This window comes from Aeromicrobium halocynthiae (assembly GCF_039531385.1).
Taxonomy (GTDB): domain Bacteria; phylum Actinomycetota; class Actinomycetes; order Propionibacteriales; family Nocardioidaceae; genus Aeromicrobium; species Aeromicrobium halocynthiae.
Window position 1 is genome coordinate 112,018 of the sequence record NZ_BAAAPY010000006.1, and the last position, 57,490, is coordinate 169,507.

Below are 57,490 nucleotides of genomic sequence, written 5' to 3' on the forward strand. Positions count from 1 at the left end.
GCTGCAGCCGACCTACCGCGAGGACGTCACCGCTCCGCAGCAGTCGTCGCGCGAGCTGGACGACGACATCGGCGACGACCTCGACCTCGTGCTCCAGGCGGTCGAGCTCGTCGTCACCACGCAGTTCGGGTCGACGTCGATGCTGCAGCGCAAGCTCCGGGTGGGCTTCGCCAAGGCGGGTCGCCTCATGGACATCATGGAGAGCCGCGGCGTCGTCGGCCCGAGCGAGGGGTCCAAGGCCCGCGACGTGCTGATCAAGCCCGACGACCTCGAGGACGTCCTGGCCTCGATCCAGGCCGGTTGAGAAGATGAGCGTCATGACGCAGCCCCGAGTGCCCGCCTCCTTGGCGGTCGAGGTCGAGCAGTTCGAGGTGCGCCGCCGTGCCGCGCTGTACGTCGCCGCGTTCCTCGTGCCCGCCGTGCTCGCCGTCGTGCTCGGCTGGCTGGCCTGGTCGCAGGGCGAGGTCGTGTGGGCGGGCGTCGCCGGTCTCCTGGCGCTCACCGCCCTGACGGCGATGCCCGGCCTGCGCGACCTCGGCACCCCCCTGTTCGTCGCCGACGCCCACGGGGTGCGCATGCGCTCGGGACGTCTGTGGGTGGGACTGCTGTGGAGCGAGATGGCCGGCATCCACGTCGAGGGTCGCAGCGGCCGGCACGACCCGTGCATCAAGGTGGTCAGCCCCGACGGCTCGCGCGTCTACCGCTCGCCAGTCGGCATCACCACCACGGTCTCGGTGGCCGAGGCAGAGGACCAGCTGGCGCGCGTCCTCGACGCTGTCGCATACTGAGACGTTCACTCCCGCTGCCTGGAAGGTCCGTATGTCCTCGGCCGAGACCGCCCCGAGCAACCTCAACATCGCCAATGCCCTGACGGTCCTGCGGATCCTGGGCGTCCCGGTCTTCGGGTGGTTGTTGCTCACCCAGGGTGGCGAGAGCATCGAGATGCGCGTCTGGGCGTTCGTCGCGTTCGCCCTGCTCATGGCCACCGACCGCATCGACGGGGACCTCGCGCGCAGCCGCAACCTCGTGACGAACTTCGGCAAGCTGGCCGACCCCATCGCCGACAAGGCGCTGACCGGCATGGCCTTCGTCGGCCTGGCGATCATCTTCTCCGCCTGGTGGTTCTGGGCCGCCGTGGTGCTGATCCTCCTGCGCGAGTGGGGCATCACCCTCATGCGGTTCGTCGTCAAGAAGTACGGCGTCATGCCGGCGAGCCAGGGCGGACGCATCAAGACGACCCTCCAGGCGCTGGCGATCGGCGGCTACGTCCTGCCGTTTGAGCTCTGGCAGAACACCGCCAGCGACGTGCTCCTGGTGCTCACCCACGTCGTGTTCGCCGCCGCGTTCGCGATCACGATGTACACGGCCGCGCAGTACGTCAGGGACGCGCGCGACCTGCGGGCACAGCACCGGTCGACGGCGCGCACCGGCTCGTGACCGGACCGGCCGAGCGCGTGGTCGCGGGCCTGCGGTCGCGGGGGCACCGCATCGCGTCGGCCGAGTCCCTGACGGGCGGGCTGGTCTGCTCGGCCCTGGTCGACGTCCCCGGAGCCTCCGACGTCGTGGTCGGTGCCGTGGTCGCCTACGACCCGTCCGTCAAGACCGGGCTGCTGGGCGTCGACCGTGCCCTCGTCGAGCGTCATGGGACGGTGCACGAGCAGACCGCCCGCGCCATGGCGGAGGCGGCGCTGCGCCGCGTGGACGGTGCCACCATCGCGGTCTCCACCACCGGGGTCGCGGGTCCGGACCCGAGCGAGGGTCACCCGGCGGGCACCGTGCACGTCGCTGTCGCCGACGCCGACGGCACCGTCGCGCAGCGCCTGCACCTGACCGGCGACCGCCGATCCATCCGCGAGCAGACGGTCCGTGCCGCGTTGTCGCTCGTGGTCGCTAGGCTGGGGGAAGAAAGCCGGGGGTAGTGACGTTGACCACGACGACCGACCGAGAGGAAGCGCGATGACCACGATGCGACAGCTCGTCGGCGAGGTGCTCCGCGCTCGTCGGCTCTCGCAAGGGTTGACCCTGCGCGACGTCTCCGCCCGCGCACGCGTGAGCCTGGGGTACATCTCCGAGGTCGAGCGAGGACAGAAGGAGCCGAGCTCGGAGCTGCTGGCCGCGCTCGCGTCGGCGCTGGAGGTCCCGCTGTCCAAGGTGTTGCTCGACGTCAGCACGCTGCTGGCCATCGAGGAGGCCACCGACCTGGCGAGCGTCTCCTCCATCACGCCCGAGGTCGAGGTCTCCGCGGCCTGACGGTGCCACACGGTCGGGCCCGGGGGTGCTGCTGCGCCTACTCGGGCGCGTGGCATGCTGGCGCGCGATGAGGCACAGCGAGTTCTGGGAGCGCATGGACCACCACCTCGGCGAGGGGTACGCGCGGGTGTGGGCCGACACCCAGACCATGGCCGACCTCGACGGCCGGACCGCCCTGGAGGCGTTGGAGGCCGGCGTCCCCCCGAAGCAGGTGTGGCGTGCGGTGCACGCACGTCTCGAGCTCCCCGCGTCCGAGCGATGACCGGGCGTCGGGGAAGCGGGTCGTGCCGGTGAACCCGGACACCTGGGGGCTGCGGCCACTCGTCGACGATGACGTCGACGACGTCCACGCCATCGTCTCCGATCCCGACACGTGGGTCCACGAGCCGGGCGGCTGCTTCGAGCGCGTCGAGCGGAGCGGGGCGCTCGTGCGCGAGGCCGTCGCGTCGTGGCGCGCCGAAGGTCTCGGCCCGTGGGCCGTGCTCGTGGCCGACGAGCTCGTGGGCCTCGGGGGAGTGACCCCGATGACGCGGTGGTGGGACCTCGGCGCCCGGCTGTCCCCGCACGTCTGGGGACACGGCCTGGCCACCTGGGTCGTGGAGGTGGCCCTCGGAGCCGCGCACCGCACGAAGCCGGACTGGCCGGTCGTGGCCCGGTCGTCGTCGACCAACCCGGCGTCGGGACGGGCCTGCGAGAACGGCGGGCTGGCCCCGGTGCACGTCGAGCCGTGGCCCGACGGCACCAGCTGCGTGGTGCACGCCGACCGACCGCTCGAGCGTGACCTGCTGCGCACCGTCCTCGCGCTGGGCTGAGTCCCCGCCCGGTCGCGACACGCCGCCGGCGATGAGTGGCTCGAACACGTGTTCGGGTTAGCCTGTCCACAGGTCTGACGCGATCGAGGTCGGATCCACAGGCGGGTCGACGAGGCCCAGGAATGTCTGAGGGATCTCGTAGCGTCGAAGATGACCGGCCACCCCACCAGTAGAAACGGAACCGCCGATGCCTCCCAAGTCCCCTCTCGCCCCCGTCACGGCCGTCGATGTCGACCAGCGCGCCAAGGCGATCGACAACGCGATCGCCCAGATCGACCGTTCCTACGGCAAGGGTGCGGTCATGCGCCTGGGCGAGCGTGGCCGTGTGCCGGTCAACGTCATCCCCACCGGCGCGCCCGCGCTCGACGTCGCCCTCGGCATCGGGGGCATGCCCCGCGGCCGCATCGTGGAGGTCTACGGTCCGGAGTCCTCGGGCAAGACCACGGTCGCCCTGCACGCGGTGGCCAACGCGCAGAAGGCCGGCGGCGTGGCGGCGTTCATCGACGCCGAGCACGCCCTCGACCCCGACTACGCCCGCAAGCTCGGCGTCGACACCGACGCCCTGCTGATCTCCCAGCCCGACTCCGGTGAGCAGGCACTGGAGATCGCGGACATGCTGATCCGTTCCGGTGCGCTCGACATCATCGTCATCGACTCCGTCGCCGCGCTCGTGCCGCGCGCGGAGATCGACGGCGAGATGGGCGACTCCCACGTCGGCCTGCAGGCCCGGCTCATGAGCCAGGCCCTGCGCAAGATGACCGGTGCCATCAACGGCTCCGGCACGACGGCCATCTTCATCAACCAGCTGCGCGAGAAGATCGGCGTCATGTTCGGCTCTCCGGAGACCACCACCGGCGGCAAGGCGCTGAAGTTCTACGCCTCGGTGCGCCTGGACGTGCGCCGCATCGAGACCTTGAAGGACGGCACCGACATGGTCGGCAACCGCACCCGCGTCAAGGTCGTCAAGAACAAGATGGCTCCGCCGTTCAAGCAGGCCGAGTTCGACATCATGTACGGCCAGGGCATCAGCCGCGAGGGCAGCCTCATCGACCTCGGCGTCGACGCGGGCTTCGTGCGCAAGGCCGGCGCCTGGTACACCTACGAGGGCGACCAGCTCGGCCAGGGCAAGGAGAACGCGCGTCAGTTCCTGCGTGACAACCCCGATCTCGCCGAGGAGCTGGAGAAGCGCATCAAGGACCACCTGGGTGTCGGTCCCGGTGCTGCCGAGGACGAGGCCGAGGACGGCTTCGCCGAGGGCGGCGACCTGCCGGCCACCGAGTTCTGATGGCAGCCACGGGGACGGCCACCGACCACGAGTCGGTGGCCCGGGCCGTGCTCGAGCGGCGCATCGCGATGCGCGAGCACAGCCGTGCCGAGCTCGCCCAGGCGCTCGCGGCCAAGGACGTGCCCCGCACGGTCGCCGAGACCTTGTTGGACCGCTTCACCGAGGTCGGGCTCATCGACGACGAGCGCTTTGCCCGGGCATGGGTGGAGTCGCGTCAGCGCAGCAAAGGCGCAGCGCGAGCGGTGCTGGCGGTCGAACTGCGCCGCAAGGGCATCGACGAGGAGCTCGTCGGCGACGTCCTGGCCGACCTCGACCCCGAGGACGAGCGGGCTGCCGCCCATCGCCTCGTGCGACGCAAGCTGCGCAGCGTCCAGGGGCTGGACCAAAGCGCCCAGATCCGTCGGCTCGCCGGCATGCTGGCGCGCAAGGGCTACCCGGCCCAGGTGGCCTTCGACGTCGTGCGTGCCGAGCTCGAGGCCGAGCGGGAGCCGCTGGACTCGATGTGACGCCACCTGAGGTGCGGAGCCTCTCGCGGGTCAGGGTGCGAGCCTCTCCGGCGTGAAGGAGCACGGCACCAGGGTGCCGACCGCGCCGTCGGCACCCTGGTCTCCTGAGTCGGGCGGCGACCCCTGCTCGTCGGCGCGGGGAGCGTCGCGATCGGGGCGGGGGCGGCGCTGTTCGCACCCGACGGGCGCGACACCTGAGCGCACGTCGAGGGCACGAGGGCGTGGGTCGCTTGCCGCCAAAGGTTACCTACCAGTAACATGCGGTCATGGCATCGACCTACGCCCTCTACCGTCGGATGACGGCCCTTCCGCAGGGCAAGCGACTCTTCTCCATCGCGTTCGGCCAGAAGGCCCCCTACTTCGCCTCGATCCACATGATGGTCGAGGACATGGCGCCGCACCGGGGCCAGGTGCGCATCCCCAAGCGTCGCAGCGTCCAGAACCACATCGGCACCGTCCACGCCATCGCCGCCTGCAATGGTCTGGAGGCCGCGATGGGCCTGCTGGCCGAGGCGACCTGCCCTGAGGACTCCCGCTGGCTGCCCAAGGGCATGGAGGTGCGCTACGTCGCCAAGTCCGACGGCCCGCTCACCTGCACGGCCACCTCCACGCCCGAGGACTGGGCGAACGGGCCGGACGTGCCCATCACCGTCGAGGCGACCTTGCCCGACGGCACCGTGACCGTCGAGGGCACGATTCACCTGTGGGTGACGCAGAAGTCGAAGGCGAAGAAGACGGTCTGAACCTCCCGACGCGGGCGCGCGGCTGGGGACCCCGCTCAGGCCTTGGTCTGGATCTGGCCGGCCACGATCTGCACCTGGGACCCGCCGGAGGTGTTGTAGCGCCGGTCGAGGTAGGACGCCAGCCACGTCAGCAGCAGGTTCAAGATGATGTAGATGAGGCCGAGCACGATGGCGACGGCGAGGTAGTTGTTGAAGGTGCGCCACAGCTCGCGACCGGCGTAGGTGAGCCCGGGCGCGAGGACGTAGAAGCCCAGGCTGGTGTCCTTCAGCGCCACGATGCACTGGCTCACCAGCGACGGCAGCATGATCTTGATCGCCTGGGGGAGCTGCACGATCGTCATGACCTGCGTCTTGCGCAGCCCGACGGAGTACGCCGCTTCCGCCTGGCCCTTGGGCACGGCGTTGACACCCGCCCGCACGATCTCGGCGAGGACGGAACCGTTGTAGAGGATCAGACCGAGCACGAGCGCCACGAAGTCGCCCCGGGGGAAGCCGCGCATGCTCCAGATGAAGATGATGAGCATCAGCAGGGGGACGGCGCGGAAGAACTCCACCACGAGCCACGACGGCCACCGGACCACGGCGTGGTCGGAGAGCTTGCCGACACCGAACAACAGGCCGAAGAAGACGGCCGGGATGATGGCGAGCACGGCGGCGAGGATCGTCCAGCCGAGCCCCTTGAGCAGCTCCAGCATGAGACGGGGTGTGACGAAGGGCTCCCACTGCCGGGCCGTGAACTGGTCCTCGGTGTAGAGCTTCCAGATCGCGGCGGCCGCGGCGGCCACGAGCACGCCGACCCAGACCACGGCGATGATCCGGTAGCGGCGACGGGCCTTGGGCCCAGGGACGTCGAAGAGCACCGCACTCATGTCAGGCCACCCTCCAGCGACGCTCGAGCAACGTCGCGCCCAGCGAGATCGTCTCGACGATGATGATGTAGCCCACGGCGATGCCGAGGAAGAGCACGACGCGGTCGCCGGGGAAGTCGCGCAGGCTGCCGCTGAGGCGGAAGGTCGCCTCGGCGATGCCGAAGCCGGCCGCGAGCGAGGTGTTCTTCGTCAGGGCGATGAAGACGCTGGCCATCGGCGGCACGACCAGGCGGAACGCCTGCGGCAGCACGACCTGGCTCATCGTCAGCGAGAACGGCATGCCGATCGAACGGGCCGCCTCGGCCTGACCGACACCGACGCCGTTGATGCCCGAGCGGATCGCCTCGGCCACGAAGGCCGAGGTGTACAGGCCCATCGCCATGGTGACCATGACGAAGAAGCCGAAGTCGATCCCGATGGGCGGCAGGGCGTAGTAGGTGAAGAACAGCAGGATCAGCAGGGGGACGTTGCGAAAGGTCGTCACCCACAGGGCCGCAGAGCTGCGCATGATCCCGATCGGACTCACACGGGCGATGCCGACGAGCGTGCCCAGCACGAGCGCCAGCGCACCGGAGGCGGCCAGGAGCTTGAGTGTCTCCCAGAAGCCCCGCACGATGAGGTCCGCGTTAGCGGCCAGTCCCTCCACTGCTCACCTCCGAGGTTCGGTCAGGTCCAGGGGTCGTGGGCCGGGCGAGGCGCCCGGCCCACGACCGTCACGATCAGCTGGGGCAGGCGTCGAGCTCGGGCGCCTCGGGAACCTCGTTGCCGGACTGGCCGAGCGTGAGGTCGAAGGCCTGCTCGAACCGACCGTCGGAGAAGGCCTGCTCGAGGGTCTCGTTGAGGAACTCGCACATCTCGGGGGCGTCGGGGCTGTAGCCGATGCCGTAGCGCTCCTCGGAGAAGGGCTCCCCGACGACGCGCAGCTCGTCGGGGTTCTCGGCGGCGTAGCCGAGCAGGATCGCGCCGTCGGTGGTGACGGCGTCGACCGATCCGTTGAGCAGCTGGTCGTTGCACTCGGAGTACGTGTCGAACCCGGCCGGGGTGGCGCCGTACTCCTCCTCGACGGTGGCGATGGAGGTGGACCCGCGAACCGAGCACACGCGCTTGCCCTCGAGGTCGTCGGGGCCGTTGATGCTGTCGTCGTCGGCGGCGACCAGGAGGTCCTGGCCCGTGACGTAGTACGGGCCGGCCTGGCCGACGAGCTCGCGGCGCTCGTCGGTGATGGAGTACGACGCGATCACGAGGTCGACGGTGCCGTTCTGCAGGAACGGCTCGCGGTTGTCGGAGATCGTCTCGACCCACTCGATGTCGTCGGCGGCGATGCCGAGCTCCGCGGCGATGATCTTGCCGACCTCGGGGTCGATGCCGGTGGGGGCGTCCTGGCCGGCGCCACGGAAGCCGATGCCGGGCTGGTCGTACTTGACGCCGATCGTGATCGTGCCCTGCTCGGCGAGCTCGGCCATGCGCGAGCCCTCGGGGAACTCGGGGTTCTCGACGACGTCGTACTCGCCGCTCTCGCTGGAGTCGCTGCCGGCGTCGCCACAGGCGGCGAGCGTCAGCACGGTGGCGGCCGCGACGGCCGCCCAACGGGTGGTGCGGAACTTCATGGTGTGTGCCTCCGATGGATGGATGTGACGGTCAGTGCTTGAGGATCTTGCTGAGGAAGTCCTTGGCGCGGTCGGTCTGCGGGTTCGCGAAGAACTCCTCGGGGGTGTTCTCCTCCACGATGCGCCCGTCGGACATGAACAGGACGCGGTCGGCGGCGGTGCGCGCGAAGCCCATCTCGTGGGTGACCACGACCATGGTCATGCCACCCTTGGCGAGGTCGACCATGGTGTCGAGGACCTCCTTGATCATCTCCGGGTCCAGCGCGGAGGTGGGCTCGTCGAAGAGCATGACCTTGGGGTCCATGGCCAGGGAGCGCGCGATCGCGACGCGCTGCTGCTGACCCCCGGAGAGCTGGGCCGGGAGCTTGTGCGCCTGGGCCTCGACGCCGACGCGCTCGAGCAGCTCCATGGCGCGCTTCTCGGCCTCGGCCTTCTTCTGGCCACGCACCTTGATGGGCCCGAGGGTGACGTTCTCCAGGACCGTCTTGTGCGCGAAGAGGTTAAAGGACTGGAACACCATGCCGACGTCGGCGCGCAGCCGCGCGAGGGGCTTGCCCTCGGCCGGGAGCACGTCGCCGTCGACCTCGATGACACCCTCGTCGATCGTCTCGAGCCGGTTGATGGTGCGGCAGAGCGTGGACTTGCCCGAGCCGGAGGGTCCGATCACGACGACGACCTCGCCGCGCCCGACCTCGAGCTCGATGTCCTGGAGAACGTGCAACGAGCCGAAGTGCTTCTGCACCCCCCGCATCGCCACCATGGGTGTGTCGACCATGGACGGAAACCTATCTGCTCATCGACCCCTACCGGCAAGTCCGCAACCGAATTGTCACCGTGTCGTGACGCGGCGCGGGCTCAGATCCCGAGGACGGCGCGCGCGATGAGGAAGTAGACGACGAGGCCGGTGGCGTCGACGAACGTCGAGATGAACGGGTTGGAGAAGACCGCCGGGTCGACGCGCAGCGCCTTGGCCAGCAAGGGCATGGCGCCTCCGACGGTGGCGGCCATCGTGCAGACCGCGGCGAGCGTCAGGCCGATCACCAGGCCGATGTCGCCGTCGTAGATCAGCGTCGTGACGAGCCCGCCGATCGTTCCGAGGACGAGCCCGAGGCTCAGGCCGACGCGCAGCTCGCGCCACACGACGGTGCCGATCTCTCGCGTCCCCACGTCGCCCAGCGCGATCGCGCGGGTGACGGTGGTCGCGGCCTGGTTGCCGGTGTTGCCGCCGATGCCGATGAGCAGGGGGATGAACAACGACAGCACCACGAGCTGCTCGAGCGTCGCCTCGAACACCTCGAGCACCTGCACCGTGAGGGTCGCGCCGATGGCGAGCACGAACAACCACGTGATGCGCGAGCGGACGAGCCCGGTGATCGGCGTCGAGAGGTAGGGACGGCGCAGTGGCTCCACACCACCGATGCGCGCCTGGTCCTCGGAGTCGGCGTCCTCCAGCAGCCGGAGGGCGTCGTCGACGGTCAGCAGGCCGACGAGCCGCTCCTCGGCGTCGACGATCGGCAGGGCGAGGGCCTTGGAACCGACGCAGCGTCGCGCGGCGTCCTCGGCGTCGTCGCTGGCCTCGGCGGTGTCGACCTCCTGCAGCAGGTCGGCGACGGCGACCGTCGGGGCGGCCGACAGCAGGCACTGCAGCGGGACGGTGCCGAGCAGGCGCCGGCTCCCGTCGACGACGGGCACGGTGTGGGCGGAGTCGAGGTCGGCGCCGACGCGACGCACCCGTTCGAGCGCGTCCTGCGCGGTGCTGGACGCGGCCACCGAGACGAACTCCGGGCTCATCCGACGACCGATGGAGCCGGCGGGGTAGCCGAGGACGATCGCGGTCAGGTCACGCTCGGCGCGCGGGAGCCCGCGCAGCAGACGCGAGGCCACCGAGGCCGGCAGCTCGTCGAGCAGGCCGACGCGGTCGTCGGGGTCGAGCTCGGTGAAGACCGCCGTGACCTCCTCGTCGCGCAACGCGTCGAGGATCTCGGCCTGCAGCGCCGGGTCGAGCCGCTCGAAGACCTCCAGCGCGACGAGCTTGGGCAGGACGCGGTAGACGACGGCGCGTGGCGCCGGTGCCAGCCGCTCGAGCACGTCGGTGAGAGGTCCGGGGTCGAGGTCACCGGCGATGCGCGCCAGGGCCGTGAGGTCGCGTTCGTCGAGGGCGTCGTCGATGAGGTCGAAGGCGGAGGTGTCGTCGGTCATGCGGTCCTCCTCGGCGTCGGCGGCGTCGTGGGTCCATTGTGACCGATCCGGTCACGACCAGTGACGTCGCCCCGGCCGCGGCGACGTCCAGCGCCATGGATACCGCACGCACGAGGGCCGCACCCGTCGGGAAGGACAGGCGCGGCCCTCGTGAGTACCGCGTGGGACGCGAGCTCAGCGCTTGCCGGGCTTGCCCTTCTCGGGGTAGCTCGGCTGCATCTGCGGATTCAGCTCGTCGAAGCGGACCTTCTCCGCTCCCGCGATCCGTCGGTCGTCGACGCGGAAGACGTCGAAGCCCCGCTGGATCTCGTTGGAGTAGATGTGGCCGTTGTAGTAGTACGTCGACCACGCCCCACCGAGCACGAGCCGCTCGTCGGAGAGCGGGCCGCGGTCGTGCCAGGCGATCTCCACGGGGTTCTCGGAGTCGGTGAAGTCGAACATCGACCACCCGCCCTGGTACCAGGCCTGGACCATGATGTCCTTACCCGCGACCGGGACCAGCGAGCCGTTGTGGGCGACGCAGTTCTCGGTGTTCGACTGCGGCCGCGGGATCTTGTAGTAGCTCTTGAGCTCCAGCTGCCCGTCGGACCCGAGGTCGTAGATGCCGTTGGCACCCTTCGTGTCGCCGGTCTCCTCGTTGCAGACCGGCGCGCCGCCGCCGCCGAGCTCGTCGGTGAAGACGATCTTGGTGGCGTCGTTGTTGAAGGTCGCGGAGTGCCAGAAGGAGAAGTTCTCCTCGTCGCGGACCTGCTCGGTGACGACGGGCGCCTCGCGGTCGCTGATGTCGAGCACGATGCCGTCACCCATGCAGGCGCCGGCCATGAGGTCCTTCTCCGGGTAGGAGGTGAGGTCGTGGCAGCCGCTGGTCTGGCGCGAGTAGCCCAGGCCTGGGTTGCCCCCGTCGGGGAAGAGCACCGGCGTGGCGACGATGGCTGCGTCCTGGGGCGCCTTCAGGGGCACCTTGACGACGCTGATGAGGTCGTGCGGCGGCTGGCAGTTCGGGAACGCGGCGTTGGGCGAGTACGACGAGACGTAGACGTAGAGGTCCTGGACCTTGCCCTTCGGCCCCTTGCCGTTGCCCTTGCCCTCGCTCTTGCCCGGCTTGACCGCCGGACCGGGCGCGATGGTGTTGGTGTGCGAGCCACACGGCGTCGCGACGGCCGCGACGTACTCGGGCTTGCGGACGTTCGAGATGTCGAAGATCCGCACCCCCTCCCACGCGTCGGCGTTGGTGGCGCTGTCCGGCTCGCTGGAGCAGGAGTCGTCGCTGCGGGCGGCGTCGACGCTGACCACGAGGAGGTCGCCGTAGACGGAGACGTCGCCCTGCGCACCAGGGCAGACCACCTGGGAGACGACCTTGGGGCGCGTCGGCTGGGCGATGTCGTAGACGGTGAAGCCGTTGTAGTTGCCGGCGAAGGCGTACCGGCCCTGGAAGGCGAGGTCGCTGTTGTAGGCGCTCTCCTCGGCGAAGGCTCCCTGCTTGGGGATGTTGGCCAGGACGCGGACGTTGTCGCTCTTGGCCTCCTCGTCGACGCCGAGCAGCCCGGACGTGTCGGGAGCCTGGAAGAGGCGGGCGACGTCGTTGCCGGGCAGACAGTTGCCCGCGAGGCGGTCGGCCTCGGAGAACGTCTGCGCGCCCTCGCACGGATCCGGCGGCGGTTCCGGTGCCGCGCTGGCCTGGATGGGGACCGTGAGACCGGCGGCCAGGAGGCCGGCGGTCGCGGTCAGGAGAGTCGTGCGGACGACTCGTGACTGACGTGCTGAGTGCACCATGGGTTGTTGTCCTTCCCCCGAAGGCCTCTATCCTGACCTCACCACGGGGTCGCCGACAAGGGGACGCGCGCGACGTCATCGTTTCGACATCATGCGAGCGTCGGCGCCGGACCCGCCGTCCGACGAGCACGTGCATCGAGGGGCATCGAGGGGAATCGAGGGACCATGACGCGCTGGCAACGACGTCGACGCACCGCCGTGGCGGCCGTGGCGGTGGCCGCCGCTCTCACGCTGACGGCGTGCGGCGGCCAGACCGACGACCGTCCGGAGGTCGACGGCACGATCATCCAGCCGGGCAAGCCCGGCGAGCCGGCCGAGGAGCTCGACGAGGCACCGGTGATCACGCCGGCGGCGGCGAACGCCGCCGACGTCCGGTTCGCGCAGATGATGATCCCGCACCACGCGCAGGCACTGGAGATGGGCGAGCTGGCTCCCTCGGCCGGCGGCAGCGAGCAGATCCGCAGCCTCGCCGATCGCATCGTCAGCGCACAGCGGCCGGAGATCCTCACTCTCGCCGGGTGGCTCGACGAGCTGGGCGAACGCGCTCCCACGCGCGAGCAGATCGAGTCCGGGGACCTGCCGATGCCCCACGCGCACGGGGATCACGGTGGGGAGGGCGAGGCGATGATGGGCATGGCCACCGAGCAGCAGATGGCTGCCCTGCGCCGTGCCAGGGGCGACGACTTCGACGTCCTCTTCCTGCAGCTCATGGTCCGCCACCACGAGGGCGCGCTGGAGATGATCTCCGACGTCCTCACCGAGGGCTCGGACACCCAGCTGGGCAAGCTCGCCGCCGGCATGGCCTCGGACCAGGGCTCGGAGATCGACCGGATGAACCAGCTGTTGGCACGAATGGGGTGAACGGCCCCGGTCCGTGACGGATGGTCCCAGCGCGAGCACACTGGTGCGATGAGGCCGCTGCGCTACTCGATCAACGTCACGCTCGACGGATGCTGCCACCACGAGGCGGGGCTGGCGCCGGACGCCGAGTCGATGGCGTACTGGACCGACGCGTTCCGCCGTGCCGACGCGCTCCTGCTGGGTCGGACCACGTACGCGATGATGGAGGCCGCCTGGCGTCGGCCCGCGTCGGGGCAGTGGCCTGACTGGATGCAGGCGTGGGAGGTGCCCTTCGCCGAGGCGATCGACGGTGCGAGGAAGCACGTCGTCTCGAGCACGCTCGACGAGGTCGACTGGAACGCCGAGCTGGTCACGGGCGACGTCGGATCCGCCGTGCGACGGCTCAAGCAGGAACCGGGCGACGGCCTGTGGGTCGGGGGCGTGACGCTGCCGACCGCCCTGGCCGACCTGGGCCTCATCGACGAGTACGAGCTCCTCGTCCACCCCGTCGTGGCCGGGCACGGCCCGCGGCTCCTCGACGGCCTGCGGGACCGGATCGAGCTCGAGCCGGTCGGTCGACGCGCGCTCGGCTCCGGCGTCGTCGCGACGACGCTGCGACCGCGCCGCTGAGCACACGGGCGACCCGCCCGGGGCCCGGTCGTACGATGGGGCGGTCATGACGAAGTCCTACGAGGTGCGCACCTACGGGTGCCAGATGAACGTCCACGACTCCGAGCGGCTCTCGGGGCTGCTGGAGACCGCCGGCTACCAGGCGCACGACGCGGCCGAGGGCGGCGACCCGGACCTCGTCGTCTTCAACACCTGCGCGGTGCGCGAGAACGCCGACAACAAGCTCTACGGCAACCTCGGGCACGTCGCCAGCGTGAAGGCGCGCAACCCCGGCATGCAGGTCGCCGTGGGCGGCTGCCTGGCGCAGAAGGACAAGGACACGATCACCGCGCGGGCGCCGTGGGTCGACGTCGTCTTCGGCACCCACAACATCGGCTCGCTGCCGGTGCTCCTGGAGCGCGCGCGGGTGGCCGAGGAGTCCCAGGTCGAGATCCTGGAGTCCCTCGAGGTCTTCCCGTCCACGCTGCCCACCAAGCGCGACTCCGTGTTCGCGGCATGGGTCTCCATCAGCGTCGGCTGCAACAACACGTGCACCTTCTGCATCGTCCCGAGCCTGCGCGGCAAGGAGAAGGACCGGCGCCCCGGCGACGTGCTCGCCGAGGTCGAGGCGCTCGTCGCCGACGGCGTCGTCGAGGTGACGCTGCTGGGCCAGAACGTCAACTCCTACGGCGTGGAGTTCGGCGACCGGCTCGCGTTCGGCAAGCTGCTGCGCGCGTGCGGGCAGGTCGAGGGTCTCGAGCGGGTGCGGTTCACCAGTCCGCACCCCAAGGACTTCACCGACGACGTCATCGCGGCCATGGCCGAGACGCCGAACGTCATGCCGCAGCTGCACATGCCGCTGCAGTCCGGCTCCGACCGCGTCCTCAAGGCCATGCGCCGCTCCTACCGTCGGGAGAAGTACCTCGGCATCCTCGAGCGGGTCCGCGCGGCGATGCCCGACGCGGCCATCACCACCGACATCATCGTCGGGTTCCCCGGCGAGACCGAGGAGGACTTCCAGGCGACGCTCGACGTCGTGCGGGAGGCGCGCTTCTCCAGCGCTTTCACCTTCCAGTACTCCCAGCGACCCGGCACGCCGGCGGCCGACCTGCCCGACCAGCTGCCCAAGGCCGTCGTGCAGGAGCGCTACGAGCGCCTCGCCGCGCTCGTGGAGGAGGTGGCCTGGGCCGAGAACCGGCGCCTCGAGGGCCGCACCGTCGAGCTCCTCGTCTCCGACCACAAGGCCGCCGGTGGCCGCAAGGACCACGAGACCCGACGCCTGACGGGACGGGCTCGCGACAACCGACTCGTGCACTTCGTGCCGGGTGACCGCGACGTCCGTCCCGGTGACGTGGTGGAGGTCGTCGTCACCCATGCCGCGCCGCACCACCTGGTCAGCGACGACGCGCCCGTCTCCTACCGGCGCACCCGCGCCGGCGACGCCTGGGAGTCGCGACAGGGCCGCACCGAGGTGCGCTCGGTCGGACTCGGCATGCCCTCGGTCGGCGCACCGGAGCCGCTGTCCGCGGTCGAGGCGCCTGCCTGCGCACGCTGACAACGGCGGGTCGTCGGGATCAGCGACAGTAGGCTCGCAGCGCTCATGGCCAGGACGACGATGCTCGCGACGAACGGCCACGGTGCGGTGGGGCGGATGTCGGTCACCCGGCCTCCTCGTGCTGCCGGAGCATCCATCGCACCATGGTTCGGCCCGCGGCTCCACCAGGGTGCAGCTCGGTCAGAGCGTGAGCGTCGGGTGCAGCCGGGAGACCGTCACGCTCTGGCGCCGCACGGCCGTGAGCACCGTGACCGCGAGGGCGCCGAGGGTGAAGGCGATCAGCACGACGGCCGCGGCCCAGACGCCGACGTCGCCGCCGGCGATGCCGTTGCGCAGACCGGAGACGGCGTAGGTCATCGGCATCAGCGAGTGCAGGAAGCCGAAGAACCCCGGAGCGGTCTCGACCGGGTAGGTGCCACCGGCGGACGTCAGCTGGAGGCTGACGAAGACCAGTGCCGCGAACCGCCCTGCCGCGCCGAACAGCGCCACGAACATCTGGTTGATCGCCAGGAAGCAGGCCGACGTCAGCAGGGCGAAGCCGACGAACAACAGAGGCCGGGCGGCGGAGATGCCGAGCGGGCCCACGACGAGACCGACGAGCAGGAGCGCCTGCAGTGCGGCCAGGGGCAGACCGGGTGCGTAGCCGGCCAGGGCGGTGCGCCAGCCGCCCGCGGTCGATGCCAGGGCGCGTCGGGGGAAGGGACGCAGCAGCAGGTAGATGGCCATCGCACCGACCCACAGGGCGAGCGCGATGAAGTACGGGGCCAGTCCGGCGCCGTAGGAGTCGACGCCGTTGACTCGCTCGATCGCGTCCTCCACGGGGGTGGCGGCGGTCTGGGCGAGTCGTTCGCGCTCGTCCTCGGTGTAGTCGGGGATCTCGCCGGCACCCTCGCGCAGCCCGTCGCGCAGCTCGCGCGCTCCCTGCGCGAGCTCGGCGGCACCGTCAGCCAGCTGACCGGCGCCTGCCGCGAGCTCTCCGACCCCGGCCGCCAGCTGGTCCGCTCCACGGGCGGCCTCCGTGGCGCCGTCGCTGAGCTGACCCGTGGCGGACGCGAGCTCGGCCGCACCGCCGGCCGCCTGGCCGATGGCTGCGCTGAGCTGCCCCACACCGCCGGCGAGCTCGGCGGCACCGTCGGCCACCTGGCGGGCGCCGTCGCTCAGCTCCTGCGTCTGCCCGCCGACGGTTCGCGCCTCGTCGCGGATGCCACCGACGATGGTCGTCGCCTGGGCGGCCGCCTGGTCGATCGCGCCGCAGTCGAAGCCCTCGGGCGCCGCGTCCCGGCACTGGGCCGCCAGGGCTCGCAACGTCGCAGCCAACGCATCGGCGTCCTCGGTCCCGCGGAGGATCGTGGAGACGACCTGCTGGACGACGGCGTTGAGCTGGTCGACACCTCCCGCCACCTGACGTGCACCGTCGGCGAGCCGGCGGGTCTGTCCCGGCAGCGCCGCGGTCTCCCGGCGCAGCTCGCCGAGACCGTCGGCGAGCTCTCCGGCGCCCGCATCGAGCTGCCGTGCACCGTCGGCGAGCTGACGATTGCCGTCGGCCAGGGCGTTGGCGCCGTCGGCGAGCTGCCCGGTGCCCTCGGCCAGCTCGGCGCTGCCGTCGGCGAGCTGCTCGGCCCCGTCGGCCAGCTCACCGGCCCCGTCGGCGGCCTCGGCGAGGGAGACCTTGAGGTCGGAGAAGCTCAGGTAGATGTTGTCGAGGTAGGTCTCGGTGACCTGGGCGTTGAGCGCCTGGCGAGCGGCCTGCAGGATGCTGCGCGCCACCTGCCCGTTGACGTAGTTGACGGCGTCGTTGGTCTTGAGGTCGAGCTCGCCCTGGACGGCTGACTCCGGGTCGTCGGTCGACGTCGCCGCGGCGGAGAGGTTCGCAGGGATCGTGAGGACGGCCTTGTAGTCGCCGTCGGCGAGGCCGTCCTGGGCATCGCGAGCGTCGGTGAGGACCCAGTCGTAGTTCTCCGGCGAGTCGTCGCCGATGAGGTTGGCGGCGAGCAGCCTGCCGACCGAGACCGGCTCGGTCTCGCCGTCGGGGCCCTCGACCTCGATGAGCTCGTCCTGGTTCACGACGGCGGCCTGGACGCGGTCGAGGTTGTTGGTGGGGTCGATGTTGGCCCACGTGTAGAGGCCGCCGTAGAACAGCGGCACGACGACGACGGCCGCGACGGCGGCCCGGGTGAGACGGCTGCGCCGGAAGCGCGCCAGCTCGAACCAGGGCAGGGCGGGGGAGGGCAGCATCAGGACATCAGCTCACTCAGGGTGCGGTGCGTGTCGAGCTCGACGAGGTGGAGCCTCTCCGTCGGCAGCGGACCGGGGTTCGACGGCGCCGAGTCGGCCGAACGGACGGAGGCGATCACGGTGGTGCCACGGTCCTCGAGCAGGTAGGCCAGGGCCGACCAGACGAGCTCGACCTGGTCCGTGACGCGCAGGTGGTCGACGTCGTCCACGACGACGATCTCCGGCTCGTCGAGCAGGGCCAGGACGACGCCCAGCACGATGCGCGCGACGCCGTCGAGCTCGACGACGGGGGTCGCGCCGTCGACCTCGGCGACGACGGTGCCGCGGGCCTCGTGGGCGTGCTCCAGGGCACGGTTCAGCTCGTGGCGGACCGGTGCGATGCGCCGGCGCGGGACCCACAGGCCGAACGTGCGGATCGACAGGCGCTCGGCGATGTGCTCGTCGACGCTCAGGGCGTCGTCGAGGTCGTTGACGCCGGCCACCTCGGCCAGGCTCACCCGCTGGCGGACGGCGCGCGTCTCCTGCGGCAGGAGCTTGCCGGCCACCCGCAGGCGGCCGTCGTCGAAGCCCATCCGGCCGGCGAGGGTGAGCAGCAGGGCCGTCTTCCCGGCGCGTGCGGGACCGTGCACGAGCAGCCAGTCACCGGCGGGCACGCGCAGGTTCACGTCGTTGTAGACGGGGCCGGTCGTGGTGGCGGCGGTCAGTCCGGCGGCGGTGACGGCGGCGGGTCGGCTCGGCCACGCCTCGAGTGCGATGCGCCGGTGCATGGCGTCACCCTCGACATCGATGTGCGGGAGCCGGCGGTCGAGCCAGCCGGGCAGGGCCCACGCGGTGCGCCCGGTCAGGCGCATCACGGCAGGGGCGAACAGCATGCGCACCAGGAACGCGTCGACGAAGACGCCGATCGCGAGCGCGAAGGCGATCGGCTGGATGTTCGCGTCGCCCTCGGGCACGAAGGCGGCGAAGACCGCGAGCATGATGACGGCGGCGGCGGTGACGACACGCGAGCTGCCGACGAAGCCGGTCAGGATCGCCTCGTCGGGGTCGCCGGTGCGGGTGTACTCCTCCTTGATGCGCGACATCAGGAAGACCTCGTAGTCCATCGAGAGCCCGAACAGCACCGCCATGAGCAGGATCGGCAGGAAGCTGATCAACGGCCCCACCTGCAGCACGTGCAGCTCGTCGGCGAACCAGCCCCACTGGAAGACCGCCACGACGGCGCCGAACGACGCGCCGGTGGAGAGCAGGAAGCCCAGCGTGGCCTTGATGGGGACGACGATCGAGCGGAAGACGATCATCAGCAGCAGCACCGACAGGCCGACCACCACGACGCCGAAGGGCAGCAGCGCGGAGCGGAGCCGGTCGGAGACGTCGATGCCGCCGGCGGTCAGGCCCGTGACGGAGATGGTGCGGATGTCGTGCTCGGTCTCCCAGCCGGGCGCGCGGTCGCGGATGGCCTGGACGAGGTCGGCGGTCTCGACCTCGGCGGGCCCGGACGTCGGCACCACCTGGATCAGGCCGGTGTCGCCGGTCTCGTTGGGCGTCGCCAGACCGATCGCGGCCACGCCCGGGACCTGGCGGACGTCGGCCTCGATGGCCTCGACGGCGCCGACCGGGTCGGTGGAGGTGATGAGGTCCATGGTCACGAGCAGCGGACCGTTGTAGCCGGGGCCGAAGGAGTCCTCGACCATCTCGAACGCCACGCGCTGCGTCGAGCCCTCGGGTGCGGCACCGTTGTCGGGCAGGGCGAGCTGCAGGTCCTTCGTCGGGATCGTCACGATCGCGAGACCGACGACGATGATGACGATCGAGAAGACCGGGAAGCGGGTGACGGCGGTGACCCAGCGCCTCGAGAAACCGCCCGGGGGGCGTTCCTTGTCGGTGGGACGCAGTCGTTCGTCTGCGCGACCGAGCAGGGCCGGCAGCAGCGTGAGGGCGACCGCGACGGCGATCGTGACGGCACCGGCGGCAATGACGCCCATGACCGTCAGGAACGGGATCTGGGCGATGGCCAGACCGAGCAGCGCGATGACGACGGTGGCGCCGGCGAACACGACGGCCGAGCCTGCGGTCGCGACGGCGCGCCCGGCGGCCTCCTGCGGGTCGACGTCCGCGGCGAGGAGCTCGCGGTAGCGCGAGACGATGAACAGGGCGTAGTCGATGCCGACGGCCAGGCCGAGCATGAGGGCCAGCAGGGGCGAGGCGCTGGAGATGACCACGACCGGTGTCAGGGCGAAGGTCAGCCCCATCGTGACGCCGACGCCGACGACGGCGGTGATGATCGGCATGACGGCCGCGCGCAGGGAGCGGAACATCAGGTAGAGCACGATGAACGCGACGATGACGCCGATCAGCTCGACGATCGAGAGCTGCGGGCCGGTGTTGGTGAAGGCGTCGCCACCGAACGCGACGGTGTAACCGGCCTCGTCCAGGGCCTCGCCCGTCTCCTGGAGGCTGGTCAGCTGGTCGTCGGTGAGGTCGGGGAGGTCGTCGAGGAACTGCACCTGGACCTGCGCGGCCCGCTCGTCCTCGGAGATGCCGATGTCGGTGAGGTCGGAGAAGGGCGAGACGACGTCGTCGACGCCCTCGACCTGCCCCATCTCCGCGATCGTCCGCTCGACGAGGGCGCGCGCCTCGGGGTCGGTGATGCGGGCCCCGTCGGGCGCCTCGACGACGAGGTAGGCCGACGTGCCGGCGAGCTGGGGGAAGGTCCGCTCGAGGGCGTCGATGGCCGTCTGGGACTCGGTGCCCGGGATGTCGAAGGAGTCGTTCGTGCCGGTGGTGAACACCCCCGCGAGCGCTCCGCTGGCCAGGAGCAGCAGGACCCACCCGGCGACGACGCGACGGTGGTGGGCGAAGCTCCAGCGACCGAGGGAGTACAGGAGGGTGGACACCGCGTTAGGATACAGTTGTGTATCGAGTGCGACAATGTATCGAACAGCGTGGGACTGGTCACACGATGACCTCCCGTGCCGCCGCGATCCTCGACCCGACCGGCCGATGCGGGAGGATGCAGGGATGAGCGAGACCCCAGGGACGACGCGCCGGCGGTCGGCGACCCGCGAGCGGTTGCTCGACGCCGCGCGCGACGTGCTGGCGCGCGAGGGCATCCACGGGGCCTCGGTGGAGCACATCTGCGAGCACGCGGGCTTCACGCGCGGCGCCTTCTACTCCAACTTCGCGAGCAAGGACGAGCTCGTGCAGGCGCTGTTCGAGCGGGAGTTCGCCGACCTCATGAGCGGCATCGAGGAGGCCGTCGACCCGCAGACCTACGCCGGGCTCGCGCCGGGGGAGTCGCTGGGTCGGATCATGGACCGCTTCCTGGAGCTGCGGCCGCCGGACCGCGACTTCTTCCTGCTGCACGCGGAGTTCCAGCTGCGGGGTCTGCGCGGTGACATCGGCGGTGAGGAGTTCAACGCCCTGTGGCGCATGGTGGGGGTGCGCATCTCGGCGGTGGTCGAGCGGGTGCTGTCCGACCTCGGGCTGCGCACCAGCATCCCCGTCCGCCAGCTCGTCACCATCTTGCTCGGCACGTACGACGCCGAGCTGCGCGAGGCCCTCGTGGAGGACCGTCCCCTGGACGCCGACCTCCTGCGTGTCACCCTGCCCGCCCTCCTGCTCGCCGCGACCGAGCCCGCCGACTGACCCCCTGATCGGTGCCTGGGCAACCGAAAGCCCGGGGCGAGTCCTGATCGGTGCCTGAGCAACCGGATGATGTCCCATCCGGTTGATGAGGCACCGATCGGGTCAAGACGGTCGATCGGTGCCGGTGCAACCGAATGCCGCGACGGGATCCCGATCGGTGCCTGGGCAACCGAAACGTGGCTCATTGGGTTGGTGACGCACCGATTGGCTGTCTTGACGCGATCGGTGTCAGTGGAACCGATTGACGGGATGATGCGTTGCTCAGGCACCGATCAGCGGCCACGACGCCGAATGGGTTGCTCAGGCACCGATCAGCGGCCACGACGCCGAATGGGTTGCTCAGGCACCGATCGGGGGCTCGGGCGCGGCCGGTGGGGGCGCGGCGCCCGTGGGATGATCGGTCGCATGGCCCTCCAGATCGCCCAGGACGCCGACGCCGACCGCGTGCTCACCGACGACCCCTTCGCGCTGCTCACCGGCATGCTGCTGGACCAGCAGTTCCCGATGGAGCGGGCGTTCGCCGGGCCCGCCAAGGTGCTCGAGCGGTTCGGCACGCTCGACCCGGCGCGCATCGCCGACGCCGATCCCGAGGAGTTCGCCGACCTGTGCGCCACGCCGCCGGCCATCCACCGCTACGGCCGGTCCATGGCCGGGCGCATCCAGGCGCTCGCGCGGGTGGTCGCCGACGACTACGACGGCGACGCGTCCCGCATCTGGACCGAGGCCAGGACCGGCGAGGCGCTGTTCGGCCGGCTCACCGCGCTGCCCGGCTTCGGGGAGCAGAAGGCCAAGATCTTCGTCGCGCTGCTGGCCAAGCAGCTCGACGTCAAGCCGCGCGGCTGGACCACCGTGGCCGGCGACTACAGCCGCAAGGGGTACCGGTCCGTGGCCGACGTCGTCGACCCGGAGTCGCTGCAGAAGGTGCGCGAGCACAAGAAGGCGATGAAGGCCGCAGCGCGGTCCTGACCAGCCTCGGGCGGGCAGGTCAGATCGAGCGGCTGTCGGCGAAGACCGGTTCGGTGAGCTCCTCGGGCACGACGCACTCGATGAGCAGCATCGCCTCGTCCATGCGCTCGGTGATGCGCTGACCGTCGACGCGCGGCACGTCGAGCGCGGCGCGATCTTCCGTGGCGAGGTCGCGGGCGAACGTCGCACGGGCCTCGACGAGACGCTCCCAGTCCTCGAGCCACTGCGCCGTGGGCCGGTCACGGGCCAGGACGTCCTCGCCGAGGTCGCGCACGGCCTCGACCATCTGCTTCACGGCGGAGTTCTGGTCGAGGACCCGGCGAGCCTGCGCACCCGCATCCCCCTGCAGGGGCAGTCCCTCGACCGTGGAGGTCATCGACCGGCACTCGGCGTCGACGACGGACATCACCTCGGGGTCGTCGATGAGGCCGGGCGCGTCGCGGGCGTCGAGGGCGATCATCGCGGCGAACGCGACGACCATCGTCACGGTGGCCGCGGGCCCGGCGATCACGGCCACCCAGAACCAGCGGCGACGCACGGGCGGCTCGGCGAAGCGCCACCGCTGGACCGGTGGCGGGTACGTCACCGGGGGCGGCTGGCTCACGGACGCCATGGTGTCACGACGATGCCCGGCCGGCTCGGCAGGACGGCCCTACGCTCGGGGGGTGAGAGTCGCCGTCGTCCCTCGGACCCCGCTGCTGCTGCCGGCCTTCGACCCACGTGCCCTGCCCGAGCTCGAACCGGTGCGTGGCGCGGCGCGGGAGGCCGCGCTGAGCCTGGTCCGGCCCGGCGTCGAGACGGTCACCGTGGTGACCGCGTCGGCCGACGCGGCCGCGACCGACGAGTCCGCCGGCGGCACGTTGGGCAGCTACGGGCACGACGTGCACGCGGGGGGAGCGGACCCGGTGCTCTCGCGCGACCAGACGGTGGGAGCGTGGCTCCTCGACGACGCTGGCTGGACGGGACGACGCCGCTACGTCGCGGCGGACGACGAGGTCGCCGTGGCCGAGGCCGATGCCGTGCTGGCCCTCGTGGACGGCACCACGTGCCGCACGGATCGAGCACCGCGACCCTTCGACGAGCGCGGTGAGCCGTTCGACGAGCTCGTGGCCGACGCCCTGGCCGCGGCCGACCTCACGGTGCTCGCCGCGCTCGACGAGGAGCTGGCCGACGAGCTCGGCGCCGGCGGTGTCACGACGCTCGGCGTCCTGGCGCGTGCGGCGACGACCCTGCCGCGCACCGCCGAGCGCCGCGCGGATCTGCTGCACCATAGTGCGCCGTTCGGCGTCGGCTACTGGGTGGCGGCCTGGGACCTCGGCTGAGCCTCAGCCGGCCGGACGCCCGCCGCGCCCGCGACCGTCGTCGCTGACGTCGTCGACGACGTCCTTGGCCTTGGCGGCCGCCTTCGAGACCGTGTCGCCGTGCTTGCCCTTGGTGGCCTTGTCGGCCAGCCCCGCGGCCTTGTCGATGCCGGAGTCGATCGTGGAGTGGTGCTCGCGGGCGAGCTCGGCGGCCTTGGCCTTGAGCTCCGTGGTGTCCAGCGTCCTGAACCGGTCGATGAATCCCATGACATGCCTCCTTCTCGCACCCGCGCGGGTGGCTGGCTCGAGCCTACTGCGGACGTCCGACGCCCATCAGGAACAGGCGCGCCGACCGGACGGGGGAAGGGGCGAGGAGACTGGGAGACTTCTCGCCATGGAGTCCGCCGTGCCGCTGGTCGTCGTCGTCGGTCCGACGGCCTCGGGCAAGTCGAGGCTCGCGGTGGAGCTGTGCCTGCGGCTCGGGGGCGAGGTCGTCAACGCCGACGCCCTGCAGCTGTACCGCGGTATGGACATCGGCACGGCGACGACGCCGCCCGGTGAGCGTCGTGGCGTCCCGCACCACCTCATCGACGTGCTCGACGTCGCCGAGGCCGCGTCGGTGGCCGCCTTCCAGGAACAGGCACGTGCCGTCGTGGCCGACTGCCGCGGCCGTGGTGTGGTGCCGGTCCTCGTCGGAGGGTCGTCGCTGTACGTGCGGGCCGTCGTCGACGAGCTGGACTTCCCTGGCACCGATCCCGACGTGCGGGCCCGGTACGCCGCGCGGCTGGAGGCCGAGGGCGCCGAGGCGCTGCACGCGGAGCTCGCGCGGGTCGCCCCCGAGGCGGCCGCGCACATCCTGCCCAGCAACGGGCGTCGTCTCGTGCGGGCCCTCGAGGTCACCGAGATCACCGGACGCCCGTTCCGCGCGACGATGCCGCCACACCGTTCCGTGGTGGGTCCGGTGAGGATGATCGGCCTCGACGTCCCGCGCGAGGTCCTCGACGTCCGCATCACCGAGCGTGTCGACGCGATGTGGGAGGCGGGCCTGCTCGAGGAGGTCCGACGGCTCCGGGAGCAGGGCCTCGACGACGCCCCGACCGCGGCCCGGGCCCTGGGGTACGCGCAGGCCGCCGCCCAGCTCGACGGGGAGCTCAGCGAGGAGCAGGCGCGCGCCACCACGGCAAGGGCGACGTCGGCGTTCGCGCGGCGCCAGGACCGACTGTTCCGCAAGGACCCGCGCATCACCTGGATGCCGTTCGACAGCCCGAGCCTGGTCGAGGACGCCGTCGCGGTCGTCGAGACGAACCGGCTGCGCGGCACCGACGGTTCGGACCAGCCTGGCGGACGCGCGTAGACTGGTCGAATGACCTTTCCATGGCTCAAGGGGCACGGAACCCTCAACGACTTCGTGCTGCTCCCTGACCATGACGGGCAGCGCCACGGCGAGCTCTCCGCGGAGCTCGTCGCCGCCTTGTGCGACCGTCGGGCGGGCATCGGCGCCGACGGCGTCATCCGAGTGATCCGGTCCGCCGCACTCGGTATGCCCAGCGACGGCGAGTGGTTCATGGACTACCGCAACGCCGACGGCTCGGTCAGCGAGATGTGCGGCAACGGCATCCGCGTGCTGGCCCGACACCTCATCGACGAGGAGCTCGTGCCGGAGGCCCCGTTCGTCATCGGCACCCGCGACGGCGACAAGCACGTCACCCCGCTGCCCGACGGTGAGATCAGCGTCGACATGGGCAGGGGCGAGGTGCGCGGCTTCTCCAAGGTCCGCGCCGGCGAGCGCGTCTGGGAGGCCCACGACGTCCGCACCGGCAACCCGCACGCGGTGGTCTTCGTCGACGACCTCGCCCAGGCCGGGCCCCTGCTGGAGGCGCCCGAGCACGACCCCGAGACCTACCCCGACGGGGTCAACGTCGAGTTCGTCCGTCGCGTCGGGCCCGCGCACGTCGCCATGCGCGTGCACGAGCGCGGCTCGGGGGAGACGCTCTCGTGCGGCACCGGCGCCTGCGCCGTCGGCCTGACCGCCGCACGCCTCGACGGCGTCGAGCGCCCCGCGACCTACCGGGTCGACGTGCCCGGCGGCATCCTGCACGTGACCTGGCGCGACGACGACGGCCTCGTCCTCACCGGCCCTGCCGTCATCGTGGCCCGCGGCGAGATGGAGTGGATGGCATGAGCGATGCCGACGACATCGAGACCACCGGGCTCGACCTCGCCGAGCGCCAGTCGCTGCGCCGGGTCGCGGGCCTGCGCACCGAGCTCGAGGACATCACCGAGGTCGAGTACCGCCAGCTGCGCCTCGAGCGCGTCGTGCTGGTGGGCGTCTGGACCGAGGGCACCGCGCAGGACGCCGAGAACTCCTTGGCCGAGCTGAAGCTGCTCGCCGAGACCGCCGGCTCGGAGGTCCTCGACGCGATGATCCAGCGTCGCCAGCGCCCCGACCCGGCCACCTACATCGGCAGCGGCAAGGTGCTCGAGCTCAAGGAGGCGGTCGAGGCCAGCGGCGCCGACACCGTCATCTGCGACGGCGAGCTCGCGCCCAGCCAGCTGCGCAACCTCGAGGACCGCACCAAGGTCAAGGTCGTCGACCGCACCGCGCTGATCCTCGACATCTTCGCCCAGCACGCCAAGAGCTCCGAGGGCAAGGCGCAGGTCGAGCTGGCCCAGCTGCAGTACCAGACCCAGCGCCTGCGCGGCTGGGGCGGCAACCTGTCGCGTCAGGCCGGTGGCCGCGCGGCCGGCGGTGAGGGCATCGGTGGTCGTGGCCCCGGCGAGACCAAGCTCGAGACCGACCGTCGGCGCATCCAGGCGCGCATGGCCGTGCTGCGCCGCGAGCTCAAGGACCTGCGCGTCACGCGCGACATCAAGAAGGCGCAGCGTCGTCGTCACGGCGTCCCGGCCGTCGTCATCGCGGGCTACACCAACGCCGGCAAGTCCAGCCTGCTCAACCGGCTCACGCGCGCCGGGGTGCTCGTCGAGGACGCCCTGTTCGCCACGCTGGATCCGACGACACGCCGCACCCAGACCTCCGACGGTCGCGTCTACACCCTCAGCGACACCGTCGGGTTCGTCCGCCACCTGCCGCACCAGCTCGTCGAGGCGTTCCGGTCCACGCTGGAGGAGGTGGCCGACGCCGACCTCGTCCTGCACGTCGTCGACGGCTCCCATCCCGACCCTCGCGGCCAGGTCGCGGCGGTGCGGGAGGTCTTCGCCGACATCGGCGCCACGGGGGTGCCGGAGATCATCGTCGTCAACAAGGCCGACGCCGCCGACGAGCTCGCCGTCAAGGAGCTCCTGGCGGCCGAGCCGCACGCGGTGCTCGTCAGTGCGCGCACGGGGGAGGGCATCGAGGAGCTCCTCCTGGCGGTCGAGGCGGACCTGCCGCGCCCTGCGGTGCTCGTCGACCTCGTCGTCCCGTACGCCCGCGGCGACCTCCTCAGCCAGGTGCACGAGCAGGGCGACATCGAGACGCTGGAGCACGGCGCTCACGGCACCCACCTCGTGGCGCGGGTGCCCGAGGACCTCGCGCACCAGCTGCAGCACGCCTGAGCGGCCCTCGTCGCCTGCTGCGCTGTGGACGCCCGGGCCGGGTCACGCGGGTGCTGACCTAGGCTTCCGTGCATGCCTGAGCCGACGACTGCTCCGACCGTGCGGCCCACCGTGCGTACCGTCCTCGACGCCGCCGTCGACGCCGTCGGCGGCAGCGAACGGCCCGGCCAGGTGACGATGGCCGAGACCGTCGCGGAGGCGCTGGACCAGGAGCGACACCTGCTGGTGCAGGCGGGGACGGGCACCGGCAAGTCCCTCGGCTACCTCGTGCCGAGCATGCTGCACGGCGAGCGGGTCGTGATCGCGACGGCGACGCTCGCCCTGCAGCACCAGCTCATCGAGCGCGACATCCCCGCGCTGCGGTCGGCCGCTGCCTCGGTCGGTGCCGAGGTGCCGCACTGCGCGGTGGTCAAGGGCCGGGCCAACTACGCCTGCCTGCACCGGGTGCGCGAGGGCGTCCCGGACGACCAGGGGGTGCTCGTGGAGGTGCCCGAGGGCGAGCTGGGCGCGGAGGTCGTGACGCTGCGCCGCTGGGCCGAGGACCAGGCCGAGAAGGAGAGTGTCGGCGACCGCGACTCCGCCCCCGCGCACTCCGAGCGGGCGTGGCGCCAGATCAGCGTCAACCACCGCGAGTGTCTGGGCGCCACCCGCTGCTCCTACGCCGAGGAGTGCTTCGCCGAGCGTGCCCGCGACGACGCCGCGCAGGCCGACGTCGTCGTCACCAACCACGCGCTGCTGGCGATCGACGCGATCGACGGCGTCCCGATGTTGCCCGAGTACGACGCCGTGGTCGTCGACGAGGCCCACGAGCTGGCCGCGCGCGTCACGCAGGCTGCCACCGCGGAGCTCGACGCGGGCGCCGTCGAGCGCGCGGCGCGGCGCGCCCGCTCGCAGGTGCGGGGCGAACGTGCCGACCGTGCCGTCGACGACCTCACCGAGGCCGCCGACGCGCTCGGTGACGCGTTGAGCCACACGCAGGTGGGTCGGATCGAGCGAGCGGAGGAGGCGCTGTCCGAGGCCCTCGCGATGGTGCGCGACGCGGCCCGCAACGTGGTCTCCGCGCTGGTCAAGCCCGCCGACGAGAAGGACGGTGAGGACGCCGGCCGTCAGCAGGCCAAGGCGCAGCTGGAGGAGCTGCGCACGATCGCCGAGCGGATGGCTGCGGGCAAGGAGACGGAGGTGCTGTGGGTGGCAGAGACGCGCAGCGGCGCGCCGCTGCTGCGCATCGCGCCGATCGACGTCTCCCTCGCGCTGCGCGACCGACTGTTCGCCGAGAAGACCGTCGTGCTGACCTCGGCCACGCTGACCCTCGGCGGCGGGTTCGACCCGCTGGCGGTCTCGCTCGGCCTGCCTGCCGGGGACGAGGAGTCGTGGCGCGGCATCGACGTCGGCTCGCCCTTCGACTACGGCCGCCAGGGCATCCTCTACGTCGCCAAGCACCTGCCGGCTCCGGGCCGCGACGGGCTGCAGGAGGCGCAGCTGGACGAGATCGCCGCGCTCGTCGAGGCCGCCGGCGGACGCACCCTCGGGCTGTTCTCCTCGCGCCGGGCCGCCGAGGCCGCTGCCGCGGCGACGCGCGAGCGACTCCCGGACCTCGACATCTGGTGCCAGGGCGACGCGCAGCTGCCGGAGCTGGCGCGGCGATTCGCGGTGACGGACTCCACCTGCCTGTTCGGCACGTTGAGCCTGTGGCAGGGCGTCGACCTGCCGGGCTCGACGTGTCAGCTGGTGATCATCGACCGGGTGCCGTTCCCGCGCCCGGACGACCCACTCATGAGCGCCCGCCAGCGTCTGGTCGAGAAGCGCGGGGGCAACGGGTTCATGAGCGTCGCGGCGAGCCATGCCGCGCTGCTGCTGGCCCAGGGAGCCGGGCGGTTGATCCGCCGCGCCGACGACCGCGGGGTCGTGGCGGTCCTGGACCCCCGACTGGTCACCGCCCGGTACGGGTCGTTCCTGGCAGCGTCCCTGCCGCCGATGTGGCGCACCACCGACCGCGACGCCGTGCTCGGCGCGCTGCGACGACTCGACGAGTCCTGACGTCGCGGTCGGTGGGTCAGGGCTGACGCCCTGCGCTGGTCGGCCCCCGGGTCAGAGACGACGAAGGACCGCGGTGACCTTGCCCAAGATGGTGGCGTGGGTGCCGTCGATCGGGGAGTAGTTCTCGTTGTGCGGCATCAGCCAGGTGGCGCCGTCCTTGCGCTGGAACGTCTTGACGGTGGCCTCGCCGTCGAGCATGGCGGCCACGATCTCGCCGTTCTCGGCCATCGGCTGCTGGCGCACGACGACGAAGTCGCCCTCGCAGATCGCCGCGTCGATCATCGAGTCGCCCTGGACCTGCAGCAGGAACAGGGTGCCGTCGCCGACGATGGAGGCAGGAAGGGGAAGGACGTCCTCGACCCGCTCCTCGGCGAGGATCGGCCCGCCGGCGGCGATCGTGCCGACCATCGGGACGTACGTGGCGGCGGGGCGGGCGTCGCCGATGCCGGTGGAGTCGGCCTCGTCCTCCTCGGCCGGACCGAGCGTGCGACGGGCCTTGAGGACCTCGGGCAGGAAGATCTCCAGGGCACGCGGCCGGTTCGGGTCGCGCCGGACGTAGCCCAGACGCTCCAGGACGCGCAGCTGGTGCGCGACCGAGGACGTGCTGGCCAGGCCGACGGCGACACCGATCTCGCGCATGCTGGGCGGGTAGCCGTGCTTCTCGATCATCTCGCGCAGGAAGACGAGGATCTTCTGCTGCCGCTCGGTCAGGCCGGTCATCTCGTCGACCGGACCGTCGGGCAGCTCGCGCGGGGAGTTCTTGGAACCCTTCGGGCGGCCGCGGCGGGGTGCCTGGGCGGTCGTGCCCGCTGGCGTACCAGCCTCGGGGGAGTCGGAGGTCTTCGTGTCGTCGCTCATGTGATCACCGTAACGACCTCCACGGACAGATCCAAACATCTGTTCGATCGGCGTGTCGTGAACACGCCTCGCGAAACTTCTTGCGAAAAATTTCTGCCCGCGATTCCAGGCCTGATGGGGTCGATGTCGCTCCCGCGTTCGATTCGGGGCTGTTTTTGTCCGAGGTCTGTCGTAGTGTCGTACACGTGTTCGATCGAACGTCTGTTCCCCGTCGCACCACCCCGCGGCCCGGATCGAGTGACATCGCGGACCTCGGTCGGACACCTCACTCCACAGCACCCGTTCCCTTCCCCACGGAGGCACCCATGAGCACCATCACCCTCGCTCCCGGCCACTTCACCACTGCGCCCCGCACGTCGACGCGGCCCATCTCCTCGACCTCCGGCTCCGCCGGCGCGGTGCGCCTGACGCGTCGCGGTCGCCTCGTCGTGCTGGCAGCGGCCCTCGCCGTCATCGCCTTCGCCGTCGTGGCCCTCGGCCCGTCGGTCGTCGCCTCCGGTGAGCGGGGCGACGTCCCGGCCACCACGGTCGTGACGGTCCAGCCGGGCCAGACCCTCTGGCAGATCGCCGTCGAGGCCAACCCCACGGGCGACCCGCGCCGCACGGTCGACGACATCATGCGCATGAACGCGCTCTCCAGCGCCGGTGCCCTGCAGATGGGCCGCGAGCTCGCGGTGCCCGTCTACGAGTGAGGCACTCGAGAACGCTGTGAGGGGTGCGGCCCGAGCGGTCCGCACCCCTCACCGTGTCCGTTGTCGTGCGCGGATCGGGCTCTCTGTCGGGTTCACCTTTGCCGCCGCAGGCGTGACGTCCCCGCAGCCGGCGGTCCCGACCCTGCGCGCGTCGAGGCGACGAGCGGACGGGCATGATGACGCCATGCGCTTCCACGTCGTGGCCGACGACACCGATCGCGACGGCGGGTACGTCGTCGCTCGGCTGACCCAGCTCGGCTACCGCCCCGAGTGGCTCGACCGCGACGAGCTGCCGGTCTTCACCGATCTCGGCGAGTCGGCCCTCGTGCTGCTGCTCGGCTCCGAGCGCGGCGCCCACGAGCCTCGCTGGCAGGCGTCGGTCGAGGCCGAGGAGGCGCTCGTCCGTGCGGCGCTGCGCGCCGGCACCCCGGTGATGGGCATCTGCTTCGGCGCGCAGGTCCTCGCCCGCGCCCTCGGCGGCACCTCCTACCGGGGCGACGACCCCGAGGTGGGGTTCAAGCGGGTCGACACCGTCGACCCGGTCCTGTGCCCCGAGGGTCCCTGGGCGCAGTTCCACCGCGACGTCATGGTGCCGCCGCAGCAGGCCCGTGTCCTCGGCAGCAGCTGGTTCGGTCCGCAGTGCTTCACCGACGAGAGCCTCGGCACCCCGGCCATCGCGTGGCAGTTCCACCCTGAGGTGACGCCGCAGACCTATGCGCGGTGGGTCGACGAGGACGCCGACACCGTCCGACTGTCCGGCGCCGACCCGTCGCTGCTGAGGCGTCACGCCCTGCTGAGCGCGGGTCGTGCCGAGGCGTCGGCACACCAGCTCGTCGACGCCGCGCTGGCCTACCTGCGGGTGCGTCGGCCCTCACCGCAGACCTGAGGGCCACGTCGGCCGAGGACGCTCGCCCTCAGTCGCACGCCGCGGCGCGCAGGTCCGCCAGCGGTGTCATGGCGGTCAGTGCGGCGTCCTGCTCCTCGGATTCGACCTCCTCGAGAAAGCGCAGGTACTCCACGGCCGGCACTTCCTCCTCGGTAGGCCGCACGAAGCCGTCGGTGTAGAAGGCGCACTCGTCGGCGCCGACGAGGTCGGTGTCGACGAGCCACGTCTTCGGCGCGTCGATGCGGCCGAGGTCGTTCCCGCCGATGCCGATCGTGCGGCGCATGAGCACGATGCGCGGCTCGTCGACGTCACCGACGTAGTAGACCGCGTGCACCTCGAGCGTCACCAGCGGAGCGGGGGTGCCGGCGGCCTCGTCGGGGCTCCCTGCGTCGCCGGGCTCCTCGTCCGGGTCGACGTCCTCGGCAGCGGCCTCGGTGACCTGCCAGTCCGCGCTCACCACGACGGGCAGCTCGACCGGTTGGGCCTCGGCGTCGAAGAGGGAGACGAACAGCTGTGCGGTCGGAGGGCCGTCGGCGAGCAGCGGACTGGTCTCGACCTGCTCGGCGAAGGTGGGCCCGCCGATGCCGAGGTGGGTGCGTTGCACCTCGCTGGTCGGGCTCTCGGCCCACAGCGTCCGGTTGGTGAAGGCGTCGACGGCGAGGGCCCGGACGGTGTCGGCGGCGGTGCGCACGTCGACGGGGTCCATGCCCTCGGGCACGTCGGGCAGCTCGAGGCCACGCAGGCTGATGGCGTCGAGCTCGGTGATGCGCTGCAGGGCGTCGCCGGTGGGCTCGTCGGCGTCCTCGGCCTCGGCCGGGGTGGGCACCTCCTCCGGAACGTCCGTGCCGCCGCCGGTGCAACCGGCCAGCACGAGCACGCCCACGGCGAGACCCGCCGCACCACGACGCAGGACGCTCGCAGCGAACGGCGACGCGGTGTCTGCGGCATCGCGTGCACGGGACCAGGGGGACACGGGCCGGGGCATGGCGACCTTCCGTCGGGATCGGGACGAACCAGGATCCTAGCAACGGGGCCGCGACGCCCCCGAGGGCGCGAACCGGGGCGCGGCGCTGACGTCGGCACCGTTCGCCTGATGGCGAGGTCGACCAGCCAGGCGACGCCGAAGCGGTCGTCGAGCCGGCCGAGCTCGTCGCCCCAGGGCGCCGGGCCGAGCGGGACGACGACGTCGGCACCCTCGGCGAGCCCGTCCCAGTACTCGCGGATCCGCTCGTCGTCGCCGCTGAGGGAGACGTTAATCGACGTGCCGGTCACCGGGTCCGGCGCCTCCGGTGGGGTGTCGGAGGCCATGGTGCGCCCGGCCCGTTTCGGTGGGACGTCCCGCGAGGGCCCGGATCCGTCCTGACCTCGGGCCCTCGCGGTTCGCGGCTCACAGCGCCGGCGGCGGGAACCGCTCCCACACCCGGTGCCCGGCCAGCACGCCGATCAGGGTGTCCACGGACTGCGCGCCGTCGTCGCCGATGACGACGCCCGCGCCGCTGGGGTTCAGTCCGGCGGCGGCGAGGACCGCTTCGGCCTGCCCCCAGCCACCGATGGCCTTGGCGTGGCGGTGCATCTCCCCGAGCAGCAGGGCCATGCGCGGGTCGAGGCGCTGGGCCTGGGGGCCGGTTCCCGCACCGTCGGCCGGCGGTGGAGCGCCGGCCTCCGCGTCGAGCGCCTGCACGGCGTCCGGTCCGGGCGGGAGCGGTCCGGCGACGAGGACCGCGTCGAGCTCGATCGAGCGAACGGTCGTGTACGTGCGCTGGACGGCCATCGGCTCGCCGTCGCCGTCGTCGAGCACGCCGCCGCGGTCGCTGACGACCAGCGGCACCATGCCGGCGTCGGCCACGGCGTCGCGGGCGGCGCGGACGCCCTCGAGCGATCCGCCGGAGTCGACGAGGATGCCGACGAGGCGACCGTCGACGGGCCAGGCGCCGCCGACCTGCGACAGCGCCGGGCTCGGCTCGGGCTGCTCGAGCGCGCCGGTGGTCGGCGGCTCCAGGCCGAGACCGTTGGCGACGGTCAGGCACAGGTCGGTGTCGATGTTCGCCAGCGTGCGCAGCGCCCGTTCCTTGATCGCCTGCTCGTAGCACTTGCCCAGCTCGAAGGTGTACGCCTGCGCGATGTGGGTGCGCTCGACGGGCGTCATGCTCAGGTAGAACTGCCGCGGCTGGGTGTAGTGGTCGTCGAAGGAGATCGCCGCCGTCGGCGACGTCGGGTCGGCGCGCACCTTGGCCGCCTCCGGCACCGTCACCGGCGCCTCGACGTAGCGGCTGACGTCCTCCCCGGCGATGAACGGGCACCCGCCGTCGAGCGTGTTCGGCCGGTACGGCGCGACGCCCTCGTGCACGGCGTGCTGGTGGAACCCGTCGCGCTGCATGTCGTTGACCGGCGCGTGCGGGCGGTTGATGGGGATCTGCGCGAAGTTCGGCCCACCCAGGCGCGTCAGCTGTGTGTCGAGGTAGGAGAAGTTGCGCGCCGCGAGCAGCGGGTCGTCAGTGATGTCGATGCCGGGCACGAGGTGGCCGGTGTGGAAGGCGACCTGCTCGGTCTCGGCGAAGTAGTTCGTCGGGTTGTGGGTCAGCGTCAGCGTGCCGATCGGCTGCACGGGGGCGAGCTCTTCGGGCACGATCTTGGTGGGGTCGAGCAGGTCGATGCCCTCGAACGTCTGCTCGGGGGTGTCGGGGAAGGTTTGGATCCCGAGGTCCCACTGCGGGTGCGCGCCGGACTCGATGGCGTCGGCGAGGTCGCGACGGTGGAAGTCGGGGTCGACGCCGGCGGCCATCTGCGCCTCCTCCCACGTCAGGGAGTGCACGCCGAGGCGCGGCTTCCAGTGGAACTTGACCAGCGTCGTGGTGCCGTCGGCGGCGACGAGGCGGAACGTGTGGACGCCGAAGCCCTCCATCATCCGGTACGAGCGCGGGATGCCGCGGTCGGACATGTTCCAGATGGTGTGGTGGGTGGCCTCGGTGTGCAGGGAGACGAAGTCCCAGAACGTGTCGTGCGCGCTCTGTGCCTGCGGGATCTCGCGGTCAGGGTGCGGCTTGCCGGCGTGGATGACGTCGGGGAACTTGATGCCGTCCTGGATGAAGAACACGGGAATGTTGTTGCCGACGAGGTCGAAGGTGCCGTCGGCGGTGTAGAACTTCGTGGCGAAGCCGCGGGTGTCGCGGACGGTGTCCGCGGAGCCACGCGAGCCGAGGACGGTGGAGAAGCGCACGAACACCGGCGTCTCGACGCCCTCGGCGAGGAACCCGGCGCTGGTGACGCTGCTCGCCGCACCGTTGGCGACGAACGTGCCGTGGGCGGCGGCCCCGCGGGCGTGGACGACGCGCTCGGGGATGCGCTCGTGGTCGAAGTGCATGACCTTCTCGCGCAGGTGGTGGTCCTGCAGCAGCGTCGGGCCGCGGGCGCCGGCGCGCAGGGAGTGATCGGTCGAGGAGACGCGCACGCCCTGGGCAGTGGTGACGTAGGCGCCCTGCTGAGCACGGTCGTCGCTCGGTCCGCCGGTCGCCGAGCGGGCGTCGGGCGCCTGCTGGTCGGGCTTGCGGGGGAGCGGGTCGTGCGGCTCGGTCGGCTCCTCCAGCGGCGGCGGCACGGGGCCGGGTCGGCCCGGCGGGGTGTCGGGGGTGAGGGCGTCCTGGACGGACTCCACGGCCTTGGCGGCGGTCTCCTGCAGCTTCTTGCGGACGGTCATGACGACTTCTGCGGCGCGACGGAACGGACCGCGCAGGCGTACCCGGGCCACGGAGTCGCAAACAGGACCGCGCGAGCCGTCGAGACGCGGTCGACGCGCTCGGGAGGGCGTGCGCCACGCCGTCGCGAGGGTGGTTTCACGGGCCTCGGTCGCCCCTGACCTGCGCAAACGCGGGGCCGTCCAGAAATGTCAGCACGAAGCATCAGACTCGCTTGCGTGGGCACGTCACGAGGCATACGGTAGCCACTACATCTAGTGCTTACACGGTTGTAGTTCTCCACATGTAGGTGCACAAGATGATCCACCTCATCCACAGGAATCGACGGAATCCACACCGTCGTCCCGACGTTTTCCCAAGGGAGGGACCCATGCACTGCCCGTTCTGCAAGCACACCGACACCAAGGTGCTGGACTCCCGCCTGGCCGACGAAGGCGGGGCCATCCGGCGCCGTCGCTCGTGCGTCTCCTGCGAGAAGAGGTTCACCACGATCGAGCAGATGCAGCTCACCGTGGTCAAGCGCTCCGGCGCCACCGAGCCGTTCACGCGCGAGAAGGCCGTCGCCGGCGTCCGCAAGGCCTGCAAGGGCCGACCGGTCTCCGAGGACGACCTCGCGTGCCTGGGCCAGCAGGTCGAGGACGCGCTGCGCGCCTCCGGCCAGGCCGAGGTGCCGGCGCACGAGGTCGGGCTCGCGGTCCTGGAGCCCCTCAAGGCGCTCGACGAGGTCGCATACCTGCGCTTCGCCAGCGTCTACAAGGCGTTCGACTCCGTCGACGACTTCGCCGCCGAGATCGCCCGGCTCATGACGCGGGCGGCCGACGGCGAGCTTGCCGAGGAACGCGCCCGCACCACCTGATCCCCATCTTCTTCACACATCAGCAGCACCCACCGCGAAACAGGAGCACGTCATGACGGAGACAGTCGGCGGCGCACAGCGCTCGGCCACCAGCAAGAGCGGCGCCAAGAAGGCGACCGGCAAGGGCGCGCGCCTGTCCATCGAGCGCGTGTTCACCACCGAGGGCGTGCACCCGTACGACGCCGTCACGTGGGAGCGTCGCGACGTCGTCCAGACCAACTGGAAGACCGGCGAGACCGTCTTCGAGCAGCGTGGCGTGGAGTTCCCCGACTTCTGGAGCGTCAACGCCTCCACCATCGTCACCACCAAGTACTTCCGTGGCGCCGTCGGCACCGAGCAGCGCGAGTCCAGCCTCAAGCAGCTGCTCGACCGCGTCGTGCTCACCTACGTCAAGGCCGGTCGCGAGCACGGGTACTTCGCCTCCGAGACCGACGCGGAGATCTTCGAGCACGAGCTGACGTTCATGCTCCTGCACCAGTACTTCAGCTTCAACAGCCCCGTCTGGTTCAACGTCGGCACCTCCAGCCCTCAGCAGGTCAGTGCATGCTTCATCCTCGCGGTGGATGACTCCATGGACTCGATCCTGAACTGGTACCGCGAGGAGGGCCTGATCTTCAAGGGCGGCTCCGGCGCGGGCCTGAACCTCTCGCGGATCCGTTCGTCCAAGGAGCTGCTGCGCTCCTCCGGTGGCACCGCCTCCGGCCCGGTCTCCTTCATGCGCGGCGCGGACGCGTCGGCCGGCACCATCAAGTCCGGCGGCGCCACGCGTCGCGCGGCCAAGATGGTCGTGCTCGACGTCGACCACCCCGACATCGTGGAGTTCGTCGAGACCAAGGAGAAGGAGGAGGAGAAGATCCGCGTGCTGCGCGACGCGGGCTTCGACATGGACCTCGGCGGTGACGACATCACCTCCGTGCAGTACCAGAACGCCAACAACTCCGTCCGCGTGAGCGACGAGTTCATGCGCGCGGTCGAGGAGAACACCTCCTTCGGCCTGCGCGGTCGCACCACCGGCGAGGTCATCGAGGAGATCGACGCGAACGAGCTGTGGGGCAAGATGGCCCAGGCCGCGTGGGCGTGCGCCGATCCCGGCATCCAGTACGACTCCACGATCAACGACTGGCACACCACGCCGGAGACGGGCCGCATCACGGCCTCGAACCCGTGCAGCGAGTACATGCACCTGGACAACTCCAGCTGCAACCTCGCCAGCCTGAACCTGCTGAAGTTCTTGGCCGACGACGGCTCGTTCAAGGTCACGGAGTTCGTCAAGGCGGTGGAGTTCATCATCACCGCGATGGACATCTCCATCTGCTTCGCCGACTTCCCGACCGACCCGATCGGCGAGACCACCCGCGCCTACCGCCAGCTGGGCATCGGCTACGCCAACCTCGGCGCGCTGCTGATGGCCTCGGGCCTGGCGTACGACTCCGACGGCGGCCGCGCGCTGGCCGCGTCGATCACGTCGCTGATGACGGGCACGTCCTACCGTCGCTCGGCGGAGATGGCCGGCGTCGTGGGCGCCTACGACGGGTTCGCCCAGAACGCCGCCCCGCACACGCGCATCATGCGCAAGCACCTGGCGGCCAACGACGACATCCGCACCATGCACGCCATGGACATCGCGGTGCACCGCGAGGCCACCAAGCAGTGGGCCGAGAACCTGAAGATCGGTGAGAAGAACGGCTGGCGCAACGCCCAGGCGTCGGTGCTGGCTCCCACTGGCACGATCGGCTTCATGATGGACTGCGACACCACCGGCATCGAGCCTGACTTCTCGCTGGTCAAGTTCAAGAAGCTCGTCGGTGGCGGCTCGATGCAGGTCGTCAACCAGACGGTCCCGTCGGCGCTGAAGAAGCTCGGCTACACCGGCGAGACGATCGAGGCGATCATGGAGTTCATCGCCGAGAACGGTCACGTCGTCGACGCCCCGGGCCTCAAGCCCGAGCACTACGAGGTCTTCGACTGCGCGGTGGGGGAGCGGGCCATCAAGCCGATGGGCCACGTGCGGATGATGGCGGCGGCCCAGCCGTTCCTGTCCGGCGCGATCTCCAAGACGGTCAACATGCCCGAGTCGTCCACGGTCGAGGAGATCGCCGACGTCTACTTCCAGGGCTGGAAGCTCGGCCTGAAGGCGCTCGCGGTCTACCGCGACAACTGCAAGGTCGGTCAGCCGCTGTCGAGCCAGAAGAGCCAGGACGACAAGACGTCGGCCGCGGCGTCGGCGGCTGCCGGCGAGGCTGAGGTCAAGACGGTCGTGGTGGAGAAGCCCATCCGTCGTCGTCTGCCGAAGTCGCGCCAGTCGATCACGACGAGCTTCAGCGTCGGCGGCGCCGAGGGCTACATGACCTCCGGTGCGCACGAGAACGGCGAGCTGGGCGAGATCTTCCTCAAGCTCGGCAAGCAGGGCTCGACGCTCTCGGGCGTCATGGACGCCTTCTCCATCGCGGTGTCGATCGGCCTGCAGTACGGCGTGCCCCTGGAGACCTACGTCTCCAAGTTCACGAACCTGCAGTTCGAGCCGTCGGGCCTGACCGACGACTCCGACGTGCGGATGAGCAAGTCGATCATGGACTACGTCTTCCGCCGCCTGGCGCTGGACTACCTCGACTTCGACACCCGCTCCGCGCTCGGCATCTACTCCGCCGACGAGCGTCAGCGCTACCTCGACACCGGCTCCCACCAGCCCGTCTCCAAGGGCTCGACGGCCGCCGAGCTCGTCGAGTCCGCCCCGGAGTCGCTGAAGGAGCAGGCCGCAGCCGAAGTGACCACCCAGGCCGACGTCGCCCCGGCAGCGTCGGAGCTCCAGGTCGAGACGGCCAAGCCCGCCCCGTCGGAGGCCCACACCTCCGCGGAGCTGCTCGAGCAGATCACCGGCTCGGCGGTCGACTCCCCACTGTGCATGACCTGCGGCACCAAGATGCGCCCGGCCGGCTCCTGCCACGTCTGCGAGGGCTGCGGAAGCACCAGCGGCTGCAGCTGATCCAGCGGGAACGGCCGGGCACTGCGGTGCCCGGCCCTTCCAGCTCCGCACCACCACAACGTCGAAAGAAGGCACGGATGTCGTCGCACACCTCCTGCACGCAAGATCACTGCCGACGTGGCGACGGCGCCTACTGCCCGACGGCGGAACAGCTGCCCGCGGAGGTCATCGCGCAACGACAGGCGCTCCTCGATGCTCGCGATGCTGCCGAGCAGAAGTTGCTGGACTTCGAGGCCAAACAGGCGTTCGCAGCGCTGCAAGGCTCATCGCTCGACGTGGGCTCGATGCGCATCGCGTACGGGTTCGAGGGCGAGGGGCTAGTACCGGTGGAAAGCACGGCGTCCCACCCGTCTGGGCGGCCACTGTCCGATGCTGAGATCGACGACGCCTACTCGTTGGTCGCTCCACTCGTGAGCGAGGAGGCAAGCCATATCGCGTGGCGCCGGAGCCGCTTTGGTAGGGAGCACGATGCTGTCGTAGTCCGACCCGTGATGGATGACGTCGAGTGAGATCCGTGCGCGAGGGAGACTGCGCCAGCGCAAGGGTGATCGGGGAGATGGGCGTTTCCGAAGGCGAGAGGCGATGCTGATCGGCGCGTACGGGATCGGCTGCGACCTTGGGGTCTACGAGTGGAACCGTGTCGCAGGTCGCCGTCTGCTTGGGTGGAGCGCCGGTCGTGGGGACGCACGCTCGCTCGCGGACTTCTCGGCGGGACGAGGCGTCTACGCTCTCTATCAAGACAACGCCCTCTACTACGTCGGAAAGACGTTGGGTTACGGGCGGTTCACCGGACGCTCGTCTGACCATGCCAAGGCTTCCAAGAGCCGGCACCACGCAAACTGGAACAGTTTCTCATGGTTCTCCTTCGACCAGCCGATGGATCAGCCCGGCGCGGACGGCATCCACGCGCTCGACGGCACGTGGAATCAATATGACCTCTACGTCGAAGAGGCCGTGGGCGGACTCGAAGCGATACTCTCATCAGCCTCTTGTCGCCGGCAGGAAATGTTCGCGTGGAGAAGCACGGCCTAGGGCATGTCTGATAAATGCCTGGTCCAAGCGATGACGGCGTTGAGCACGACGGCGGCGCGGTAGGTGAGAGCGTGTTTGTCGTAGCGGGTCGCCAGGCCTCGCCATTGCTTCAGGTCGCAGTAGCGTCGTTCGATCACGTTGCGGCCTCGGTAGGTGTCAGCGTCGAAGTTCGGTGGCCGGCCGCCTGCTGAGCCCCGCCGCAGGCGGTGGCCCTTCTGATCGTCGGGGACGGGGATCACTGCGATGATCTTGCGGTCGCGCAGGTGGGCGCGGATCGCTCGGGAGGAGTAGGCCTTGTGCCCGCGGACCAGATCGGGGCGGGTCCGCGGCCTTCCGGCCGCGCGGGCGACTTTCAGGTGCTCCATCAGCGGCAGGAACATCGGTGAGTCGCCGGCCTGTCCCGCGGTCAGCAGCACCACCAGTGGCAGCCCGTTGCCGTCCACGAGCTGATGGACCTTGGTGCTCAAACCACCGCGAGAACGCCCGATCGCATGGTCAGGCGGCTCGATGCCCGGTTTCGTGTAATTCGACCCAGCCCCCCGTGTGGCGGGTGACGTTCGTGGCGTGTTGATGCGCACGCGCGATCGTCGAGTCGACCGACACGGCCCAGTCCACCATGCCCGCGGAGTCGGCGGCCGCGGTCAGCTTGGCCAGCACGGTGTCCCACGTGCCGTCACCGGCCATCCGGCGATGCCACGTCCACACCGTCTGCCACGGACCGAACACCTCAGGAAGATCACGCCACGCGATCCCGGTCCGATACCGGTAGACGATCGCCTCGACCATCAGCCGGGCATTGGCGAACGGGCGACCCTGCCGCCCCGTCCGCTGTGGCAGCAACTCCTCGATCAGCGACCACTGGGCATCAGAGAGCATCTGGAAACGGGACACACCCCAACCCTCGACGACCAGACCGACGATCTTTGTCAGACACGCCCTAGGTTGTCGTCATGACCACCGCCGACATCGCCTTCGAGGATCTCGCGGGAAGTGACCTGGTGCCAGGGTGCACGTATCGCGGGGGAACGAAAGGACACCAAGGAGACGATCCCCTTCATCCACTGCTCGGTGTAGGCAATGCGGGCGGTTTTCGAGCGTGGGGCAGAGGGCGCGCACGCTACGCGGCCCTCTTCTCCACCGGAGTGGAGACGGAATGGCCTGACCGCTTCGTGGACAAGGGGAGTCGGTTCGTCTACTACGGCGACCAGCGCAGGCCAGGGCTGTCCGTGTTGGATACTCCGAGGGGCGGCAACCGACTGCTTGCTCGCGTCTTCGACCTGGCAGCCGAGGGTGGCGTCGACGACCGAGCGATGATCCCGCCCTTCTTCCTCTTCACGAAGACCGGCACCGGACGGGACATGATTTTCCACGGTCTCGCGGTTCCTTCGCTGATCGATGGGAGTGGGCTCCTCGAGACGACGCGCGATTTCGGCAAGGGCGCCGTCTCCAACTTCGAAGCCACCTTCGACGTCCTTCGTCCGCGGATCATCGGCCGCGGCTGGATCGATGCCCTCCGCCTGGACGAGCCTTTGTCCGACCACGGGCCGGCCGAATGGTTCAAGTGGCTGGTGCTTGGGCATGCGTGAGAGCCAGATTCGGCGAGCTTCAGAGGATCGCGCGATGAGCTGGGCCTCGTCGTCGAACAGCCGCGCGATCATGCGGGCGAATCGGGGGCGGGACACGAAGCCGGAGCTCGCTGTCCGAAGACTGCTCCATGCCAGAGGTCTGCGCTACAGAGTCGACGCCCGGCCCTTGGAGCAGCTCAATCGACGTGCCGACATCGTCTTCCGCCGGGAGATGGTCGCCATCTTCATCGACGGGTGCTACTGGCACGGCTGCCTGACGCACCACACGGTGTCGAAGTCCAATGCCGCCTATTGGTCGACGAAGGTCAGCGACAATCGGAACCGAGATGCGGACACGAATCTGAGACTAGTGCAGGCTGGCTGGACCATCTTCCGTGCCTGGGAGCACGAAGACGTCCAGGCCGTGGCCGAGTCGATCGAGGACATCGTCCGACATCGTCGAATCGATCCCACTGCTGCACCCATCACTCGTCTAGGGTCGTGAGCGCTTCTTCGATCCGAGGGGGAGTCGACAGGAAGGTAGTTGCGGCGTGAATGACATGGCAGTCGGATGGAATTGGCTCCTATCCAACCCCAAGGGTGGCGTCGACGGAAGCGCGATGGGGAAGCTCTTCAAGAACTCCGGCGAGGTCGCCGATACGGCGCAGCTCGCTCGCGAGACCATCCAGAACTCATGGGATGCGGCGAAGGCACATCGCGAGAAGCATCCCGACGTGCGCTTCAAGATGCGCTTCCGCTTCGTGGAGGTCGACGGTCCCGATCGGCAGGAGTTGATCGACGCTCTGGACCTTGATGCGCTTGCGGAACGGCGTGCGGCCTTCGACAAGCCACCTGTCCAGGAGGGAACGATCCTCGACGCTCTGGAAGATGACGATCGACCCCTGCGGCTGCTGTTCGTCGAGGACTACGGCACCCACGGGCTCCATGGGCACCCGGATCTCGGCATGAAGAGTCATCTCTTTCTCGCGCTCTACTACATCGGAGGATCGAACAAGACTGTCGGAGCCGGGGGTTCGTACGGATTCGGCAAGAGCGCGCTCGAACGCGCCAGCAGGATCCATTCCGTCGTGGCTCATTCGACCTTCGAACCTCGAGAGGACCCGCACGACGACGTGACGAATCGACTGGTCGGCTTCACGTGGTGGCCGGGGCACACCGAGGGGGATCAGTCGTTCGAGGGGCGCGCGCAGTTCGGCGTCTCGGACGGCAATGGGGCCCAGCCGGTCGCGGCCGGCGACGCGATCGACGTGGCTGACCGCCTGGGGTTCAGTCGCCGCAACCATGCCGACCCCGACGATCTCGGGACATCCTTCATGGTGATCGATCCTGCGATCGATCCGAAGGAGCTCATGGAAGAGGTCGAGAAGTGGTGGTGGCCGGCATTGCACGAGCACTCGTTCGAGGTCGACATCGTCGACTTCGATGGCTCCACGCTCGTCCCCCGACCTGCCAACAACGACTTCGTTGCACAGTTCCTTCCTGCTTACCGCATCGCGATCGGTCAAGATCTCGCTGCAGACTCGGACAAGGCTCGGCGGCCGTCCGAGAATTGGCGGGTGCGCGGCGAGGGATCGGAGGACCTAGGTGACCTCGGATTGATCGTCGCTGATCGACCTCTGCGCGAGGACGGCTCCGACGGCGAAGGCGAGGCGCTCATCGCCCTCATGAGGAGCCCGCGCATGGTGATCAGGTACCTGAAGGTCGGCAGGAACCGGGTGTCGCTGCGCGGTGCCTTCGTCGCTTCGGACGCTTCGAACGAGCTGCTCCGGCAGACCGAGCCAGCGCTGCACGAGACGTGGTCCACGAACTTCAGCGCCGATGTGCCGCGAGCCGCGACGCAGAAGGCGCGACGCATCCTCGACCGCATCCGATCCTCGGTCAGGAAGATGGCGGAGGAGGTGGCACCACCTCCGCCGAAGGACCATCGATCCTTGACGCACTTCTCGAAGCTGATGACGGGATTCTTCGGCGACAAGAAGGGACCGCACCCCGCGCCCCCGGCTGGCGGGGAGCCGATCAGCCTGAAGCTGACGAAGCGGCCCCAGCCGTCGATCGAGGACGATTCGACGGTGACGCTCAGCGCCGCCTTCGACGTCGGAGTCTTGGACTCGGCACCTGACGATGCCTGCCGCGTGAAGGTCGGGTGCAAGCTCCACATCCAGGAGGATGACCGCGCCGGCACGCGATGGCCGGTCGAACTCAGATTTCTCGGCGATCCGAGCAACTTCTCGCAGAACGACGAAGGGGACTGGGAAGGTGACATCGTGAAGGGAGCCGCCTTCCCCTTCGCAGTGGTGAGCGCTCCGTACTCGAACACCTGGACGACACGCTTGGTGCCGACCGTCGAGCGAACGAGCGACTGGAGGTCGGCATGAGCAGTGTCCGCTCCGAGAAGTACGTCATTCGTCCATTCAACGGGCTCGATGCGGCGGAGAACGTCCTCGAGGACCTCGTGCTACGGATCGATGATCTGGAACACGAGCCGGGATCGATCGTCGTCGATGCGCCCACGCTCGCCTCGGCGAAGATGGCCCTGCGGCTCCCGTCGGGCAGCGACCTCGGGGACGCTGTCGACTCGACGCCGCTGGGCTCGGCTGACTGTGGTCTGGTCGTCGTGGCGCGGGCGCTCAGCAATCGGTGGTCCCACGTCGTGCTCCGCGACTACGTTCGCCATCTCGACCTCGACGGGGACTTCGAGATCGACCGGGATGCCGACAGGCTCGTCTTCGCGGATGCCGGCGGCTTCGTGATCACGGTCGCGATCGTGCTCCTTCACGAGCTGCAGCCCGAGCCACTGCGCCCGAACTCTCCGGGCACGTGGTTGGCGCGGCGAGACTTCAGAGTCGTTCCCGAACGCGCAGAATTCAGCTTCAGTCCAGATGAGCTGACCGATGAGCTCAGGAAGCAGTTCTCTCTTCCGTCGAATGCCCCCAGCTTCGTCCACGTCGACATCGATCAGATGATCGGTGCCGACGACGTCTCGGAAGCTGTCAGCGTCTATCTCGACAGCTCGATCTTGCGGCTCCTCCAGCAATCGCAGACCGACCCGCTTGCGCTCCAGATCCAGTCGGAGCTGGCTGTCACCACGATGGCCGCCGTCGCTCGCGGTGGACTCGCTGCGATGGCCGAGAGTCTCGACTACGAGCCAGGGGCTCCCGACGTGGAGGACTATCCGGCGATCGCGAGCTTCTACGCTCAACTCACGAGAAGACTGGGGCGTCAATCCATGAGTGCTCTGCTTGACTTGATCCGAGATCCGGATGCCTTCGCCGCGCACCTTCGCGCAGCGTTCGACGTCAAGAAGCACACGCTCGCAGCGTTGAAGTCGACGCCTGCTGGAGCATCCGCCGAGGAGGAGCTCACGTGAGGTATCCGACGGTGACCGCCCGCGAGGCCGCCCGCTACGTCGAGGGCCGCCGCGACGGCCGCATCGCTGCGCGAACCAAGCCCGAGATCGCCTGGGTGGGCACCGGAAAGGAGTTCGACGACGTCATCGAGGGCGCAGTCGAGCACCTCTTGGACGATTGGAAGGCCGAGAAGGAGTCTGTCGGCAAGTCGGGGCAGAAGAAGGATGCGCTGGAGGGACGTCTTGCGGTCGACCTCTATCAGAAGCTCCAGGGTCTCCCCGCCGAGATCCTCACCGACCGCGGATTCTGGCGCTACCTCGCCGTCCACGGGCTATTCGACTTCGTCCAGTGGCGCGACGGCGAGACATGTCGCTTGGTGAGCTTCGGCGCTGGGAGTGCCAACTCCTGGGACTGTGTGCCGCATCGGATGTTCAATAGGGCCCTCATCGCGCGTGCGGCGGCCGCGGAGGACGCGAGCGACCCCTTCTGGGGTGCGCTCGTCGCCGGTACCGACTTGTGGCGAAGCCATGTTCTCCGGGTCTTGATCGGAAACGCGCCCTTGCTCGTGAACGAGATCCTCGCGGACTCGCTGGCAGGGGAGATGCCGTCTGGAGTGTTGAGAGACACCATCAAGCGACTGCAGCGAACCCGTGCGAATGTCGTCTTCGAGGTCCTCGACCGCGGAGAGTGCCGTAAGCTGATCGACGAACATCGGTCGGCAGCCGTGTCGGCGCTCGAAGCGGCCAAGGTGACCGAATAGGATCTATGCGTGCTCGAGATTCCTGAACAGGCTGTCCCGTCGATCCAGCTCGAGCACGCCATCGAGGGTGATCTGGTCAAGCGTCGCCTCGAAGTCGATCAAAGGCGCATCGAGACGACACGGCCTCGTCCGTCCGGCTCCTTCGACGATCCCTTTGCCGACTGGTGGGAGTCGTTCCTCGGCGAACGACGTCGGCGGCCTGACCGCTCCCGCGAGCCTGTGAGGTACGTCGATCTCTTCTCTTCCGTCGGGGGACTATCTCTCGGCGCCACCGAAGCGATCGAGTCCCTGGGCATGAGAGCCGTCCCGCTCCTAGCGGCCGATGTCGACGGCGATGCGCTGTCCGTCTACGCCCAGAACCTGCAGCCTCGCCAGACACTGACCGAGTCGATCTCAGGCCTCGTCGACTACCGAGTCTCCGGCGTGGGAGAGAGGGCTCGGTTCGCGTACGAACCGTCGATCACGGATTCGCGCCTCGCCGACATCTCGGGGACCATTGATCTCGTCCTTGCGGGTCCGCCGTGTCAGGGCCACTCCTCGCTCAACAATCATTCGCGGCATGACGATCCGAAGAACCTCCTCTATCTCACGGTTCCGGCCGTCGTGGTCGCGACGCAGGCGCGCCATGTCGTGATCGAGAACGTTCCCAACGTGGTCGCCGACAAGCATGGGGTGGTGCAGACGACCATCGCCCTTCTGCGCGGGGCCGGTTATCGCGTGACGACGGGAACCATCGCTGCCCATCGCCTCGGCTGGCCGCAGACTCGTCGACGCTTCTTCATCGCAGCGTCACTCGATGAGGAACCCATCGACCTGAAGTCGCTCGAGAGGCAGCAACAGCGCGACGCGTTGCCCGTGAGCTGGTTGCTGCGCCCCCTCCTCGATCGGGCGAATGACGTCGACCTGATGCACTCCGTTCCAACGCTGAGCGCCGAGAATCGTCGGCGAGTGCAGTACCTGTTCGACAACAATCTCTGGAATCTCCCCAACGAGGTCCGTCCGGACTGTCACAAGGACGGCACCACCTATGGAGCCAGCTACGGACGCATGGACTGGGACAGCCCTGCCCCCACCATCACCGGCGGTTTCCTGACGCCCGGCCGCGGCCGGTTCATCCACCCGCTTCGCCATCGTGTCCTCACCCCCCGCGAGGCGGCTCGGGTCCAGGGCTTCCCGGATTGGTACGACTTCATGCTCGACGGCGATGGCACGTCGCGGACGCAGCTTGGCCGATGGATCGGCAACGCGGTGCCGACGATCCTCGGATCTACGGCGGTCCTCGCCGCGCTTGGCGGTCGAAAGGCTGATCCGTTGGCGTAAGGGGTCGACTCGGTCCAGATGGCTCGAAGGGGCCATTTCCAGCGGGTCGATGACAACGCCACCGCTTGGACCAAGTCTTCGCCTAGGCTGCCGGCGTGGAACTCTCGGGGGCGCTTGGCGCGGACTGGATCGGCACTGACGGCGAGATCGCGAAGATCGTGCGCGAGCAGTCCAGACGGTGTCTCGAGACCTACGCTGCTGATCCGAACCGGGTCAAGGAGGACTACCGCAACGAGCGTCGAACCGCAGAGAGTGGCTACGCGGTCAAGCAAGTGCATGAGCTGGTGCAGAACGCGGCCGACGCGCTGACGGGGACCGACGGGCGGATCGAAGTCGTGCTGTCGGCGGATTGCCTCTACGTGGCGAACGAAGGTGCAGCCTTCAACCGGGCGGGCGTGGAAGCGGTGATGGCGGCGCACCTCTCGGGCAAGGGCGAGGAGGAGATCGGCCGCTTCGGTCTCGGGTTCAAGTCCGTGGTGATGGTGTCGAACTCGCCTCAGATCTTCAGTCGGAGCGGGTCCTTCGGGTTCGATCTCGAGGAGTCGCGTCGGGCGATCGCGCGGATCGTCCGGAACGCCGAGGGATATCCGCTCCTCAGACTCGCGAAGCCTATCGATCCGCGAGAGGCGGCCGAGAACGATCAGGTTCTACGGACCCTCATGGGTTGGGCGACGACGATCGTGAGAGTGCCTCTGAAGAGCGATCGCAGAAGGCTCGCAGCCGATCTGGAGACCTTCCCCTCCCGATTCCTGCTCTTCTCCCCGCATGTGACCAGCCTAGAGCTGACAGACCTGGAGGAGGACCTCACGTTCACCCACTCGCTCGAAGAGCAGCATGACCAGATCTTCACGCTGAAGTCTGGCTCGAAGCGAGAGGAGTGGGCGGTTGCCCGTGCGAAGGTGCGGCTCACCGAAGCGCAGAGTCGCGACATCGGCGCGATGAAGAAGGGCGACGAGGTCGTCGTGCAAATGGCGGTTCCGCGGTCAGGCCAGTCCAGATCGATCGGTGAGTTCTGGGCGTACTTCCCGACTGTGGACCGAACCTCGCTCCGAGCGATCGTCAACGCCCCGTGGAAGCTCAGTCCCGACCGGATGCACCTTCAGGAGGGTGACTACAACGCCGAGTTGCTCGAAGGGCCCGTGGCCGACCTGTTCTCACGGCTGTTGCCGACGCTTCACGACCCGGCCCGGCCGGCAAACGTCGTCAACCTCTATCCGGGACGATTCGTCGAGCGAGAGAAGCTCAGCTGGGCTGACGGGCTCGTCAACAACGCTGTGGCGGATCGACTGAAGTCCATTCCGTCTCTCCCTGACACGTCAGGAGCCCTTCGGATTCCCAACACCTTGAAGATCCATCCGGAGGTCGTCTCGGATCGGCAGGGCCCACAGGAGGCCCTATCGAAATGGGCGAGTCTGCAGCCGCAGCCGCAGGGATGGCTCCACCCCGACGTGGTTGCATCGAAGGATGCACGCGCCAAGGCCCTTCGCCTCGCTGAGCGGACGAAGTTCGCTTCACTTCGCGAGTGGCTCGAAGCGCTCGTCGGGCCACCGACGGTCACCGGCTCGGCATCGGCGATCGACGTGTTCGTGGCCTTGGGTCGCCATCGGACCCGGGAAGCCGAGGACGCTCGGATCGTCTTGGACGAAGACGGATCGCTCTGCCCGGTGAGGCCGGGCAAGATCTTCCTGCGCACGACCGACGAATCGTCACCCCATTCCTTCGTCCATCCAGAACTAGCGAGCTTGCCTCGCGTCGTGGAACTGCTCCGCGGCTTGGGAATCGATGCACTCGACAAGGCTGGGGAGCTCCGTGCGGTGCTCGGCAACACTGAGCTCGCACGACTGAACTGGAATCACGTGTGGGCTCTGGCGCGTGGTTGCTCCATCGATGCTGCCTTCCAGATCATGAAGGATGAGCTGCCGGCGGACCTCGACATGTCAGTGAGAGTCCGGAACGCTGCAGGAGACTTCGTCCCGGTGCGCCGAGCGTTGCTGCCGGGACCGGTGCTGAACGCGGCGAACGACAGGACTGACGCGAAGTTCATCATCGACCTGGGCTTCCACGCGAACGATCAGCAGCTGCTCGCCCGCCTTGGAGCGGTCGCAGCTCCCCGTCTCGTCGAGCAGGAGACGGTCGAACCGTGGCTGGCCGCGTTCGTCGACAAGATCCGAGATCGGTATGCCACGCAGGTGGGCAAGCCGGGCCTGAATCGCGAGAGGATCGAGGTGACTGTCCCGCGCGTGCCGTCGCCCATCCACATGTACAAGGAGCTCAGCGAGCGCGGCAAGCTCGCCATGACTACGCATCTCCTTGACATCGTCGAGCCGGGAGGGTGGTCCGTCTCGCATCGTGAATTCGGTGCCATCAAGGTGAAGGACCCAGTCGCCGAGATGATTCGCGAGGTCGGCATCGTCGAGACGTCGATCGGCCCCTTCCCACTTCGTCTGAGCCTGGGAACGGGTGGTGATGCCGACCAGCAGGTCATGCCGCTCGTCGATCTCGAGGAGACGGCTCCCTGGGTCGAACTGCCGTCGTCCCGAGCCGACCTGACGGCGGAGGCATGGGAACTTCTCTTCGAGCACTGCAGGGACTGGGAGCTCTCGCGTCGAGAGCGGCTCTACGCCTGGGGTGCAGAGGTGGGTGCAGTGGCGCCCAGTCGGCTCTTGGTGAGGCACGGAACTCGCGTCTCCCTGGTGCCACGCGGCGAGGTCGCGGTAGCCATCGACGACGAGGACGTGCGATCTCTGCTGGACCAGCAGTTCGCAGTCCTGCAGGTGCGCGAAGAGATCGACCGCGACAATCTGATCGAGGCGTGGTCGCTCGACGACGGTCGGCGGCTCCTGGACCAGAACTTCGTTTTCCAGGCCAGCGGTCCGTCCGAACCCATCGAGGACGTATTCCCCGCGGTGATCCGGATCAGACCGGACCTTTCCGGATGGGAGCTGCAGCCGTGCACGTCGATGGCGCTCGAGGTGCTCACCCAATCGGGGATGCGTTCTCGTACCATCTCTCGGCGTGCCGAAGACGGCGTCGTCTACGTGACTGCAGAGGATTCAAGGGACGTACTCCGGAGCGTTTCGCAGCTGATCCTCGTCGAGGAGCCGCTGACCGACAGAGACATCGACGAGATCCTGACGGCGAAGCGCGACGCGGCGATCCAGGCTCGGATCGACGAGGTGAATGCCGCCGCGACCGTGGAGGAGAAGCTCGTCGCCCTCTTCGGAGCAGAGACACTCCGCAAGCATGTGCCCGCTCCAGCGCTCGCCTTCATCGAGGATCAGACCGGTTCGACGGTCGTCGGAGCCGAGCTCGGACGGGTCTTCCTCGCGGTGCACGGCGTCTCCGCGCTGAAGACACTGAAGATGCAGCTGAGCGAGTTCGACCCACCCAAGAACTGGGTTGGAGGCTCGAGAGTCCGTCAGTTCGTGTCCATGTTCGGATTCCCTCCAGAGTTCGCCGGCACCCCGCCGACGCGCCGCGACCCTTCGTTCTCGATCGCAGGGCCCACCACCTTGCCGCCGGCTCACCCTTATCAGCAGACCACCATCGAGCGGATTCGCCGCGTTCTCGTAGGCGAGGGGCACGCCCGTGGGATGGTTGGTCTCCCCACCGGTGCGGGAAAGACGAGAGTCGCCGTCGAGGCGATCGTCGGGCACATGAGCGAGCATGCAGACGAGATGATCGTGCTGTGGATCGCCCAGACCGACGAGCTGTGCGAGCAGGCAGTCGAGACCTGGTCCTATATCTGGCGAGCCATCGGGCCCGACGCGGATCTCTCCGTGGGGCGGCTCTGGGGCGGGAACAACGTGGAGGAGGTCACTGGCAACGTCCTCGTGGTCGCTACTCCAGACACGCTTCGAAACTGCATCTCCAAGGAGTCCTACGCCTGGCTCTCCGAGGCACACCTCGTCGTGACCGACGAGGCACACCATGCGATCGCGCCTACGTATACCCAGATCTTCGAGTGGCTCGGGCGAACCCACGCGAATGTCGACGACGTGACGCGGCCGATGATCGGCTTGAGTGCGACCCCCTTCCGTGGCTTCGACCAGCAGGAAGGGAAGGCGTTGGCGCGTCGCTACGCATCCCACCGTCTCGACGCCGGCGTCTTCGGTGATGCCCAACCTCATGAGTATCTCCAGCGGGAAGGCATCCTTGCCAAGGTCTCGCATCGGGTACTCGGCGGTGTCGAGGTGCAGATGAGTCAGACGGAGCGTCTCCACGTGCAGGAGTTTCGTGCTCTCCATCCCGACGTGGAGCAACGACTCGGCGCGGATTCCGAACGCAACCGCCGGATCGTCGAGTCCATCGAAGGCCTGCCGAACGACTGGACGGCGATCCTGTTTGCGACGTCCGTCCAGCATGCACAGGTACTTGCCTCACTGCTCACCTACCGTGGGGTGCCGGCAGCTGCCATCTCCGGTGAGACCGACCGTTCGGTCCGACGCCACGTGATCTCCGAGTTCAAGGCGGGCCGCATCCGCGTGATCACGAACTACGGTGTACTGGCGCAGGGATTCGATGCTCCTGCGGTCGAGGCGGTCTACATCACTCGGCCCACCTTCAGCCCGAACCTCTATCAGCAGATGATCGGCCGCGGGCTCCGTGGCCCAGGAAACGGCGGCTCTGAGGAGGTGTTGATCGTCAATGTCGAGGACAACTTCGAGCAGTTCGGTGACCAGCTCTCCTTCCACGAATTCGACTATCTCTGGAGGGCGGCCGGCCGATGACCGAGCGAAGCGCCGAGTCGAAGCGGGAGTGCCATGCCAGCTCATGAGGTCGGAGGGGTGCGGCTGCTGACGTCGGAGCTCGCGGCTCGCGAGAGTTCGGTATCGGGCGCCGATGGCCAGGAGCACCTCGCATGGATCGTCCCCGCTCTGGTGGTCGGTCCTCGTCAGACGATTCTCGAGGTCGAGATCCGGCGATGGCAGGACGCCGGTGAGGTCGTGACGTCCAGCCGCGGCGACAGCCATCCCTACTTCCAGCGCCTCGTCCAGGGGTGTCGGTTGGGGATCGTCGAGAAGGACGATGGAGGACCCGGTGTGTCGATGGTGGGCCACGTCGTGTGGGACGCAGAGAAGGAATGGGGGACGGTGAAGAAGGCCGACCTCTCGGACCTCGATCGCGACCTTGACGGTGATGCCAAGCGTTCGATGTTCGGCTGGGGTGTCGAGTCCATCGGCACCCGGGCCGAGCTGTGGGGGGACACGAGCAAGCGCTGCAACTACCTCGAGGCGCAATTCGACCCGGATGACCCCATCCCGCCACTGGCGATCTACGTGCTGACCCGGGTCCTGCCAGTGCTCGCGGCCGTCGACAAGGCCATGCGATGATCCGGCCGATCAAGATCCATCTTCCGTCCACCTTCGGCATGGGGGAGCTCATCGCGGCTCAGTCGACGGTGCTTGCGGCGCTCGGCTGGGATCTCGGGATGAAGTACGACGCCTACATGCGTCCTCGCCGCGGCAACGGCTGGCTGGAGGATCTGCGGCAGCAGCGGTGGGAGGAGACACGTCAGAACCTCTACAAGTTCAAGCTGACCTTAGTCGACCCCTCTTTCGTCATCACCGAGCCGCTGAAGAACTCCGACTCGCCCCTTCGTGCGTGCCTGCCCAAGCAGAGCGGCTTCTACGACCTGCTCGAGACGGCGTGGAAGATTCGCAACGCTGCGCAGCACTTCGATCCGCCGATGACCTCTGACCTACTCCACGGGCGCGTCAAGGCGCTCGGGAATCTTGCCCACCAGGCCGGCCTGCCCGTCGCGCAGGAGTGCAAGATGCTTCTCGAACGCTTGAACGCCATCGGGCAGGGACAGGTCGCGAATCCCTCGAAGGTGTTGAGCGAACTCCAGGAGCGACTCGCGGCCGAGAAGGAAGCAGCCAAGGACCTCGCGATCCAGGTCGCGGAGCTCCGCAAGGACCTCTCGACCGCCGAGGCATCGACGGGGTCGCCCGAGCAGGACCAGCTCCTCGAGGAATTGGAGAGCCTGCGAGAAGCCGTCGTCGTTGCCGAGGCGGAGAAGGTGCTTGCCGCGGAGAGCATGAACGCGACGTCGGTCGCCATGCACGTCGCCTCCGCAGAGCTCCGACGCGTCGCAGACGACGGGGTGTCGTCCCTCGAACCAGGCGACGATTGGCCGGGAGCGCCGGGCTCGCGGATCTTGCGCCTCATGCCGCACGTCGGCGATCTCTACGCCCCGGCTACCGAGGAGCTGCTGTCCGACTCGGTTGGACGCGCATCGATCGACGCCGTTGCTCTGTGGCGGCAGTTCATTCCGCACGGGGGAGTCGTGCACCTCAACGATGCTGGGCAAGCGTGTGCGCTCGTCGGGGCGAAGTACCTCTTTCTCGGCTCGTTGGACGACCTTGACCCGCTGGGTGCGACATGATGACGAGACTGTCCGGAAGGGCAACGAAACGTTCGAGCATGCCCCTAGGCTTGCCTTTCGACTGGGAGAAGACATGCCCGACATCTTCGACAACTTGACGAGCCAGTCGGAGATCGGCCCGGCGCTTCGCGGTGCACTGGCGGCCTTCGACAGTTGCGACGTCGCGACGGGCTACTTCGACCTCCGTGGATGGTCGAGCTTCGCAGAGACCGTCGACGCCAAGAGCGCCAGCCGCGACGAGGGCGCTCCTGCCACGGTCCGCGTCCTGATGGGCATGGTGATGCCTGCCGATTCCGCAGCGATGCTCTCGGCGCTGCAAGACGCGGTCCAGCCCCCGCCCTACGGCGCGGACATCATCGACATCTCGAAGGCTCGTTCAGCCAAGGACTCACTGGTCAGGCACTTGCGCACACAGCTCATGCGAGGGCTGCCATCGGAGGCAGAGCGGAAGACTCTCCAGCAACTCAAGGCCCAACTCACGACGGGCGCCGTTGAGATGAAGGTCTTCACCTCGGCACCGCTACACGGAAAGACCTACATCTTCCACGCGCCCGGCAATGCCTTGGCGCAGCGTCGTGCCTACGTCGGGTCGTCGAACATGACGAATGCAGGCCTATACAACAATCTCGAGCTCAACATCGACGTCACCGACAACGACGCCACCGGGAAGCTTGCGACCTGGTTCACGGATCGCTGGGACGATCCATTCGCTCTGCCAATCACCGAGGAGATCATCGAGCTCATCGAGGAGTCCTGGGCATCGGAAGCGCAACCCACCCCCTACGAGGTCTACCTCAAGGTCTGCCACGCCCTCTCTGAAGACGCTCGCGAGGGGATGGGGTACGTGCTTCCGCCGTCGATCGAGAACCTGCTCCTGGAATATCAGACGACAGCAGTCCGCACGCTTGCGCGTCGAATCGTCCGCCGAGGCGGAACCATGCTCGGCGACGTCGTCGGTCTCGGCAAGACCCTCACCGCGATCGCCACAGCGCTGATGCTCGAAGCCGCCGAGGACTACACGACCCTCGTGCTTTGCCCCAAGAACCTGGAGCACATGTGGGAGGAGCACCTGGAGAAGTACGGCCTCGTGGGCGCACGCGTCATTCCGTACTCGATGGCAGACAAGAAGCTTCCCGAACTCAAACGCTTCCACCTCGTGATCTGCGACGAGTCGCACAACCTGCGGAACAACACCACGAAGGCGTCCGAGGCAATCAAGGACTACGTCCGCCGCAACGGCTCCAAGGTCCTGCTGCTCACTGCGACTCCTTACAACCTCGCGTTTGCCGACGTCGCCAACCAGATCGGCCTCTACATCGAGGACGACGACGACCTCGGCATCCAGCCCACGGCCGCGATGGCGAAGGACCCGACGCTGATCGACAAGGTCGACGGCAAGATCACCACCCTTGCCGCCTTCCGAAGGTCGGAGGAGCCCGAGGACTGGAAGCGACTGATGAGCGACCACCTCGTCCGGCGCACCCGCTCCTTCATCAAGCGCACGGCGAAGAAGGAGACCGTCACGCTGGCAGACGGCAAGGTCGTCGAGCGTGAGTATCTCCAGTTCGCGAACGGCACGCGGTTCCACTTCCCGACGCGTGTGCCCAGCCCGCTGTGGCACGAGTTCGCCGACGATGACCCCGCCCTTCTCATGGAGGACGAGACCACCCTCGACGCGGTACGGGACCTCACGCTGCCGCGCTACCGTCTTGCCGACTACGACGACCCGAAGGCGCCGCACAGCGACTCCGACACGAAGATCCTTGCCGCCATCCGCTCCGGTCGCGGCAACGTCAGTGGATTCGTCCGCATCGGCCTCTTCAAGCGTCTGTCGTCGTCAGGGCACTCCTTCATACTGAGTCTCCAGCGCCAGCGCGCTCGCAACGAGCTCTTCATCTATGCCATCGACAACGGGCTCGATGTGCCGCTCGGCAGCTTCAGCGACCACCAGTTCATGGTCACCGACGAGGACGTCGAAGAGGACCACGGCGGCTACGGGAGCCTGGAGTCGCAATACAAGGAGCTCAAGCGTCGCCTGCCCGCGTCGACGAAGTGGCTGGGCACCCAGGTCTTCAAGAAGACGCTGCGCAAGGACCTCGAACGGGACAACCGCATCATCACCGACCTGCTCGACAGCTTCGGGACCTGGGACCCGGCCAAGGACTCAAAGATCGACGCCCTCGTCGACCTGCTGCGTGGCAAGCACAAGGGCGACAAGGTCCTCGTCTTCACCGAGTACGCCGACACCGCCGTGTACGTCGCCGAGGCACTCGAGACGGCCGGGATCGCCAACGTGGGGCTCGCCTCCGGCGATTCCGAGGACCCGTCGGCACTCGCCCGTCGGTTCTCGCCCGAGAGCAACAAGCTCCCCGGTGATGAGGAAGACGCGACTCCGGTCGATGATCCCATCGACGTCCTCATCGCCACCGATGTCCTGTCCGAGGGCCAGAACCTCCAGGACTCACATGTCGTGGTCAACTACGACCTCCCGTGGGCGATCATCCGGGTCATCCAGCGGGCCGGCCGCGTCGACCGCGTCGGCCAGAAGTCCGACACCGTCAACATCTACCTGATCTCGCACAAGAAGGTGGAGGACGCGATCCAGCTCCGCCAGCGAATCCGCCGCCGCCTTGGCGACAACGCGGCAGCGTTCGGCTCCGACGAGCGCTTCTTCGGTGACGACAAGGAAGTCAATCTCCTCGACGACCTTTACAAGGGTGTGGTCCCGGGCGAGGAACAGTTGGAGCAGGACGAGGGCGAGGCCGACGCGGTGAGCGAGGCGTGGCTCGTGTGGTCGAGCGTCAAGGAGCACAAGCCCGAGCTCGCGGGCCGGGTGCTCAAGATGCAGGACATGCTCCACAGCACCCGCGACCCCTACGACCACGAGACCAAGTCCGGGATCACCACCTTCGCCAGCACCACCTCCGGTATCGACGCGTTCGCCGCATCGTTCGACAACGGCAATGGCGACCCCGTCGAGCGGTTGCTCACTCCGCTGGAGGCCCTGCACATCTTCCGAGCCCAGGAGTCGACCCCAACGGCGCCTCTTCGCGAGGATCACTTCGCGCGCGAGGTGAAGCTCGTCAAGGAGAAGCTGACCACCGAGATCGTCACCGCCGGCAACCTCAAGGGCGCACGCAAATGGGCCGTCGAACGCCTCGGCGGAACGATCTTCGGAGCGGACGCCAGCGCGGCACTCGCTGCCATGAACGATCGGCCCCTCACGGAGTACGCGAACATCCGACTCCGCCAGGCACGCCGAGCCAAGTACACAGACCAGGACCTAGCCGACCTGGTCAAGCAACTGCATGACGAGGAGCGCCTCGTCATCGGAACCACCGAGAAGGATGAGATCAAGATCGTGTGCTCGATCGGGGTGACACCGCGATGACCGACAAGCTCATCGCCAAGGCCGAGGAAGGCAAGTACGGCGACCTGTTCCGCCTCGACCTGTATTGGGGCGCACCGAACCACCCGCCCATCGAGGTCGACCTGGGAGACGGGTTCAAGCTCACTGCGACCAACGTCTCCTCCTACCAAGGTGTCCGCGTCTGGGAAGTCCCCGCGCTGCCCGGGTCCGCCGCGGAGGCCAAGATCGACCAGGCTATCTCGAAGACCTCGACCAACCGGCTCGTGATCTTCCACGACGACGACAAGCAGGTCTGGCGCTGGCCCTCACGCACTACCCGGGGCTCCGGCGTCATCTCGCGACCCGCTCGCCACGTCCACAAGGCGGGGAGCAACGACCCCAAGTTCGTCGCGAAACTCGACGCCATCCGGCTCCCCACCGACGTCCAGATCGACGTCAACGAGTTGCTCTCCCGCGTCCGGGGCGCTTTCGACGTCGAGACCAAGAACGAGACCAAGCGCGCATCGAAGCTCATGGCTCAGATGTACGCCGCGGTCGAGAAGGGCTACGCGCCCGGCGTCGACCCGAAGAAGCGCGATCACGAGATCTCCGTGACCCTGGCCCGTGTCCTCTTCCTGCTCTTCGGTGACGACACCGAGATGTGGAAGGACGCGTCGGGCGAGCCGCTGCCTGACCTGTTCCAGGACTTCATCAAGGACCACACGGAGCGCGACGGTTCCGACATCGCCGCACGCCTCAATGCACTCTTCCGTGCCCTCGACACGGCCCCCGGTGATCGAAAGGGGCTCGCGCCTGAGTTAGCAGCGTTCCCGTACGTCAATGGCGGCATCTTCGACGAGAAGATCACCCTGCCAGACCTCGACATTGACTTCCGCAAGGCCATCCTCGACGCGAGCGCAGTCGACTGGTCAGCCATCAGCCCGGCCATCTTCG

The 57,490-nt window shown here is 69.0% G+C and carries 52 protein-coding genes (2 of these 52 running past the window's edge); 37 read left to right on the forward strand and 15 right to left on the reverse strand.

The features are described from left to right. From ABD213_RS09955 to ABD213_RS10000, 10 genes are all read left to right on the forward strand, one after another. Window positions 1-304 carry the final stretch of an FtsK/SpoIIIE family DNA translocase gene (locus tag ABD213_RS09955; RefSeq protein WP_344327509.1) on the forward strand. The gene continues 2,192 nt to the left of window position 1, outside the view, so only the last 304 of its 2,496 coding nucleotides appear in the window; the start codon falls outside the window, past its left edge; it ends in the stop codon at window positions 302-304. A gap of 13 nt (window positions 305-317) precedes the next feature. Continuing rightward, window positions 318-788, forward strand: a complete 471-nt coding sequence (locus tag ABD213_RS09960) for a hypothetical protein (protein WP_344327511.1) — start codon at window positions 318-320, stop codon at window positions 786-788. A 31-nt stretch (window positions 789-819) separates the two neighbouring features. Then, window positions 820-1,437, forward strand: a complete 618-nt coding sequence (locus tag ABD213_RS09965) for a CDP-alcohol phosphatidyltransferase family protein (RefSeq protein ID WP_344327513.1) — start codon at window positions 820-822, stop codon at window positions 1,435-1,437. Next, window positions 1,434-1,919: a CinA family protein gene (locus ABD213_RS09970; RefSeq protein ID WP_344327514.1), complete on the forward strand. Its 486-nt coding sequence runs from the start codon at window positions 1,434-1,436 to the stop codon at window positions 1,917-1,919. Before ABD213_RS09965 ends, ABD213_RS09970 begins: the two co-directional genes overlap by 4 nt. A gap of 37 nt (window positions 1,920-1,956) precedes the next feature. Continuing rightward, window positions 1,957-2,250: a helix-turn-helix domain-containing protein gene (locus tag ABD213_RS09975; RefSeq protein ID WP_344327517.1), complete on the forward strand. Its 294-nt coding sequence runs from the start codon at window positions 1,957-1,959 to the stop codon at window positions 2,248-2,250. A gap of 67 nt (window positions 2,251-2,317) precedes the next feature. Then, window positions 2,318-2,512 (forward strand): DUF3046 domain-containing protein, encoded by a 195-nt coding sequence (locus ABD213_RS09980; protein WP_344327519.1) that lies wholly within the window; start codon window positions 2,318-2,320, stop codon window positions 2,510-2,512. A gap of 28 nt (window positions 2,513-2,540) precedes the next feature. Next, window positions 2,541-3,062: a GNAT family N-acetyltransferase gene (locus tag ABD213_RS09985; RefSeq protein WP_344327521.1), complete on the forward strand. Its 522-nt coding sequence runs from the start codon at window positions 2,541-2,543 to the stop codon at window positions 3,060-3,062. A 187-nt stretch (window positions 3,063-3,249) separates the two neighbouring features. After that, window positions 3,250-4,347 carry a recombinase RecA gene (gene recA, locus ABD213_RS09990; protein WP_344327524.1) on the forward strand — a complete coding sequence of 366 codons (1,098 nt, stop codon included), beginning with the start codon at window positions 3,250-3,252 and terminating at the stop codon, window positions 4,345-4,347. After that, the gene (locus ABD213_RS09995; RefSeq protein ID WP_344327525.1) at window positions 4,347-4,853 is read left to right on the forward strand and encodes a regulatory protein RecX; all 507 of its coding nucleotides are present in this window, start codon (window positions 4,347-4,349) and stop codon (window positions 4,851-4,853) included. The genes recA and ABD213_RS09995 overlap by 1 nt, the downstream gene beginning before the upstream one ends. Window positions 4,854-5,119: 266 nt before the next feature. Continuing rightward, window positions 5,120-5,596, forward strand: a complete 477-nt coding sequence (locus ABD213_RS10000; RefSeq protein WP_344327528.1) for a hotdog fold domain-containing protein — start codon at window positions 5,120-5,122, stop codon at window positions 5,594-5,596. 35 nt (window positions 5,597-5,631) lie between these two features. Here the strand turns inward: ABD213_RS10000 and ABD213_RS10005 are convergent, their stop codons facing one another. From ABD213_RS10005 to ABD213_RS10030, 6 genes are all read right to left on the reverse strand, one after another. Continuing rightward, complete coding sequence (locus tag ABD213_RS10005; RefSeq protein ID WP_344327531.1) at window positions 5,632-6,465, reverse strand: amino acid ABC transporter permease; 834 nt, start codon at window positions 6,463-6,465, stop codon at window positions 5,632-5,634. A gap of 1 nt (window position 6,466) precedes the next feature. Continuing rightward, window positions 6,467-7,111, reverse strand: a complete 645-nt coding sequence (locus ABD213_RS10010; RefSeq protein WP_344327534.1) for an amino acid ABC transporter permease — start codon at window positions 7,109-7,111, stop codon at window positions 6,467-6,469. A 73-nt stretch (window positions 7,112-7,184) separates the two neighbouring features. Next, a complete protein-coding gene (locus ABD213_RS10015; protein WP_344327536.1) occupies window positions 7,185-8,072 on the reverse strand; it encodes a glutamate ABC transporter substrate-binding protein in 888 nt (295 codons plus the stop codon). A gap of 31 nt (window positions 8,073-8,103) precedes the next feature. After that, window positions 8,104-8,832 carry an amino acid ABC transporter ATP-binding protein gene (locus ABD213_RS10020; protein WP_344327741.1) on the reverse strand — a complete coding sequence of 243 codons (729 nt, stop codon included), beginning with the start codon at window positions 8,830-8,832 and terminating at the stop codon, window positions 8,104-8,106. A 95-nt stretch (window positions 8,833-8,927) separates the two neighbouring features. Next, a complete protein-coding gene (gene mgtE, locus ABD213_RS10025) occupies window positions 8,928-10,271 on the reverse strand; it encodes a magnesium transporter (RefSeq protein ID WP_344327537.1) in 1,344 nt (447 codons plus the stop codon). Window positions 10,272-10,445: 174 nt separating this feature from the next. Continuing rightward, window positions 10,446-12,044 (reverse strand): LVIVD repeat-containing protein, encoded by a 1,599-nt coding sequence (locus tag ABD213_RS10030; protein WP_344327540.1) that lies wholly within the window; start codon window positions 12,042-12,044, stop codon window positions 10,446-10,448. A gap of 165 nt (window positions 12,045-12,209) precedes the next feature. Between ABD213_RS10030 and ABD213_RS10035 the strand changes: the two genes are divergently transcribed. Genes ABD213_RS10035 through miaB form a run of 3 tightly spaced genes read left to right on the forward strand, consistent with a single transcriptional unit; the run spans window position 12,210 to window position 15,048 of the window. Beyond that, entirely contained in the window at window positions 12,210-12,905 is a 696-nt protein-coding gene (locus ABD213_RS10035; RefSeq protein ID WP_344327542.1) for a DUF305 domain-containing protein, read from the forward strand. A 48-nt stretch (window positions 12,906-12,953) separates the two neighbouring features. Beyond that, window positions 12,954-13,514, forward strand: a complete 561-nt coding sequence (locus tag ABD213_RS10040) for a dihydrofolate reductase family protein (protein ID WP_344327544.1) — start codon at window positions 12,954-12,956, stop codon at window positions 13,512-13,514. Between the two features lie 46 nt (window positions 13,515-13,560). Then, window positions 13,561-15,048 (forward strand): tRNA (N6-isopentenyl adenosine(37)-C2)-methylthiotransferase MiaB, encoded by a 1,488-nt coding sequence (miaB, locus tag ABD213_RS10045; RefSeq protein ID WP_344327546.1) that lies wholly within the window; start codon window positions 13,561-13,563, stop codon window positions 15,046-15,048. 180 nt (window positions 15,049-15,228) lie between these two features. Here the strand turns inward: miaB and ABD213_RS10050 are convergent, their stop codons facing one another. Together ABD213_RS10050 and ABD213_RS10055 are read right to left on the reverse strand one after the other, a co-directional pair. After that, window positions 15,229-17,283: a YhgE/Pip family protein gene (locus tag ABD213_RS10050; protein ID WP_344327547.1), complete on the reverse strand. Its 2,055-nt coding sequence runs from the start codon at window positions 17,281-17,283 to the stop codon at window positions 15,229-15,231. Next, a complete protein-coding gene (locus tag ABD213_RS10055; RefSeq protein WP_344327549.1) occupies window positions 17,283-20,177 on the reverse strand; it encodes an MMPL family transporter in 2,895 nt (964 codons plus the stop codon). Before ABD213_RS10055 ends, ABD213_RS10050 begins: the two co-directional genes overlap by 1 nt. Window positions 20,178-20,301: 124 nt before the next feature. On the opposite strand from ABD213_RS10055, the gene ABD213_RS10060 reads away from it, so the two are divergent. Further along, a complete protein-coding gene (locus ABD213_RS10060; protein ID WP_344327550.1) occupies window positions 20,302-20,928 on the forward strand; it encodes a TetR/AcrR family transcriptional regulator in 627 nt (208 codons plus the stop codon). A gap of 405 nt (window positions 20,929-21,333) precedes the next feature. Beyond that, complete coding sequence (locus ABD213_RS10065; protein WP_344327551.1) at window positions 21,334-21,894, forward strand: HhH-GPD-type base excision DNA repair protein; 561 nt, start codon at window positions 21,334-21,336, stop codon at window positions 21,892-21,894. Between the two features lie 19 nt (window positions 21,895-21,913). On the opposite strand, the gene ABD213_RS10070 is transcribed toward ABD213_RS10065, so the two are convergent. Continuing rightward, window positions 21,914-22,498, reverse strand: coding sequence for a hypothetical protein (locus tag ABD213_RS10070; protein WP_344327554.1), 585 nt, complete (start codon window positions 22,496-22,498; stop codon window positions 21,914-21,916). Between the two features lie 61 nt (window positions 22,499-22,559). On the opposite strand from ABD213_RS10070, the gene ABD213_RS10075 reads away from it, so the two are divergent. Then, the gene (locus ABD213_RS10075) at window positions 22,560-23,216 is read left to right on the forward strand and encodes a class III extradiol ring-cleavage dioxygenase family protein (protein WP_344327555.1); all 657 of its coding nucleotides are present in this window, start codon (window positions 22,560-22,562) and stop codon (window positions 23,214-23,216) included. Window positions 23,217-23,219: 3 nt separating this feature from the next. Here the strand turns inward: ABD213_RS10075 and ABD213_RS10080 are convergent, their stop codons facing one another. Next, window positions 23,220-23,462, reverse strand: a complete 243-nt coding sequence (locus tag ABD213_RS10080) for an antitoxin (RefSeq protein ID WP_344327557.1) — start codon at window positions 23,460-23,462, stop codon at window positions 23,220-23,222. Between the two features lie 127 nt (window positions 23,463-23,589). On the opposite strand from ABD213_RS10080, the gene miaA reads away from it, so the two are divergent. The 4 genes from miaA to ABD213_RS10100 all read left to right on the forward strand — a co-directional run bounded on the left by miaA (window position 23,590) and on the right by ABD213_RS10100 (window position 28,787). Further along, a complete protein-coding gene (miaA, locus tag ABD213_RS10085) occupies window positions 23,590-24,549 on the forward strand; it encodes a tRNA (adenosine(37)-N6)-dimethylallyltransferase MiaA (protein WP_344327560.1) in 960 nt (319 codons plus the stop codon). A gap of 9 nt (window positions 24,550-24,558) precedes the next feature. Next, window positions 24,559-25,377, forward strand: a complete 819-nt coding sequence (gene dapF / locus ABD213_RS10090) for a diaminopimelate epimerase (protein WP_344327563.1) — start codon at window positions 24,559-24,561, stop codon at window positions 25,375-25,377. Beyond that, a complete protein-coding gene (hflX, locus tag ABD213_RS10095) occupies window positions 25,374-26,750 on the forward strand; it encodes a GTPase HflX (protein ID WP_344327573.1) in 1,377 nt (458 codons plus the stop codon). The genes dapF and hflX overlap by 4 nt, the downstream gene beginning before the upstream one ends. 72 nt (window positions 26,751-26,822) lie before the next feature. Then, complete coding sequence (locus tag ABD213_RS10100; protein WP_344327576.1) at window positions 26,823-28,787, forward strand: ATP-dependent DNA helicase; 1,965 nt, start codon at window positions 26,823-26,825, stop codon at window positions 28,785-28,787. Window positions 28,788-28,838: 51 nt separating this feature from the next. Here the strand turns inward: ABD213_RS10100 and lexA are convergent, their stop codons facing one another. Next, the gene (gene lexA / locus ABD213_RS10105) at window positions 28,839-29,645 is read right to left on the reverse strand and encodes a transcriptional repressor LexA (RefSeq protein WP_344327585.1); all 807 of its coding nucleotides are present in this window, start codon (window positions 29,643-29,645) and stop codon (window positions 28,839-28,841) included. Window positions 29,646-29,950: 305 nt separating this feature from the next. Between lexA and ABD213_RS10110 the strand changes: the two genes are divergently transcribed. After that, window positions 29,951-30,337 carry a LysM peptidoglycan-binding domain-containing protein gene (locus tag ABD213_RS10110; protein ID WP_344327588.1) on the forward strand — a complete coding sequence of 129 codons (387 nt, stop codon included), beginning with the start codon at window positions 29,951-29,953 and terminating at the stop codon, window positions 30,335-30,337. A 184-nt stretch (window positions 30,338-30,521) separates the two neighbouring features. After that, complete coding sequence (locus tag ABD213_RS10115) at window positions 30,522-31,223, forward strand: type 1 glutamine amidotransferase (RefSeq protein WP_344327592.1); 702 nt, start codon at window positions 30,522-30,524, stop codon at window positions 31,221-31,223. A gap of 28 nt (window positions 31,224-31,251) precedes the next feature. On the opposite strand, the gene ABD213_RS10120 is transcribed toward ABD213_RS10115, so the two are convergent. Together ABD213_RS10120 and ABD213_RS10125 are read right to left on the reverse strand one after the other, a co-directional pair. Beyond that, complete coding sequence (locus ABD213_RS10120; RefSeq protein WP_344327595.1) at window positions 31,252-32,196, reverse strand: hypothetical protein; 945 nt, start codon at window positions 32,194-32,196, stop codon at window positions 31,252-31,254. 414 nt (window positions 32,197-32,610) lie between these two features. Next, entirely contained in the window at window positions 32,611-34,917 is a 2,307-nt protein-coding gene (locus ABD213_RS10125) for a catalase (protein WP_344327600.1), read from the reverse strand. Between the two features lie 368 nt (window positions 34,918-35,285). On the opposite strand from ABD213_RS10125, the gene nrdR reads away from it, so the two are divergent. From nrdR to ABD213_RS10145, 4 genes are all read left to right on the forward strand, one after another. Continuing rightward, the gene (gene nrdR, locus ABD213_RS10130; protein ID WP_344327605.1) at window positions 35,286-35,771 is read left to right on the forward strand and encodes a transcriptional regulator NrdR; all 486 of its coding nucleotides are present in this window, start codon (window positions 35,286-35,288) and stop codon (window positions 35,769-35,771) included. 52 nt (window positions 35,772-35,823) lie between these two features. Next, complete coding sequence (locus ABD213_RS10135) at window positions 35,824-38,754, forward strand: vitamin B12-dependent ribonucleotide reductase (protein WP_344327610.1); 2,931 nt, start codon at window positions 35,824-35,826, stop codon at window positions 38,752-38,754. Window positions 38,755-38,831: 77 nt separating this feature from the next. Then, a complete protein-coding gene (locus tag ABD213_RS10140) occupies window positions 38,832-39,263 on the forward strand; it encodes a hypothetical protein (protein WP_344327614.1) in 432 nt (143 codons plus the stop codon). Window positions 39,264-39,336: 73 nt separating this feature from the next. Beyond that, window positions 39,337-39,786, forward strand: coding sequence for a GIY-YIG nuclease family protein (locus tag ABD213_RS10145; RefSeq protein ID WP_344327618.1), 450 nt, complete (start codon window positions 39,337-39,339; stop codon window positions 39,784-39,786). Here ABD213_RS10145 and ABD213_RS10150 read toward each other — a convergent pair. Continuing rightward, window positions 39,783-40,364, reverse strand: coding sequence for an IS5 family transposase (locus ABD213_RS10150; RefSeq protein WP_425546050.1), 582 nt, complete (start codon window positions 40,362-40,364; stop codon window positions 39,783-39,785). The genes ABD213_RS10145 and ABD213_RS10150 overlap by 4 nt on opposite strands. Next, window positions 40,282-40,677, reverse strand: coding sequence for an IS5 family transposase (locus tag ABD213_RS15095; RefSeq protein ID WP_425546051.1), 396 nt, complete (start codon window positions 40,675-40,677; stop codon window positions 40,282-40,284). Before ABD213_RS15095 ends, ABD213_RS10150 begins: the two co-directional genes overlap by 83 nt. Before the next feature lie 59 nt (window positions 40,678-40,736). Here ABD213_RS15095 and ABD213_RS10155 point away from each other — a divergent pair, with 59 nt between their 5' ends. The 11 genes from ABD213_RS10155 to ABD213_RS10205 form a co-directional block, all read left to right on the forward strand. Beyond that, window positions 40,737-41,372, forward strand: a complete 636-nt coding sequence (locus tag ABD213_RS10155) for a hypothetical protein (RefSeq protein WP_344327622.1) — start codon at window positions 40,737-40,739, stop codon at window positions 41,370-41,372. A 34-nt stretch (window positions 41,373-41,406) separates the two neighbouring features. After that, complete coding sequence (locus ABD213_RS10160) at window positions 41,407-41,856, forward strand: very short patch repair endonuclease (protein ID WP_344327625.1); 450 nt, start codon at window positions 41,407-41,409, stop codon at window positions 41,854-41,856. Window positions 41,857-41,971: 115 nt separating this feature from the next. Then, complete coding sequence (locus tag ABD213_RS10165) at window positions 41,972-43,747, forward strand: hypothetical protein (RefSeq protein WP_344327628.1); 1,776 nt, start codon at window positions 41,972-41,974, stop codon at window positions 43,745-43,747. Then, window positions 43,744-44,739: a hypothetical protein gene (locus tag ABD213_RS10170; protein ID WP_344327631.1), complete on the forward strand. Its 996-nt coding sequence runs from the start codon at window positions 43,744-43,746 to the stop codon at window positions 44,737-44,739. The genes ABD213_RS10165 and ABD213_RS10170 overlap by 4 nt, the downstream gene beginning before the upstream one ends. Beyond that, window positions 44,736-45,479 carry a DUF6339 family protein gene (locus tag ABD213_RS10175; RefSeq protein WP_344327634.1) on the forward strand — a complete coding sequence of 248 codons (744 nt, stop codon included), beginning with the start codon at window positions 44,736-44,738 and terminating at the stop codon, window positions 45,477-45,479. The genes ABD213_RS10170 and ABD213_RS10175 overlap by 4 nt, the downstream gene beginning before the upstream one ends. Window positions 45,480-45,488: 9 nt before the next feature. Further along, entirely contained in the window at window positions 45,489-46,799 is a 1,311-nt protein-coding gene (locus ABD213_RS10180; RefSeq protein ID WP_344327637.1) for a DNA cytosine methyltransferase, read from the forward strand. 95 nt (window positions 46,800-46,894) lie between these two features. Beyond that, window positions 46,895-51,529 carry a DEAD/DEAH box helicase family protein gene (locus tag ABD213_RS10185; protein WP_344327641.1) on the forward strand — a complete coding sequence of 1,545 codons (4,635 nt, stop codon included), beginning with the start codon at window positions 46,895-46,897 and terminating at the stop codon, window positions 51,527-51,529. A gap of 33 nt (window positions 51,530-51,562) precedes the next feature. Further along, the gene (locus ABD213_RS10190) at window positions 51,563-52,132 is read left to right on the forward strand and encodes a hypothetical protein (protein ID WP_344327645.1); all 570 of its coding nucleotides are present in this window, start codon (window positions 51,563-51,565) and stop codon (window positions 52,130-52,132) included. Beyond that, window positions 52,129-53,187: a hypothetical protein gene (locus ABD213_RS10195; RefSeq protein WP_344327649.1), complete on the forward strand. Its 1,059-nt coding sequence runs from the start codon at window positions 52,129-52,131 to the stop codon at window positions 53,185-53,187. Before ABD213_RS10190 ends, ABD213_RS10195 begins: the two co-directional genes overlap by 4 nt. Window positions 53,188-53,605: 418 nt before the next feature. Then, window positions 53,606-56,578 (forward strand): helicase-related protein, encoded by a 2,973-nt coding sequence (locus ABD213_RS10200; RefSeq protein ID WP_344327746.1) that lies wholly within the window; start codon window positions 53,606-53,608, stop codon window positions 56,576-56,578. Next, window positions 56,575-57,490, forward strand: the start of a protein-coding gene (locus tag ABD213_RS10205) for a class I SAM-dependent DNA methyltransferase (RefSeq protein WP_344327666.1). 1,931 nt of this gene lie beyond the right edge of the window; only the first 916 of its 2,847 coding nucleotides appear in the window; it begins with the start codon at window positions 56,575-56,577; its stop codon lies beyond the right edge, outside the window. The genes ABD213_RS10200 and ABD213_RS10205 overlap by 4 nt, the downstream gene beginning before the upstream one ends.

Coding starts and splice junctions, on each gene's coding strand:
- mgtE (WP_344327537.1), bottom strand. CDS start 10,271: ATGACCGACGACACCTCCGCCTTCGACCTCATCGACGACGCCCTCGAC.
- ABD213_RS09995 (WP_344327525.1), top strand. CDS start 4,347: ATGGCAGCCACGGGGACGGCCACCGACCACGAGTCGGTGGCCCGGGCC.
- ABD213_RS10080 (WP_344327557.1), bottom strand. CDS start 23,462: ATGGGATTCATCGACCGGTTCAGGACGCTGGACACCACGGAGCTCAAG.
- ABD213_RS10165 (WP_344327628.1), top strand. CDS start 41,972: ATGGGGAAGCTCTTCAAGAACTCCGGCGAGGTCGCCGATACGGCGCAG.
- ABD213_RS10155 (WP_344327622.1), top strand. CDS start 40,737: ATGACCACCGCCGACATCGCCTTCGAGGATCTCGCGGGAAGTGACCTG.
- ABD213_RS10015 (WP_344327536.1), bottom strand. CDS start 8,072: ATGAAGTTCCGCACCACCCGTTGGGCGGCCGTCGCGGCCGCCACCGTG.
- ABD213_RS10190 (WP_344327645.1), top strand. CDS start 51,563: ATGCCAGCTCATGAGGTCGGAGGGGTGCGGCTGCTGACGTCGGAGCTC.
- ABD213_RS10005 (WP_344327531.1), bottom strand. CDS start 6,465: ATGAGTGCGGTGCTCTTCGACGTCCCTGGGCCCAAGGCCCGTCGCCGC.
- ABD213_RS10200 (WP_344327746.1), top strand. CDS start 53,606: ATGCGAGGGCTGCCATCGGAGGCAGAGCGGAAGACTCTCCAGCAACTC.
- dapF (WP_344327563.1), top strand. CDS start 24,559: ATGACCTTTCCATGGCTCAAGGGGCACGGAACCCTCAACGACTTCGTG.
- ABD213_RS10040 (WP_344327544.1), top strand. CDS start 12,954: ATGAGGCCGCTGCGCTACTCGATCAACGTCACGCTCGACGGATGCTGC.
- ABD213_RS10170 (WP_344327631.1), top strand. CDS start 43,744: ATGAGCAGTGTCCGCTCCGAGAAGTACGTCATTCGTCCATTCAACGGG.
- ABD213_RS09975 (WP_344327517.1), top strand. CDS start 1,957: ATGACCACGATGCGACAGCTCGTCGGCGAGGTGCTCCGCGCTCGTCGG.
- ABD213_RS09965 (WP_344327513.1), top strand. CDS start 820: ATGTCCTCGGCCGAGACCGCCCCGAGCAACCTCAACATCGCCAATGCC.
- ABD213_RS10125 (WP_344327600.1), bottom strand. CDS start 34,917: ATGACCGTCCGCAAGAAGCTGCAGGAGACCGCCGCCAAGGCCGTGGAG.
- ABD213_RS10020 (WP_344327741.1), bottom strand. CDS start 8,832: ATGGTGGCGATGCGGGGGGTGCAGAAGCACTTCGGCTCGTTGCACGTT.
- miaA (WP_344327560.1), top strand. CDS start 23,590: ATGGAGTCCGCCGTGCCGCTGGTCGTCGTCGTCGGTCCGACGGCCTCG.
- ABD213_RS10030 (WP_344327540.1), bottom strand. CDS start 12,044: ATGGTGCACTCAGCACGTCAGTCACGAGTCGTCCGCACGACTCTCCTG.
- ABD213_RS09960 (WP_344327511.1), top strand. CDS start 318: ATGACGCAGCCCCGAGTGCCCGCCTCCTTGGCGGTCGAGGTCGAGCAG.
- ABD213_RS10195 (WP_344327649.1), top strand. CDS start 52,129: ATGATCCGGCCGATCAAGATCCATCTTCCGTCCACCTTCGGCATGGGG.
- nrdR (WP_344327605.1), top strand. CDS start 35,286: ATGCACTGCCCGTTCTGCAAGCACACCGACACCAAGGTGCTGGACTCC.
- ABD213_RS10135 (WP_344327610.1), top strand. CDS start 35,824: ATGACGGAGACAGTCGGCGGCGCACAGCGCTCGGCCACCAGCAAGAGC.
- ABD213_RS10110 (WP_344327588.1), top strand. CDS start 29,951: ATGAGCACCATCACCCTCGCTCCCGGCCACTTCACCACTGCGCCCCGC.
- ABD213_RS10145 (WP_344327618.1), top strand. CDS start 39,337: ATGCTGATCGGCGCGTACGGGATCGGCTGCGACCTTGGGGTCTACGAG.
- lexA (WP_344327585.1), bottom strand. CDS start 29,645: ATGAGCGACGACACGAAGACCTCCGACTCCCCCGAGGCTGGTACGCCA.
- ABD213_RS10160 (WP_344327625.1), top strand. CDS start 41,407: ATGAGCTGGGCCTCGTCGTCGAACAGCCGCGCGATCATGCGGGCGAAT.
- ABD213_RS09980 (WP_344327519.1), top strand. CDS start 2,318: ATGAGGCACAGCGAGTTCTGGGAGCGCATGGACCACCACCTCGGCGAG.
- ABD213_RS10115 (WP_344327592.1), top strand. CDS start 30,522: ATGCGCTTCCACGTCGTGGCCGACGACACCGATCGCGACGGCGGGTAC.
- ABD213_RS10000 (WP_344327528.1), top strand. CDS start 5,120: ATGGCATCGACCTACGCCCTCTACCGTCGGATGACGGCCCTTCCGCAG.
- recA (WP_344327524.1), top strand. CDS start 3,250: ATGCCTCCCAAGTCCCCTCTCGCCCCCGTCACGGCCGTCGATGTCGAC.
- ABD213_RS10060 (WP_344327550.1), top strand. CDS start 20,302: ATGAGCGAGACCCCAGGGACGACGCGCCGGCGGTCGGCGACCCGCGAG.
- ABD213_RS10035 (WP_344327542.1), top strand. CDS start 12,210: ATGACGCGCTGGCAACGACGTCGACGCACCGCCGTGGCGGCCGTGGCG.
- ABD213_RS10065 (WP_344327551.1), top strand. CDS start 21,334: ATGGCCCTCCAGATCGCCCAGGACGCCGACGCCGACCGCGTGCTCACC.
- ABD213_RS10100 (WP_344327576.1), top strand. CDS start 26,823: ATGCCTGAGCCGACGACTGCTCCGACCGTGCGGCCCACCGTGCGTACC.
- ABD213_RS10140 (WP_344327614.1), top strand. CDS start 38,832: ATGTCGTCGCACACCTCCTGCACGCAAGATCACTGCCGACGTGGCGAC.
- ABD213_RS10050 (WP_344327547.1), bottom strand. CDS start 17,283: ATGCTGCCCTCCCCCGCCCTGCCCTGGTTCGAGCTGGCGCGCTTCCGG.
- hflX (WP_344327573.1), top strand. CDS start 25,374: ATGAGCGATGCCGACGACATCGAGACCACCGGGCTCGACCTCGCCGAG.
- miaB (WP_344327546.1), top strand. CDS start 13,561: ATGACGAAGTCCTACGAGGTGCGCACCTACGGGTGCCAGATGAACGTC.